This window comes from Actinoplanes sp. NPDC048796, from assembly GCF_040650035.1.
Taxonomy (GTDB): domain Bacteria; phylum Actinomycetota; class Actinomycetes; order Mycobacteriales; family Micromonosporaceae; genus Actinoplanes.
Window position 1 is genome coordinate 1 of sequence record NZ_JBEZGO010000002.1, and the last position, 56184, is coordinate 56184.

A 56184-nucleotide genomic window follows, 5' to 3' on the forward strand; every position below is an offset into this window, starting at 1 on the left:
TCCCACCGACTCTCCGCAAAGAGAAGCCGGCCGGGGTATTACTTAATTGGCACTGGCTTATCAAGCACCCTGTTGAGTTCTCAAAGAACAACCGCATCCGGCTAACCGCTCCGGAGCAACCGCTCAAACTTACCTGGTCGGCGTCGCGAGCGCAAGATCTAGATCTCGTTCGCACCGCCCAAGTTTTCCCCACGCTTCGAACCCCGCCGCTAAGCGGGTGACTCGTAAAGGTGGCCCACAGACCGGCCGACTCGATCGCTCAGCGATCTGTCCGCCCGGCTCCTGTCCGGCCCGGTAACTCTACCCGGTCGTTCTCATCGGCGCAAGTTGCCCTGTTCCGATCTCGCCCGGCCGCATCGTCCGGCTCATCACCGAAGTGCTGAGCCAGCTTACCGCGTACCCCCAGGTCCTTGGATTTGGCCCGTCGCTTTCGCTCCGTTCCGTCCCGGTTTCCCGTGGGCAGAGAGAAAGTTACGCGACCGGACGCCGCGCATGCAAATCGACCCCCGTACCCACTGCTCCGCCGAGACCGCCCAAAGGAGCCTCCGACCGTGAAAGAGTGGGCTCATGGGTGCTTCCGCGACGCTGGCAGCCGACGCTCTGACCGACATGATGCTCCCGTTCTGGCAGTTCGTGATCGGCACGCTTGTGCTGGTCACGGTCATCTTGTCCGTACGCAAGCTGGTTATGAGAGGCCCCTCGCGGATGGGCGGCGCCATGCTCATGGCCGGCGGGGCCGTAATCGGGCTGACAGTGTTCGGTTACTTAGTGCAGCTCCTGTGACCCCGGCAACATCAACTCAGAGCCGGCGGTTGGCCAGGCTCGGAAGCTCCTGCCGAATGCGCTCGAGCCGGTCCAGGTCGAGGTCGGCACTCACGACAGTCACCTCGTCGGGCGCCTGAACGACAACGGTCCCCCACGGGTCGACGATCATGCTCCGCCCGAAACACGTACGGCCCGGCTCGTGATCCCCGATCTGTCCCGCCGCCACCACGTAGCACTGGTTCTCGATCGCGCGAGCCCGCAGCAGAACCTCCCAGTGATCCCGTCCGGTGTGCGCCATGAACGCCGCCGGCACCACCAGGATCCGCGCCTCTCCCTCGACCGCGAGCCGCCGGTAGAGCTCGGGGAACCTCAGGTCGTAACAGATGGACAGGCCCGTCCGTACGCCGGCGATCTCCGCGACCACGGTCTCGTCCCCCGGCGCCACCGACCGGGACTCCTGATAGGAGACCCGTCCAGCGATCTCCACGTCGTACAGGTGAATCTTGCGATAGCGAGCCGCAAGCTCGCCCGAGGGCGAGAAGACCAGAGAGGTGTTGTACGTACGGCTCGCGTCCGGCCCGCTCTCATGGAACGACCCCGCGTGGACCCACATCCCCAGCTCCCGGGCCGCCCGAGCGAAGAAGGCGGCGAACTCGCCGTCGACGCCCTCGGGCTTGGGCGCGCCGTCCCCGAGGCCCAGGTAGTCCACGTACTCCGGCAGCACTGCCAGCTGAGCCCCACCCGCGGCCGCTCGTTCGAGCAGGTCCCGGGCCGTGGCCAGGTTCTTCTCCCGATCGTCCCGGGCATTCAGCTGACACACCGCAACGCGCATGACCTCAGCCTACGAGCGCCGGGAACCCACACCCAAGGCTTATTGGGTACGTGATGAGCACCGCGCCTCATCCGCGGTAAGCAGATCGTCCTCCTCGAAGCGTCCTACCAAGTGAAGGGGCAAGTCGGCTCAGGAAGGGGAGGTGCCATGACCGGTACGCCGGGCGCGGTCGAGAAGGCGCACGTAAAAGCGACGGTGAGCGGGGGCGAACCTGGTCCAGACACGACGTCCGAGGCCGCTGTCGTAACGGACGAGCATCGCGTGGGTGACCCGGCCGGGCTCGGCTCGCAGCACCAGACGGGCGCTGACGCCCGCGGTCGCCCGCACGGCCAGCACGATCGCCTCGGGGTCGCTGCGCCGGATCCGCCAGCCCAGCACCTGACCGGGCGCCTTCAGCGGGGCCAGGCCGACGCCGAGGAACCTCCAGGCGGCGAGCATCTTGGCCCGGTCTCCCCGGGACGCCCCTTCCAGGATCCGTCTGGCCCACGCCTCCGCGCTCAGGCTCTCCCCCGTCGGGAACCCGAACCCCTCCCGGTAGTCGACCGGCTCCAGGCCGGCCAGCACGACGGTCTCGGCGCTGACTTCCGCTTCGGTGACGGCTCCATCGTCCACGCGCGCTCCTCACACGATGCCGCTACCTTGGGCGGCGCATACCCGACCACAGCACGCACGTGCCCGATTCGACGGGCTGACGCAGCGCCGACCCGACGAGACCAGTCCGAAACAACACGACCAGACCAGAGCGAGCTGGACCGGCTGAGCCGAGCTGGACCGGCTGGCCGAGCTGAGTCGGGCTGGACCGAGCCAGGCCGAGCCGGGCCGGGGCCCGGAGGCGAAGGGATTTGGCCGGACGACCACGGGCGGGCCGAAACCGACCGGGGCCGAGTAGCGACGTCAGGGGCGAGCTGGAACCTCAGAGGGCGGGGGCTTTGGGTCAGGCCGAGGGCTGGGCCAGGCGCGCCTTCATGGACTCGGCCAGGGCCAGGGTGGCGGACAGGGGGCGGACCATGACGGTCAGCTCGGCTATCCGGCCGTCGGGGGTCTGGTGTATGAAGTCGCAGCCCTCGAGTTCGCGGTCGCCTATGCGGGCGCTGAAGACGAGGGCGTGGTCGAGGGCGCCGGGGGTGCTGATCTCGCGGGTGTAGCGGAAGTCTTCGAAGACCTGGACCACGGCGCGCAGGATCTCGGCGACAGCGGTGCGGCCCACGTAAGGCTTGTGAACCACGGGGCTGTGGAATACGACGTCGTCGTCCAGAAGGGCGATGGCGGCGGCGATGTCGCCCGATTCCACGGCGGCGCGGAAGGGATGGACTGCGGTCACGAGATGGCCCCTATACTCAACAAGTTGAATAGGTAGGCATGACGCTAGCCCGGCCACGGGAGGCTGTCCAGATGTCGTTGCGACATGCGGTGCTGGCGGCGCTGTCACGGGGCGAGGCGTCGGGTTACGAGCTGGCCAAGCGCTTCGATGTGGCGGTCGCGGACTTCTGGTCGGCCACACCCCAGCAGCTCTATCGCGACCTGGAGCGACTCGAGCGCGACGGGCTGGTGGAGGCGCGCGTGGTCGAGCAGAGCCGCCGCCCGACCAAGCGGGTCTTCACGCTGACCGAGGCCGGGCGCCGGGCCCTGCGGGAGTTCGTCCGGGAGCCGGCCCGGCCCGCTGCCATCCGCGATGAGTTCCTGGTCAAGTTGCGGGCGGCCGGCCCGGGCGACGCCGGCGCGCTCATCGTCGCCTCCGAAGCGCGCCTCGCGCAGTCGCGGCAGAAGCTCGCGCGCTACGAACGGCTGCTGGCCGAGAACGGCGACGAACCGGGGCCGTATCTGACGCTCATGGCCGGGATCATGTACGAGCAGCAGAACATCCGCTGGACCGAGCTGGTGCTGCAGCGGCTGCGCGACGAGGAAGGTGCGGCGTGACACGGCGGGTTGAGATTGAGCAAGCGGTTCCGGGGCTGCGGGAGTACGCGCGGGACGCCACCCGGCTACGGCCGGTGCCGGGTGAGCCGGGAGTGGCCGAGAGCTCGGTGGGTGGGCCTCTGCTGTGGCCGGGCGACGAGGCGTGGCCGCTGTGCACCGATGGCGACCACTACCTCGATCGGCTCCTGACGGTCGAGACGGTGTGGCGGCAGCGGCGGATCTACGCGGCGGCGGAGGCGCGGGCGGCGGCCACGGGGAAGCCGTACGAGGTGACCGACGCCGAGCGGGCCGAGCTGCCGGGAAACGACTACTCGGAACCGCATGCGGCGGCACGTCAGGCGATCGCGTTCGTGCCGGTGGCTCAGCTGTATCGGCGGGACGTGCCGGGGATCGACTGGCCGGCGGGTGCGGACCTTCTCCAGGTGTTGTGGTGTCCGCTCGATCACGAGTCGACGGGATACAACCCGCGCGTGGAGCTTCGGTGGCGGCGGGCCGCCGACGTCGGGGCGACGCTCGAGAGCGTGCCGCAGCCGGCGGTCGTCAACGAGGACTATCTGGTCACCCCCTGTGTGGTGCGGCCCGAGGTGGTCCGGGAGCACGAGTACGACGGGCTGCTGCCGGACAGGCTGCGGAAACAGGCCGAGCGGTGGGCTGCGCGGCGCGGGCTCGACTACGACGACGATCTGTCGGTGGCGCCCGGGTGGAAGGTCGGCGGGTACGCCAGCTGGGCACTGAGCGACTGGCACGCGGTGGACTGCGTGGCGTGCGGCAGCCCGATGAAGCTGTTGATCACCGCGGCGTCCAGCGAGGACGACGGCGCTCCCCGGACCCCCACGGACGTGGTCATCGGGCGGGGCTATTCGCTGTACGTCTTCGTGTGCCCCCAGGACGCCCGCCACCCGGTCGGCACAGCCATGCAGTGAGCCACCCCGCCCGCCGAGCCACAGCCAGAGCGATCACAAGGCGAACGGCTGGGGTGCTGAAGCACGGTCGGGGCCAGGCGCGGGGTGAGGCGACGGGCCCGCCCGGCGGGCGGGCGCGGAGGGCGAGTGGCTACGGCCCGGCCGCTGCGGGCGGTGGTGATTTCTTGCGGTTGGGGTGGTTGTGCGCCCGTACAGAAAAACCGCCGTCTCTCGTGAGGAGAGACGGCGGCATTCGGTGAATGTCAGGCCGACTTTTCCTCGCGCTCGCGGCGGCGACGGCCGACGAACTCGCGCGGGACGATCGTGGGGTTGACGTTCTCGAGGACCACCTCGCGGGTGATGACCACGCGGGCGGCGTCCGGGTTGCTCGGGACCTCGTACATCACGGAGAGCAGGACCTCTTCCATGATGGCGCGCAGGCCCCGGGCGCCGGTGCCGCGGAGCATGGCCTGGTCGGCGATGGCCTCGAGGGCGCCCTGGTCGAACTCCAGCTCGACGCCGTCGAGCTCGAACAGGCGCTGGTACTGCTTCACGTAGGCGTTGCGCGGCTCGGTCAGGATCTTGATGAGCGCCTCGCGGTCGAGGTTGCGCACCGTGGTGATGACCGGCAGACGGCCGATGAACTCGGGGATCAGGCCGAATTTCAGCATGTCCTCGGGCATGACCTTGCTGAAGATGTCGTCGGTCTTGCGCTCGGAGATCGAGCGCAGGTTGGCGCCGAAGCCGACGCCGCCGTGGCCGACGCGGGACTCGATGATGCGGTCCAGACCGGCGAAGGCGCCGCCCACGATGAACAGCACGTTCGTCGTGTCGATCTGGATGAACTCCTGGTGGGGGTGCTTGCGGCCACCCTGCGGCGGCACGTTGGCCACCGTACCCTCAAGGATCTTGAGGAGGGCCTGTTGGACGCCCTCACCGGAGACGTCGCGGGTGATCGACGGGTTCTCGCTCTTGCGGGCGATCTTGTCGACCTCGTCGATGTAGATGATGCCCTGCTCGGCGCGCTTCACGTCGTAGTCGGCGGCCTGGATGAGCTTGAGCAGGATGTTCTCGACATCCTCACCGACATAACCTGCTTCGGTCAGCGCCGTGGCGTCGGCGATCGCGAACGGGACGTTGAGCATCCGTGCGAGCGTCTGGGCCAGGTGCGTCTTGCCACAGCCGGTGGGGCCGATGAGCATGATGTTGGACTTGGCCACCTCGACGTCGCTGCCCCCGCCGGGGGCCCCGCTCGACTCGGCCTGAATCCGCTTGTAGTGGTTGTAGACGGCCACGGACAGGGCCTTCTTGGCCTGCTCCTGACCCACCACGTACTGGTCGAGGAACTGGCAGATCTCCATCGGCTTGGGAAGCTCTTCCCACTTCACCTCGCCGGTTTCGGCCAGCTCTTCCTCGATGATCTCGTTGCAGAGGTCGATGCACTCGTCGCAGATATAGACCCCGGGGCCCGCGATGAGCTTCTTGACCTGCTTCTGGCTCTTCCCACAGAAGGAGCACTTCAGTAGGTCGCCGCCGTCGCCGATCCGTGCCACCTACGTACTCCTTGTGCTCATCGGCCGACTGCTGCCGGCCCGGAACCGAGGTCGAATCGCCCCGTTGCCTTCTCATCGTCTGCCGAACCGCGTAACTGAGGCTGCATGCTCGACGTTACCCGCAAAGGGGCCGTTCTCCGACCCCCCAAAACGGGCGTGTCAGGGGTCGGCCAGTCTAACTCGGGCCGGCCGGCCCCTGACGATACGCTTCTCTCAGCTGCCGCTGCCGACGGCCTGGAGGGTCTTCTTGCGGCTGACCAGGACGGTGTCGACGATGCCGTACTCCTTGGCCTCGGCCGCCGTCATGATCTTGTCGCGGTCGACGTCCTTGCGGACCTGCTCCACCGTACGGCCGGTGTGGCGAGAGATCATCTCCTCCATCTGCGACCGCATGCGGAGGATCTCGCGAGCCTGGATCTCGATGTCCGAGCCCTGGCCGTAACCACCCTCGGTGGCCGGCTGGTGGATCAGCACCCGGGAGTGCGGCAGCGCGAGACGCTTGCCCGGGGTGCCACCGGCGAGCAGCACGGCCGCGGCGCTGGCGGCCTGGCCGAGGCAGACCGTCGAGATGTCCGGACGCACGTACTGCATGGTGTCGTAGATCGCCGTCATGGCGGTGAAGGAGCCACCGGGCGAGTTGATGTACATCGTGATGTCACGGTCCGGGTCGGAGCTCTCCAGCGTCAGCAGCTGGGCCATCACGTCGTTCGCCGACGCGTCGTCCACCTGCACGCCGAGGAAGATGATCCGGTCCTCGAACATCTTGTTGTACGGGTTCGTCTCCTTCATCATCCCGTTCGAAGAACGCTCGATGAAGGACGGCAGCACGTAGCGGTTGGTCACCGGCGCGAACCCGCGAGGCGTCGTCAGGTCAGTCATAGTTCCGCTCCTCAGTTCAGCGTTCCGGCGCCCTCGGGAACCTGAGTGGCCCCGGTGATCACCTGGTCGATGAAGCCGTAGTTCTTGGCCTCCTCCGCCGTGAACCAGCGGTCACGGTCGGAGTCGCGCTCGATCTGCTCCTGGGTCTGGCCCGTGTGGAAGGCGACCCGCTCCTGGAACATGCGCTTGGTGTAAAGCATCTGCTCGGCCTGAATGGCGATGTCGGCGGCCGTGCCGCCCATGCCGCCCGAGGGCTGGTGCATCATGATCCGCGCGTGCGGCAGCGAGTAACGCTTGCCGGGAGCGCCGGCGCAGAGCAGCAGCTGCCCCATCGACGCGGCCATGCCCATCGCGACGGTCGAGACGTCGTTGTCGATGAACTGCATCGTGTCGTAGATCGCCATACCCGAGTAGACCGAGCCACCGGGCGAGTTGATCCACAGGTTGATGTCGCGCTCGGGATCCTCTGCGGAAAGCAGCAGCAGCTGCGCGCAGATGCGGTTGGCCACCGAGTCGGTCACCTCGCTGCCGAGGAAGATGATGCGCTCACGCAGCAGGCGGTTGTAGACCGAGTCGTCGAGGTTGCCACTGATTGAGTCACCGCGCAGCAGGGGGCTCGCGGGGAGGTGAAGATCGGTCATGGCAGCCCTTCAACAGCTAGCCGGCAGGTTGTCCGTCGTACGCCCAACCTAACCGGTGGAATGGGCAACGGCTTCCCGCTCGGGCAGGTGTTCGCTGACAGCGCACGCGCCCGGGAAAAAGCAGAGAGCCGCCACCCCAGGGGTGGCGGCTCCCGCCGTACAAAATCAGTGGTTGTGGCCCTCGTGGCCGTGCTCCTCGTCCGAGGCGGCCCGCAGATCGTCGAGCGTGAGGACGTTGCCCTCGGCGTCCTTCATCTCGACCTGCTCCATCACCGAGGCCAGCGCCTTGCCGCGGCGCACGTCGCCGAACACGGCGGCCGCCGCGCCCGACTGGACCAGCTGGTCGTAGTACTGCTGCGGCTGCATCTGGGCGCGCTGCGCCCGGTGCACGATCTCGTGACCGAACTCGTCGTCGGAGACCTGCACGTCCTCCGCGTCGGCGATGGTGTCGAGCAGCAGCTGGATCCGGACGCCCTCCTGGGCCGCCTCGGTCAGCTCCTGGTCGATCTGCTCCTCGGTCTTGTCCTCGGAGGTGAGGTAGTCCTGCAGGGTCGCGCCGATCCGCTCCAGCTGGTCGGTCATCGCCTGCTTACGGCCCTCGACCTCGTCCTTGACGACACCCTCGGGAGCGGGGATCTCGGCCGCCTCGACGAGCTGCTTGAGCGCCTCGTCGCGAGCCGCGTAGATCTGCTCGACCTTCTTGACCTTGGTCAGCCGCTCACGCAGGTCGTTCTTCAGCTCGTCGAGCGTGTCGAACTCGCTCGCCAGCTGGGCGAACTCGTCGTCGATCTCGGGGAGCTGCTTGTCCTTGACGCTGCGAACGGTCACGGCCACCTGCGCGTCCCGGCCGGCGAAGTCGCCGCCCACGAGCTGAGTGGTGAACGTGGCGTCCTCACCGGCCGACATGCCCACGAGCACCTCGTCGAGACCCGGAAGCAGCTGCTTGCTGCCGACCTCGTGCGAGATGTTGGTGGCCGAGCCGCCCGGCACCTCCTCGCCGTCGACGGTGGCGTTCAGGTCGAGCTGCACGTAGTCGCCCTCGGCGGCCGGGCGCTCCACGGTCTTGAGGGTGGCGAAGCGCTCACGCAGGCCGTTGATCTGCTCGTCGATCTCGTTGTCGCCGATCTCGACGGCCGGGACCTCCACCTTGATGGTGGACAGATCCGGCACCGTGATCTCGGGCCGCACGTCCACCTCGGCGGTGAACTTCAGCGGCTCGTTGTCGGCGAACTCGGTGATCTCGACCTCGGGCCGGCCCAGGGTCTTGACGTCGTGCTCACGCACGGCGGCCAGGATCTGCTGCGGGATGGCTTCCTGAACCGCCTCGTTCAGGACCGCGCCACGCCCGACACGCTGGTCGATGACCGCTGCCGGGATCTTGCCGCGACGGAAGCCCGGCACCTGCACCTGCGCGCCGATCTCCCGGTACGCCTTCTGCAGGCTCGGCTTGAGCTCGTCGAACGGCACCTCGATAGCGAGCTTCACCCTCGTCGGGCTCAGAGTCTCGACGGTGCTCTTCACAGGCGTACTCCTTGTTGCTGCCGATAGTTGATGTCAGTCGGGGTGGCGGGATTTGAACCCACGGCCCCTCGCTCCCAAAGCGAGTGCGCTACCAAGCTGCGCCACACCCCGTGGCGTCGGCCAGTGTATGCGGTCCGCTTCCCCATGCGTGCGCTGGAGTCACCTCAGGCACCTATCCGGTTCGCAAAGCCCGGAGATGACCCAGTAAGCTATGCGAGCGGACCCCGTCCAGACGGGGACGTTGCGGGCGTAGCTCAATGGTAGAGCCTCAGTCTTCCAAACTGATTACGCGAGTTCGATTCTCGTCGCCCGCTCTCCTTTGGGACCCTCATGTCCGCGGAGTGCGCGGACGGTGGCGGATCGCCATACCTACCTGGGGGCCGAGCCCCCAGACCCCCACGGTGCGGACCGGTTGCGGGTGGTGCGTGGCTGAGGTTCGGGGCTGGTTGTACGTGGGTGGCGGTTCGCCCACCTCCTTTGGGATCCTCATGTCCGCGGAGTGTGCGGACGGTGGCGGATCGCCATGCCTGCCTGGGGGCCGAGCCCCTCGGACGCCCACGGGTGGACCGGTTGCGGGTGGTGCGTGGCTGAGGTTCGGGGCTGGTGGTACGTGGGTGGCGGTTCGCCCATCCTCCTTTGGGATCCTCATGTCCGCGGAGTGTGCGGACGGTGGCGGATCGCCATACCTGCCCGGGGGCCGAGCCCTCGGACGCCCACGGGTGGACCGGTTGCGGGTGGTGCGTGGCTGAGGGTCGGGGCTGGTTGTACGTGGGTGGCGGTTCGTCGGGAGCGGCGTCGTCTGCGGGCGATGCGTGGCGGCGGGGTGGGCGCCGCGGGTGAGGTTCGGGGCTTGGTTGGGCGGTGGGTGATCCTTGGGCTGCGGGGCCCCTACCAAAGTAGCTTTTGGGCGGTCGACTGGGCTCTCTACCGTGAAGTCATGGCTGGCCCTGAGTCCTCTGTGATGTGGATACGGCCGCCCCGGTGGCGGGTGGATCGGCGGTTCGTGCTGTGGCGGACGCTGCAGGCGCTGTTCTGGGGTGTCGGGGTTCTGGGGATTCTCGGCGCCGTCTTCTGGTGGGTCGAAGGGAGCCGGGGCTGGCTCGGGCCGGTGCTGGTGGGGCTCGCCGTGGTGTACGCGGTGAACGTGGCGGTCATGCCGGGGTGGCGTTATCGGGTGCATCGGTGGGAGACGACCGATGACGCGGTGTACGCGCTCGAGGGGTGGCTCACCAAGAAGTGGCAGATCGTGCCGCTGTCGCGGATACAGAGCATCGACACCGAGGCGGGGCCGCTGCAGCAGGTGCTCGGGATCGCGACGATCAAGGTGACCACGGCGTCGAGCGAAGGCAAGATCTCGATCGAGGGGCTTGACGTACGCGTGGCGCGGGAGACCGTGGAGCGGCTGCGTGAAGTCACGGCGGCCACGCCGGGGGACGCGACGTGAGCGGCGACGGGTGGCGGCGGCTCAGCGTTCGGGTCGTGTACATGGATCTGATCCGGGCGGCGATCTCGTGTGGGGTCGGCTATCTGGGGGCTGTCGCCTTCAACGACGGCGGGCCGGTGTGGGCGCTCGTCGCCGGGTCGGTGGCCGGCTTCCTCGGCGCGTTGTCCGACCTCGTGCGGTGGCTGACCACGCGCTACCGGGTCACCTCCACCGCAGTGGAGATGCGCAGCGGGTGGGCGGCCAAGCGGCACCGGACGGTGGCGCGGGATCGGATCCGTACCGTGGACAGCTCGGCCAAGCTCGTGCCCCGGCTGTTCCGGCTGCGGGTGGTGCACATCGGGTCGGGTGAGCAGGCGTCGTCGTTCACGCTGAACGCCCTGGACAGCGGGCACGCGGCCCGGCTGCGCCGCGAGTTGCTGCCGAGCGAGCCGGTGAGCGCGGAGGAACCCGCCGCCGGGAACGCGCTCGCGCGGCTGAGATGGCAGTGGGTGCCGCTCAACATGGTCTCCGCGTGGGGGCCGATCGTGGTGGCCGGTCCGCTCTTCGCCCTGTACTGGTTCCTGCGGCCGTTCGGCGTCGACCTGGTGAGCGTGGGGCGGGACGCGCTGGGCTGGGACTCGCGGAGCCTGACGGCGAATCTCCTCCTGTGCGCGGTCATCGTCTACCCGCTGGGGGTGGCCGCCTCGGCGGCCGCCTTCCTCGCCGAGAACTGGGGATTCGAGCTCGCCCGGGAGGGCGACGCCCTGGTGACTCGGCGGGGCCTGTTCACCACCCACACCCTGCAGCGCGACGACCGGCGGATGCGCGGGCTGGCCTTCAGGGAACCCCTCGCCTGGCGCTGGCTGCGCCTGACCGAGACCAGCGTCGTCACCACCGGGCTGCGGCAGACGGCCGACGCTCCGTCCGGCGCCCTGCTGCCCCGGCTGCGGATGGCCGAAGCCCGCGAGATCGCCGCCCAACTGCTGCCGGACGGGCGCCGGCCGCTGGAGGCCGAGCTGCTGCCGCACCCCCTGGGCGCACTGCGGAGGCGGCTCGGCTGGGCCGTCGGCGGACCCGTACTGGCCTCCATCGTCTTGCTGTTCTTCGAAGGCTGGTTCTGGCCGCTGGCCCTGCTGCCGATCACGCTGGCGCTTGCCGTGGTGGCCTATCGGTCGCTGGGACATGCCCTGGACGGGCCTTATCTGGTGGTACGGCGTGGGGCGCTCAGCCGGAACACGGTCGCCCTGCGGCGCGGCGCGGTGATCGGCTGGACGTTGCGGCAGTCGCTTCCGCAGCGCTGGGGCGGCCGGATGACCGTCGGCATCGCCACCGCGGCCGGCGAACGCCACTACGAGGCGCCGGACATGAGCGTGGAGCAGGCGCTGGCCTTCGTCAGTGGGGCCACGCCCGAGCTGGCGGCGCGGTTCATCGACCGCACAGAAGAGGGCGGGCGGGGCGCAGCGCCGGGCCGCCACCCAGCGCTGCGCGTCTGCACCCGTTCCGACGTGCGGGCGTCAACGTAACGGAATACTTCGACGCAGGTCTATGAAGAGAACATTAAGCCTTGACATGTGACCTATTGGTCTCATAACTTTGCGTCATGGCCGACGACGACCTGGTGTTCAAGGCACTGGCCGACCCGAGCCGGCGCTTCCTGCTCGACCTGCTCTTCGCGCGTGACGGCCGCACGCTCACCGAGCTCGAGTCCGAGCTGGCGATGACGCGCTTCGGGGTCGCCAAACACCTGAAAGTCCTGGAGGAGGCGGGTCTCGTCGTCACGCGCCGCTCGGGACGGGAGAAGCTGCACTTCCTCAATCCCGTACCGATCCGGCAGATCCACGACCGCTGGATCGACAAATTCACGGAGCGTCACGTCACCGCACTTCTCGATCTCAAGAACGCGCTGGAGGAAGAGTCATGACCACCGAGACCACCCAGGTGTACCGCGTCTGGATCAAGGCGAGCCCGGAGCGGATCTGGGCCGCCATCACCGATCCCGAGTGGACCTCGCGGTACGCCTACGCGGCGCCCGTGGACTACGAGCTCAAGCCCGGCGGCGCCTACCGGGCCCACGCCACCCAGGAGATGAAGGACTTCGGGAAGGCCAACGGCTTCGAGGTGCCCGACGTCATCGTGGACGGCGAGGTGATCGAGGCCGATCCGCCGCGCCGGCTCGTGCAGACCTGGCGCATGTTGATGGACCCGGGCACGGCGGCCGAGCCGTTCACCACGATCACGTACGAGATCGAGGAGGCCAAGATGCAGCCGGGCGTCCACAAGCTGACGCTCACCCACGAGGTCACCAACGCGCCGAGGACGGCCGCCATGGTCGCCGGCACCGAGGACGACGGCGCGGGCGGCGGCTGGGCGTGGATCCTCAGCGACCTCAAGACGCTGGTCGAGACCGGCTCCAGCCTCGCCGGACGATAGCCGGCAGGACGAAAGCCGGCAGGACGAAAGCCGGCAGGACGAAAGCCGGCAGGACGAAAGCCGGCAGGGCGAAAGCCGGCAGGGCGAAAGCTGGCGGGCGAAAGCTGGCAGATGGTGCACGATCCGGCCGGGCTCCGAAGCGCCACACGGGGCCCGGCCGGGGCTAACCTCCCGCAGTGACCCTTCTCTGGATCGCTCTCATCGTGATCGGCATCGTCATGATCGCCGCAGCCGTGTGGCCCAGTGTCCGCCCCGGCCGCGCTCGCGACCATGACCGGCACGACCGGACGTGACGGGCGGCTGGCAGACTCGTCGGCGTGACCGAGGGTGAGCTTCAGACGTACAGCCTCGTGGAGCTCGCCGTCGACCGGCTGCGCCGGGAGATCCTGAGCGGCCGGACCGATCCCGGCGAGCGCCTGGTCGAGGAGCAGCTGACCCGCCGGCTCGGCATCAGCCGGGCGCCGCTGCGCGAGGCCATGCGGTTGCTCGCGCAGCAAGGCCTGGTCGAGCACATCCCCCGCCGCGGGGCCCGGGTGGCCACGCTCTCCGACGACGACGTGCGCGAGCTCTACGAGGTGCGCGACGTGCTGGAGCGGCACGCCGTGGCCTCGATGCCGGCCGCGCCCGACCTGACCGCGCTGCGAGCCGCCCTCGGCGCCATGCGCGAGGCGACCGAGGCCGGCGACCGGCTGGAGCTGGCCAACGCCCACCGGCGTTTTCACACCGAGGTGGTCGCGCTGGGCGGCAACCGCCAGCTCGCCGACCTCTACAGCTCGGTTCTGGTCCGCATCCAGCTCTACATGGCGGTCAACATGCGCCGGGAGGCCGAGGCGGCTCGGGCCGCCGACGGCGTGCGGCGCCACGAACGCCTGTTCGCCGCCGTCGAGCGCGGCGACGCCGAGGGCATCGCCGCGGCCCTGAGCGATCATGGCGCGCGCACCTACCTGACGTAGCGAAATCGGCTCGTTACAAAGCTGGATCGGCACTGAAACGGAATTGTCGACAATCGACGATGTGGAGGCACATGCGAGCGTCGATGAATTCCTGTCCCACCGAAGATCACCGGGCGTCTGGATCAGCACCTTCAGCGCCGCCGAACTGCACGCACAGGCCGATCGGGTCGATCCGCGACAACCGCTGGCCGGGCTGACCTTCGCGGTCAAGGACAACATCGACGTGGCCGGGCTGCCGACCACCGCCGCCTGCCCCGAGTTCGCGTACGAGCCGGAACGCAGCGCGCCGGTCGTCCAGCGCCTGGTCGACGCCGGGGCGATCGTCGTCGGCAAGACCAACCTCGACCAGTTCGCGACCGGGCTGACCGGCTGCCGCTCCCCCTACGGCACCCCCGAAAGCGTCTTCGGCGGCGGGCTCATCGCGGGCGGGTCCAGCTCGGGCTCGGCCGTCGCGGTCGCGGACGGATCGGTCTCGTTCGCCCTCGGCACCGACACCGCGGGCTCGGGGCGCGTGCCGGCCGCGCTCAACGGGATCGTCGGCGTCAAACCCACCCGCGGCCTGCTCAGCACGCTCGGCGTCGTGCCGGCCTGCCGCTCACTGGACTGCGTGTCGGTCTTCGCCCCGGCGGTGGCGGCGGCCCGCCGCGTCTTCCGGGCCGCTCGGGGACGCGTACCCCGGGACCCCTGGGGTTCGGAGGGTGACCGGCCGCTGCTGGCGGAACCGAGGATCGGGATCGCCGACGGGCTGGATTTCTTCTCCGACGCCGGGCAGGAGAAAGCGTACGGGCGGATCGGCGGTGACGCCGTCGTGGACGTCGCGCCGCTGCTGGAGGCCGGTGACCTGCTCTATCGCGGTCCGTGGGTCGCCGAGCGGCTGGCCGACCTCGACGGTCACCTGGAGAAGATGCTGCCGGTCACGCGGCGGGTGCTGGAGGCCGGGTACGCCTTCACCGCCGCCGACGCCTTCCGGGCCCAGCACCGCCTGCGGGAGCTGAAGGCCGAGGCCGAGCGGATGTGGGAACGGATCGACGTGCTCGTGCTGCCGACGATCGGCACGACCTACACCCAGGCCGAGATCACCCAGGACCCGATCGGCCGCAACCTCGACCTCGGCCGGTACACGCAGTTCGCCAACCTGCTGGGCATGGCCGCGGTGACCGTGCCGAACGGCTTCACCGAGGACGGGCGGCCGGCGTCGCTCACCCTGTTCGGCCCGGCGTTCAGCGACGAGACGCTCCTGCTGGCAGCAAGCGGTCTCCCGAAGGATGACGTGATGACGCTGGCCGTCGCCGGGCTGCATCTCAGCGGCGAGCCGCGTAACGGCGAGTTGGTCGACCGCGGCGGGACGCTGCTCGGCGCCGCGCGCACCGCACCTTGCTACCGGCTCCACCACCTGCCGTCGGGAGCGCCCGGCCTGGTCCGCGTCGCCGAGGGCGGCGAGGCGATCGAGGTGGAGCTGTGGCAGCTGCCGGCGGCCACCGTCGGCAGCCTCCTGGCCGGCATCGCCGCGCCGCTGTCGCTGGGCCGGCTCGCGCTGGGCGACGGCACCGAGGTCACCGGGTTCCTGTGCGAGGCGTACGCGGCGCGGGGCGCACCGGACATCACCGCCAGCGGCGGCTGGCGGCATCACCGCTCGAGAGGACCGCACGCATGACGGCACTCATCGGACCTGTGAAAGCGAACCCCTACCTCTGGCCGTACGACGGGTCGGTCCCCGTCACGAGGACGGCCCTCGTCTGCGTCGACTGGCAGACCGACTTCTGCGGGCCGGGCGGCTACGTGGACGCGATGGGATATGACATCGGGCTCACCCGGGCCGGACTGCCGGCCACCGCACGGCTGCTGGCCCACGCCCGCGACCTGGGCATGCTCGTGATTCACACCCGCGAGGGGCACGACCCCGACCTGTCCGACCTGCCGGCCAACAAGCGCTGGCGGTCGGCGCAAATCGGGGCCGAGATCGGCGCGCTCGGCCCGTGCGGCCGGATTCTGATCAAGGGCGAGCCGGGGTGGGAGATCGTGCCCGAGGTGGCGCCGATCGCCGGTGAGGTGATCGTCGACAAGCCGGGCAAGGGCGCCTTCTACGCCACCAACCTCGACCTGGTGCTGCGCACCCACGGCATCACGCATCTGATCCTGACCGGGATCACCACGGACGTCTGCGTGCACACGACGATGCGCGAGGCGAACGACCGCGGTTACGAGTGCCTGATCCTCAGCGACTGCACCGGAGCGACCGACCCGTCCAACCACGCCGCCGCACTGCACATGGTCACCATGCAGGGCGGCGTCTTCGGCTGCGTCGCCACCGCGGACGACGTCATCGCCGCGACGGCCATCCAACCACCCCACCCGCCGCCCTTGAGCGGACTGAAGGCGGTCTGATCATGCCGAGCATCGAGGCCGAACCCGGCCCCTACACGTTTGACACGGACAGCGTCGCGCTGCTGGTCATCGACATGCAGCGGGACTTCCTGCTCCCGGGCGGATTCGGCGAGTCGCTCGGCAACGACGTGTCCCAGCTCAGCCGGACCATCAAGCCCCTCGCGGCGCTGCTGGCCGCGTGGCGCGCCGCGAGTCTTCCGGTCATCCACACCCGCGAGGGCCACTTGCCTGATCTGTCGGACTGTCCTCCGTCCAAGCTCGCCCGTGGGCAGATCGGTCAGCAGGGCGCCTTCGGCCGCATCCTCGTCCGCGGCGAGTACGGGCACGACATCGTCGACGAACTGGCCCCACTCGAGGACGAGATCGTCGTCGACAAGCCCGGCAAAGGCGCCTTCTACGGGACGAACCTGTCCGAGATTCTTGCCGATGTACGCCATCTGATCGTCACCGGAGTCACGACGGAGGTGTGCGTCCACACGACGGTCCGCGAAGCCAACGACCGCGGCTACGACTGCCTCGTCCTGGCCGACTGCGTCGGCTCCTACTTCCCCGAGTTCCAGCGCGCCGGCCTCGAGATGATCGCCGCTCAGGGCGGCATCTTCGGCTGGGTCGCGGAGTCACCGAGTGTCATCACCGCCCTGGAGGAGCAGAGATGAAGACGGCCTACTGGGTTCGCGGCGACACCAACGCCTTCTTCGGCTTCGGCGTCAACGTCCTGGTCAACGTGCTCACCCTCACCGGCCTCTGCATCGGCGTGATCGGGATGCCGGCCTCGGACGTCTTCGGCGTCATCCTGCCCGCGCTCGGCATCGCGCTGGTCGCCGGCAACGTCTACTACACCTACCTGGCCCGGCGGCTCGCCGCCAAAGAGAACCGCACGGACGTCACGGCGCTGCCGTACGGGCCGAGCGTGCCGCACATGTTCATCGTCATCTTCGTGATCATGCTGCCGATCTACCTGACCACGAAGGACCCGGTGGCGGCGTGGACGGCCGGCATCGCGTGGGCGTTCATCATCGGCGTGATCGTGCTGATCGGGGCGTTCGTCGGCCCGTACATCCGCAAGTACGCGCCCCGGGCGGCGCTGCTGGGCACCCTGGCCGGCATCTCGATCACCTTCATCTCGATGAACCCGGCCGGCACCATGTGGAACTACGCGTGGATCGCCCTGCCGGTGTTCGGCCTGCTGCTGATCGGCCTGCTCACCGACGTCAAGCTGCCCTACAACTTTCCGATCGGCCTGGCCGCCCTGCTCGTCGGCACCGCGATCGGCTGGATCGGCGGCGCCATGTCGGTGCCGGACGTGACCGCGGCGGCCAAGGACATCGCGTTCGCCTTCCCGCACCTCAAGGTCGGCCTGTTGCTCGACGGCCTGAAGGACATGGCGCCGCTGCTGGCCACCGCCATCCCGCTCGGCGTCTACAACTTCACCGAGGCGATGACCAACGTCGAGAGCGCCGCCACCGCCGGCGACCGGTACAACCTGCGCAGCGTGCTGCTGGCCGACGGGGCCGGCGCGGTGATCGGCTCCTGCCTCGGCTCGCCGTTCCCGCCCGCCGTCTACGTCGGGCACCCCGGCTGGAAGGCCGCCGGCGGCCGCACCGGATATTCGATGGCGACCGGGGTGGTGATCGCGCTGCTCTGCTTCTTCGGCCTCTTCGGGCTGCTCGGCGCGATCTTCCCGACCGCCGCGATCGTGCCGATCCTGCTCTACATCGGTCTGCTGATCGGCGCCCAGGCGTTCCAGGCGACCCCACGGGCCCACGCGGCGGCGGTGGTCGCGGCGCTCATCCCCAACATCGCGCAGTGGGCGACCGGGCAGATGGACAACGCCCTGGCCGCCGCCGGCACCACAGCGGCTCAGGTCGGCACGGACGCGCTGGCCGGGGCCGGCGTGGTCTACGACGGCCTGAAAACCCTCGGCGAGGGCGCGATCCTGGCCGGTCTCGTGCTCGGCGCCATCGTCGCCTTCATCATCGACAAGCGCTTCTGGCACGCGGCGATCTTCGCGGGCTCGGGCGCGGCGCTCAGCTTCGTCGGCCTCATCCACGCCCCGAAGGTGCAGTGGAACGCCGACGGGCAGGTCACGCTCGGCTACCTGTTCCTGGCCACCGTCTGCGTGATCTTCGCGCTGACCCGGCCGGCGCCCCGGGAACCGGAGCCGGAGGAGACCGTCGAGGTCGCGGAGGCACGCGCATGACGGTTGAGGCCGAGGTCGCCGAGCGGTTCGAGGCGTACGAACGGGCCCTGATCGCCAACGACGTCGAGGCGATGCTGGCCTTCTTCGCGCCGGACGCGGTCCGCTATGGCATCGCCGACCAGCAGGTCGGCCTGGACGAGCAGCGGCGGTGGCGCCGGGTCCAGCCGCCGCTGCCGCCCGGCCGCTATCTGAAGGACACCCTCGTCCAGGCCTTCGGCCCGGACGTCGCGGTGGTCAACACACTCTTCGGCTATCCGGGCCGCGACGTTCTGGGCCGCCAGTCCCAGACCTGGGTACGGACGGAACAGGGCTGGCGGATCGTGGCGGCGCACGTGTCGGAGCCGGCGTGACGGTGGATTACGCAGGGTTTCTCCGGGCATACCGTGCTCGTTCGCTCACGAGCCGAAGGAGAATGCGTTGGACCCGCGCAGCAAGTACCCCGGACCGGAGTACGACGGCGGCGACCTCGAGCCGCCCGGCCTGACCGGGCAGATGCCCCAGCGTCCCGATCACGGCGAGGAGAGCTACAAAGGCTCGGGCCGGCTGAGCGGCCGCAAGGCCGTCGTCACCGGCGGTGACTCCGGCATCGGCCGGGCGGTCGCCATCGCGTACGCCCGGGAAGGCGCCGACGTCCTCATCTCCTACCTGCCCGAGGAGGAGGAAGACGCCCGCGAGACCGCCCAGCTGATCGAGAAGGCCGGCCGTACGGCGGTGCTCGTGCCCGGCGACATCCGCGAGGAGTCGCAGTGCCAGGCCATCGTCGACCGCGCCGTGGCCGACCTCGGTGGCCTCGACATCCTGGTCAACAACGCGGCGTACCAGATGGCCCAGCCGGGCGGGATCACCGACATCACCGACGAGCAGTTCGACCGGGTGATGAAGACGAACCTGTACGCCCTGTTCTGGCTGTGCCGGGCGGCCGTGCCGCACATGCCGGCCGGCGCCACGATCATCAACACCGCGTCGATCCAGGCCTACCAGTCGTCCAGCCCGCTGCTCGACTACGCCACCACCAAGGGCGGGATCGTGGCCTTCACCAAGGCGCTGGCCGAGGACCTGGCCGCCAAGGGCATCCGGGTCAACGCGGTGGCGCCCGGCCCGATCTGGACGCCGCTGATCCCGGCCACGATGCCGGAGGAGAAGGTCAAGTCGTTCGGCGGCGACACTCCCCTGGGCCGCGCCGGTCAGCCGGCCGAACTCGCGGCCGCGTACGTCTATTTCGCGAGCCAGGAGTCCAGCTACACCACCGGCGAGGTGCTCGGCGTGACCGGCGGCAAGCCGGTCAGCTGAGGTGGTCGGTGACCCAGTGGTAGGCGGTCATGACCCACTGGGTCTGCTGGAGGAAGGTGACGCCGACACCGGCCAGGAACAGGGCGGTGACCAGGTGGGAGCCGCGTGAGGAGCGCCGGACACGGCCGAACTGGCGCTCCAGCACCAGGTGGCCGACGAGGCGGGCCAGGCAGAACAGGCCGGCCGCGACGGCCAGCGTGACCACGAAGACGATCACCGGGGTGCCGAAGTCGCCGTCGCCGGAGAGCGTCCAGACACCCCAGCAGACGAAGGCGAACAGCACGGCGGCGCTGGTCCACTCGCCGCCCTTGCGCATCTCGCTCCAGCGCCAGCTCAGCGCGGGCCGGTCCGGCGCCTCCAGGCCGGGCCAGCCCGGGTTGGTGTGCTCGGGCTGTGTGTACCGCGGCTGCGGGCTGACCTGCGCCCGGCCCCGGCTGAACGGCGACGCCGCCGCCTCCTCCGGCTTGGCGAAAGGCGCGGTCGGCGGCATCGGCCCGGAATGCGGCGAGGCCGGAGGGCCGGAATGCGGGGCCAGCGGGCCGGAATGCGGGGCCGGCAGGCCGGAATGTGGAATGGGCGGGGCCGGCGGACCCGAATGCGGCGCCGGTGGGCCGGCCACCGGTGTGGTGGGCGCGTCGGCCCACGGGTCCTGCGGCGGCATGTCGAGCGTCCGCTCAGACCACTGCGGTTGCTCAGGCATTCGCTTTCCCCTTCCGATCGGCGGGCCGGGCCGGCGAAATCGGCACCCCCGCCACTCCGAGAGTAGCGAGCCCGCAAATCATTCGCCTTGGTGGCCGCGGTCCGTTACACAAGTGCGCATGGACGATTCCGTACGCCTGCGCGCCGCCACCACCGCGGATCTCCCCGCGATCGCCGATCTGATGGGGCAGGTCTTCCACGAGCACGTCAGCGACGACTTCCGCGAGTGGGAGATGCGGATCACCGAGGCCGAGCGGTCGGTGGTGGCCGACGACGGCGGCCTGGTGGTGGGTCATGCCACCGCGCAGACCCGGGAACTGAGCGTGCCCGGGGCGGTGATCCCGGCCGCCCATGTCACCGGCGTCGGCGTCGCTCCCACCCATCGGCGGCGGGGCCTGCTCAGCGGCATGATGCGCCGCCAGCTCACCGAGATCGCCGAGGCCGGCCGCGAGCCCGTCGCGGTGCTGTGGGCGAGCGAGACGGCCATTTACCCCCGCTTCGGGTACGGGGCGGCCGCCGACCGTCTCCGTCTCGAGGTGGCCAGCCGCGAGGTTCGCATCACCGCCCCGGCCCACCCGGTGCGGCTGCGCATGGTCAAGCCGGGCGAGGCGCGGGCCGAGCTGGCCGCGCTGCACGACCGGCTCCGGTCCGAGCGCCCCGGCTGGTCGAGCCGAGCCGATCACTGGTGGCAGTACCTGCTGCGGGACGGCGACGCCCAGCGCGACGGCGGCACCGGCCGGTACGGCGTGATCGTCGACGGCGACGACGGCCCGGCCGGATACGCCCTGTGGCGGGTCAAGGAGGGCTGGACCAGCTACGGCCCCGACGGCACGGTACACATCGACGAGGTGGTGGCGGCCGACCCGGTCACCTACACCGAGCTGTGGCGCTTCCTGCTCACCATCGACCTGACCCGCAAGGCGACCTACAACTACGGCACCCTCGACGAGCCGCTGCAACACCTGGTCGACGAGCCGCGCCGGCTGGGCCGGCAGTACGCGGACGGCCTGTGGCTGCGCGTGGTCGACGTGCCGGCGGCGCTGGAGGCCCGGCGCTACCTCTTCCCGATCGACGTGGTCCTGGAGATCACCGACCCGGTCGTCGAGGCCAACAACGGCCGGTGGCGCCTGACCACAGACCGGGACAAGGCTTCCTGCGTACGCACTGACGACGCCCCCGACCTCAGCTGCACGATCACCGAGCTCGGCGCGGCCTACCTGGGCGGTACGTCACTGGCCGCGCTGGCCGCCGCGGGCCGCGTGAAGCAGCTGACGGCGAACTTCCCGTCGGCCGCGTTCGGATGGCACCGGCAGCCGGGCGCCCTCGAGGTGTTCTGAGTGCGGCAACCAGCGGTACCGTCGGCGTCATGGGTGAGCCCGAACGCCGACGTCGCCGCGTGCGTCCCCCGCACTCGTCCCCGCCCCCCACTGCGCCCGGGGCCGACGAGACCCCCGAGCCGGCCGGGCGCGGGTCGTCCCTGACCACCGAGCCCTCAGGCGCTGCCGCGGGGAACACCGAGCCGCCCGGGACGGCCGTTACCGCGCCGGTCGCCGACCCGGAACCCGAGCCGGCGGTCCCCACCGCGACGGCTCCAGGCTCGACAGCTCCGGGCTCGGCAACTCCAGGCTCGACAGCTCCGGGCTCGACAGCTCCGGGCTCGGCGACTCCGGGCTGGGCGGTCCGTGGCTCGGCCGCCACGCCGGGCTCGGTGACGGGCGATCCGGCGGTGGGCGAGGCGGGCGCCACGGAGCCGGTGCCGGCGCCGCCACGCGCGAAACCGGCCGACGGACGGCCGGCGCGGAACGGCTCGCCGGGCCGCCGCACGCTCGGCAACGGCCCCGGCGGCGACGACCGCGAGGTCGAACGGGGCCTGCGCGGCCTCGTCGGGTCGGGATCGTCGCAGGTCAGCGTGGGCGCCGCGCTCCGAGCAAGGGACGCCGCCCGCCCGACCGCCGAGCATCTGGCCGACGCCGACGCCAACCTCACGATCGTTCGAAGGAACTGGGTCCCACGCGAGGACCTGCCCCGCAACCGTTAGCCCGCGGAGCGAAGCGGAGCCCGCCAGCTCAGCTCTGCGGGATCTCCGGGAGTTCGCGGGTGCGCTCGTAGTCGGCCAGCTGGGCGATGCGGCGGGCGTGGCGGGGGTTGCCCGAGAACGGGGTGGCCAGGAAGGTGTCGACGAAGGCGGTGGCCTCGTCGAGGGTGTGTTCGCGGGCGCCGATGCTGATGACGTTGGCGTCGTTGTGCTGGCGGGCCAGCTGGGCGATCTCGGTGCGCCAGACCAGTGCGGCGCGGACGCCGGCGATCTTGTTGGCGGCGATCTGTTCGCCGTTGCCGGAGCCGCCGATGACGATGCCGAGCGAGCCCTCGTCGGCCACCACCTTGGCCCCGGTCTGCAGGCAGAACGCCGGGTAGTCGTCCTCCGGGTCGTAGACGTGCGGACCCACGTCCACGACGTCGTGGCCCTGCTTGATCAGGTGGTTGACGAGGTGCATCTTCAGCTCGTAGCCGGCGTGGTCGGAACCCAGGTAGACGCGCATGCTCTCACTCTCTCAGAACGATCAGAAGCACAAGGATGCTCGCAGAACAGAAGCGATCTGATCTGCCGCCACGCGTGCGTCGTCGATCACGGCGAGCTTGCGGGCGAAGCCGTGGTTCACGCCCATGTAGCGCGTGTGCACCACCGGGACGCCCGCGGCGAGCAGGGCGTCCGCGTAGTCGGCGCCCTCGTCGCGCAGCGCGTCGTACTCGGCCGTGATGATCAGCGTGGGCGGCATCCCGGCCAGGTCGGCCGCGAGCGGGGCCACGTCCGGGGTGAACCGCAGCCGGGGGTCGGGAACGTACGTCTCCCAGGCCAGCTTCATCGAGGCGCGGTCCAGCCCGTACGAGCCGACCTCGTCGTACGACTCCGACGCGGTCATCGGGTCGATCGCCGGGTAGATCAGGATCTGGTGGTCGAGCGGCGTGGCCTGGTCGCGCTGCCGCCGGGCGGCCACCGTGGCCAGCTGGCCGCCGGCGCTGTCGCCGCCGATGGCCAGCCGCGACGGGTCGACGCCGAGATCAGCCCCGGACTTGCGGACGAAGGCCAGCACCGTGTCGACGTCGTCCTGGGCGGCCGGGAAGACGTGCTCCGGGGCCAGCCGGTACTCCACCGACAGCACCGCGCAGCCCGAACGGTCGGCGATCCGGCGGCACAGCCGGTCGACGGTCTCGACGGTGCCGTAGCACCAGCCGCCGCCGTGCAGATAGACCAAGACCGGAGCGTCCGTACGGGTGGCGTAGAGCCGGCACGGCACGCCGTCCGCGTCCACGTCGACCACGACCGGCAGCGGCAGCTCGGGGCCGGTCTCCACCTCGATCGCGTCGATCATCGCCTGGCGGATGGCCCGCAGCTGCTCGTGAGGGTCGGCGGAGGAGAGGGCGGGCGGCCGGGAACGGAGTTCGGCCGCCGCCGTGACCTGGGGGTTCAGCATGATCAGTCGAGCTGGGCGAGAACCAGGCCGCCGCGGGCCTTCGGGGTGAACCAGGTGCTCTTGCGGGGCAGTTTCTGCCGCTCCAGGTTGACCGTCACGAAGTCGTCGACGGTGACCGGCGCGATCAGCACGGCCAGCTCGGAGCGGCCCGCGTCGACCTCGCCCCGCAGCCACTCGGCCGGGTAGTCGCCGCCGATGTACGACACGCGCTTGTCCCCGGCGTCGAGCCCGAGGACGTCGCGCAGCAGCACCCGCTCGACGAGCGCGTGGTCGAGGTTGTCGACCGGCGACAGGTTGGTGTTCACGGGAAGGCCCAGCGTGAAGGTGCGCCCCGCGGCGTACACCTCAATCGTGCCCTTGGAAGGCACCCGCGCGGGTCGCGGCACCTCGGTGACCGTCGCGCCGGCCGCGCGCAGCCGGGCCAGGACGTCGTCGAGCGGCACCGGCAGCTCGCTGACCAGGCGGTTGTAGGGCTGGATGGCGACCGAGGCGGGCGTGGTGACGACCGCGAGGAAGCGCGGGAAGCCGGCGGTCTGCGCGGCCAGGCTGCGATGGTTGCCGTCGGCCACCACCAGTTCACCGCCGCCGGCCAGTCCGGTCAGCTCGTCCTGCTGCGGGCCCGGGCCGACGACCCAGATCGCGTGGGTACGGCCGGTCTGGTCGATGTCGGTCGCGGCGGGCTCACCGGCCGTCTCGATCGCGGCGGCCAGGGCGGCGTGCAGCTCGTCGCCCTTGGTGGTCTGCAGCAGCAGCACCGGCGAGAGCAGCGTGCCCAGCGCCTCGGCCAGGGCCACCCGCTCGCGGACCTTCTCGATGAAGACTTCCTCGTTGCGGATCACCAGGCCGGGCTCGTCGGCGCGGGTGGAGATCTGGTCGGTGTCGACCATGGTCCAGAGCCCGTACGCCGGCGGCTCGCCCTCGCCGGTGATCCGGTAGAGCACGACGACCTGCTCGGCCGGCGCGTAGCTGCCGTCGGCGCGCTCCAGCGCGAGCCGGGCCACCGCGTCCGGCAGGGCGTCGGCGAAGGACTTGCCGAGCGAGTCGGGGGCGAGATGCGGCATCTCGACAGCGAGCGAACTATGCGGATTGTCGGCGATGATGGACGTGATTTCGGCGTCGTCGGCGAATTCGTCGTAGTTCTGGGCGCCGGTGCCACCGGTGGTGACCCACGCCTTGCTGATCGGGTGCGCGACCGTCATGTCTGCCAAGTTACCGGGCGGGCCGATGGTGCTTACCGACGGGCATGTTGGCTCGTGACCTGGCCTGCTGCCCCTTCCGCCAGTCGCCGACGGGCCGCGGCAGGGGCAGGGCCGAGACCGTGACCGGCGGCGCCACCAGGCCTGCCAGGTCGGGTGCGAGATTCGTCCAGTCCCCGCGCTGGACGGCGATGGTGGACAGCGCCACCGCTTCGGTGTCGGCCATGTGTGCTCTCCGTCGTGGATGAGGTGTATCTCACCCCATCCAACGACGCGTACGGAGGGCGGAAGCTGATCAGTCGAAAATCGGACCGATGTCCCGCGAGCGCTTCAGCTCGTAGAAGCCGGGGGTGCCGGCGACGAGCAGGACGCCGTCCCACAGCTTGCCGGCCGCCTCGCCCTTGGGGGCGGGGGTGACCACGGGGCCGAAGAAGGCCACCTTGTCGTCCCCGTTCGGGCCGGGGGCGTGGATGACAGGGGTGCCGACGTCGGTGCCGACCGGCTTCATGCCGGCGTCGTGGCTGCCGCGCAGGGCGTCGTCCCAGGCGTCGCTGGTGGCCGCGTCGGCCAGCGCGGTGTCGAGACCCACCTCGGCCAGCGCCTCGGTGTACAGCTTCTCGTCGAGCTCGTACTTCTTGAGATGGATCCGCGTGCCGAGGGCCGTGTAGAGGTCACGCAGCACCTGCGGGCCCGCGGCTTCCTCGGCCGCGATGCACACGCGTACGGGACCCCAGCCCTTGGCCATGAGTTCCTGATATTCCTCGGGCAGATCCCGGCCCTCGTTGAGCACGGACAGGCTCATCACGTTGAAGCGGACGTCGAGGGGACGGACCTTCTCCACCTCGAGCAGCCAACGGGAGGTCATCCATGCCCACGGGCAGATGGGGTCGAACCACATGTCGACCGTGGCGCGTTCAGTCATGCGTCGATACTCCTCCAAGCAACTATCTATTGCTCGACTGTCCTGTGCAGGACGCCGGGTGAGGTGTGCCACGCCTACCCGTCCGCATAGGCTGAGCGGGAAAGCTTGTGCGCTCAGAGGAGAGTGACTGTGGCCGGAGTTCGAAATTTGACCCAGGTGGAGGCCGCCGAGCGGGCCCGCCTGCTCGAGGTCACCGGGTACGACATCACGTTGGACCTCACCGACGGCCACGGCAATCCCGGCGACGGCACCTTCCGCTCCACCACGGTTGTGACGTTCACCTGCCGGGAGCCGGGGGCCGAGACCTTCATCGAGGCCGCGGCGGCCTCGATCCGGTCGGCGACCCTGAACGGGCAGCCGCTCGACCTCGCCGGGTTCTCGGCCGAGAAGGGCCTGACCCTGACCGGCCTGGCCGCCGAGAACGAGTTGGTGGTCGACGCCGACTTCGCCTACTCGGAGAGCGGCCAGGGGCTGCAGCGCAGCCTCGACCCGGTGGACAAAGAGATCTATCTGTACAGCCAGTTCGAGACGGCCGACGCCCAGCGGGTGTACGCCGCCTTCGACCAGCCCGACCTCAAGAGCGTCTACACGTGGCACGCCACGGTGCCGGCGCACTGGAAAGTCGTCTCGAACAGCCCGATCGAGCGCGAGGAGAAGGCCGGTCCGGGCGCCAAGACCGTGCACTTCGAGACCTCGGCCCGGATGAGCACGTACATCACCGCGCTCTGCGCCGGCCCGTACCACGAGGTCCGCGACGAGCACGACGGCATCTCGCTGGGTGTCTTCTGCCGCGCCTCGATGGCGCGGTACATGGACGCCGACAACCTGTTCGAGGTCACCAAGCAGGGCTTCGACTTCTTCCACGAGCAGTTCGGCGTGCGCTACCCGCTGCCCAAGTACGACCAGCTGTGGGTGCCCGACTTCAACGCCGGCGCGATGGAGAACTTCGGCTGCGTGACGCACGCCGAGGCGCACTACATCTTCCGCTCGCAGGTCACCGACTTCGAGTACGAGCAGCGGGCCAACACGATCCTGCACGAGCTCGCGCACATGTGGTTCGGCGACCTCGTGACCATGCGCTGGTGGAACGACCTGTGGCTCAACGAGTCGTTCGCCGAGTGGGCCAGCCACTGGTGCAACACCCGGGCCACCCGCTTCACCGACGCCTGGACGACGTTCCTGTCGGTGCGCAAGAGCTGGGGCTACCGCCAGGACCAGCTCTCCTCGACCCACCCGGTCTACACCGAGATGCCCGACCTCGAGGCCGTCGAGGTCAACTTCGACGGGATCACGTACGCCAAGGGCGCCAGCGTGATCAAGCAGCTCGTGGCGTACGTCGGCCTCGAGCCCTTCCTGAGCGGCCTGCGCGCCTACTTCGGCAAGCACGCGTGGAACAACGCCACCTTCGACGACCTGCTCACCGAGCTCGAGGCCGCCTCCGGCCGCGAGCTGCGCAAGTTCGCCGCCCAGTGGCTCGAGACGTCGCAGGTCAACACGCTGCGCCCGCTCGTCGAGATCGGCGCCGACGGCACGTACTCCAGCGTCGTGGTCCAGCAGGAGGCCCCGGCCGACTACCCGACGCTGCGCACCCACCGCATCGGCGTCGGCCTCTACGACCTCGAGGGCGACCGGCTGGTCCGGCGCGACCGCCTCGAGATCGACGTGACCGGCGAGCGCACCGAGATCCCGGCCCTGGCCGGGGTCAAGGCGGCCGACGTCCTGCTGCTCAACGACGACGACCTGACGTACGCGAAGCTGCGGCTCGACGAGCGCTCGATGGCGACGGTGGTCCGCCACATCGCCGGCCTCGACTCGTCGCTGGCCCGGGCGCTGTGCTGGAACGCGGCCTGGGACATGCTGCGCGACGCCGAGCTGGCGGCCCGCGACTACGTGACGCTGGTCTGCTCGGGCCTGCCCGCCGAGACCGACATCAACCTGTCGACGTACACGTTCCGCCAGGCCTCGACCGCCATCGCCCAGTACGCCGACCCGGCGTGGCAGGCGACCGGCTACGCCCAGCTCGCCGAGCTGGCCCGCACCCAGCTGGCCGCCGCCGAGCCCGGCAGCGGGTGGCAGCTCACCTGGGCCCGGGCCTTCATCGGGGCCGCCCGCACCGAGGACGAGCGGGCCGTGCTGCGCGGCTGGCTCTCCGGCGAGAGCGTGCCCGAGGGCCTGGTCGTCGACACCGAGCTGCGCTGGTCGCTGCTGCAGGCGCTGGTGTCGCTGGGCGCCGCGACCGAGCAGGAGATCGAGAACGAGCTCGCCACCGACCGGACGGCCAGCGGCGAGCGCGAGGCCGCGGTGGCCCACGCCCTGATCCCCACGGCCGAGAACAAGGCCCGGGTGTGGACGAAGCTGACCGGCGAGGGCGGCGTGCCGAACTGGCTCAACCGTTCGCTGCTGACCGGTTTCCAGAGCACCAAGCAGGTCGAGCTGACCGCCCCGTACGCGACGAAGTTCTTCGACGTGGTGGGCGACGTCTGGGCCCGCTCGGACAGTGAGCCGGCTCAGGAGTTCGCGATGCTGGGCTACCCGGTGTACCAGATCAGCGACGAGACGGTCGCGCTGACCGACGCGTGGCTGGCCCGCGACGGTCAGCCGGCGTCCCTGCGCCGCCTGGTCGCCGAGGGCCGCGACGGCGTCCTGCGGGCCCTGAAGGCCCGCGCGAAGGATGTCGACTCTGCCTGAGGGCCTCGCTCCGCTCGGCGGGGATTGTGCCCCGAGAGGTCGGGCACAATCCGGCTAGATCCAGGCCGCGGGGGCGATCCGCATCGGATAGGGGGCGTCGAGCTTGACCGGCTCGGCGCCCTCGACGCTGTGCACCGCCTGGTAGCGGTCGTCGGTCAACGCGTACGTGTGAAGCAAGGGTGTCGCCCGGCCCGGCTCGACCCGCCAGAAGCTCGGGATGCCGGCCTCGGCGTAGAGCGCGGGCTTGAGGAGCCGGTCGAAGCGCCGGGTGGCCGGCGACTCGATCTCGACCACCAGGGCCACGTCGGCCGGGTCGCACCAGACCGAACCGGACGAGCGCGGGCGCAGCACCAGAACGTCCGGAATCAGGTTGCTGTCACCCATCTGGACGCCGACCCGGTCGCAGACCCACCAGCCGGGCGGCGCCGACGAGCGCAGCGAGGTGACGACGCCGCGGACGGTCGCCTCATGCGACTCGGACGGCGGCGGCGACGCGTGCAGGCTGCCGTCGACGATCTCGTAACGGTGGCCGTCCTGCGGGAACAGGTGGAGGTCGGGCTCGGTCCACTCGGCCTCGGGGGCGCTCCAGCGCGCGAGGGTGTACGAAGCCGGGCTCATCAGTCCCACACCGGACCACCTCCATCACCGTGGGCTACAAGCCTAGCGACACAGCGTTGTTACCGCCCGGTTTCGGGCACGAAAAAGCCCCCGGCGGACCGGGGGCTTTTATCGCGGTATGTGTCAGCGGCGTCCGGCGTGCGACGCCAGCTGATCAAGACCGGCCATCACGCCGCCGGCCAGGTCGCCGCCGGCGAAAGCGGCCGACATCGACAGCCCGGCCAGCTTCGCGTCCCGGTCGGAGATCCGCTTGCGGGCCTCGGAGCCGGTCACGATCTCCAGCTTGCGCTGGTTGGGCGAAACCGCCAGCAGGACCGCGTTGGCCGCGTCCTTGACCTGCGCGGCCAGCTTCTCCGCGAACTCGCGGGTCGGCGTCTCGAACTCGCCGATGTAGACGCTGAACGTCAGGCCGGTGGACTCGTCGGCCACCCGCAGCGCCTCGTCGAGACGCAGCAGCTGCCGGGTGGTGAACGGGCCGTCCTCCACCTCGTTGCCGGAGGACGCGTGGACCAGCGTGTCGCCGCCCGGCTCGTCCAGGGCGGTCAGCGCCTGGCCCTTCCGCGGCTGCTTGCCAAGGTCACCAGCTGTCACTTGCGCCTCCTGTTGAACCGGGCTTGACCGGAGCCCCGGAGCTGTCCTCCAGGACCGAGCCGCCGGTCAGAGCCGGCTGAGCGTGGCCATGGCCGGACGGGCCCACGAGCTTCTCCGGCCTGGCGAGGAACCAGATCGGCTGAAAGTCGTACGGCCGGCCGGGCCGGTAGCGGTGTGTGCGCTTCGTGCGGTCGGCGCCGGCCATGACGAGCGCGGCGATCAGCCCGATGATCACCGCCGGAATGACCACGAAGACCAGAACGGTGCTTGAAATCGACAACGTCAACGCCCCCAGGGGCCTGAATTCCTTCAAACTGATCCGAACAACTGTCACGGTAGCGGAGCGCAGGTCATGCCGCCGCGTCGGGTCTATAACCCGCGCACTCACGCGATGGGGATCTCGGCGTATTGGGGCCGGAGATGCGAAAATCACCCACACGCGCCGTTCGTAGCAACGCGTCCTCGGACGGCAGGAAGGGGAATCGATGCGCATTTCCGTCCCCGCCGCCCTGGCGGCGCTCCTTCTGGGCCTGTTCGTCCCGATCGCGGTGATGGACGCCGCGCCGGCGCGTGCCGCCGCCATCTTCCTGGAGGTCAACCCCAGCACGGTGCCGGCCGGTGACGATCTGGCGCTGCGCGCCTCGTGTGACGACAATCTCAAGGCGGCCACTGTCACGTCCGGGCTGTTCGGAACGGTCACGGTGGCGCCGCAATACGGCTTTCTGACGGCGACCGTACGGGTACCGTCCGGCACCCGGCCCGGCGACTACCGCGCCGAGCTCCGCTGCCCGGACGGGCACACGACGATCGCCACGGTGCACGTGGTGGCCAAGGTCGAACCGGCCCGCGGCCCGGCCACGGGCGGCGGCGGCACGGCACCGGGCCGCAACGCGCCGGCGCTGATCGGCGGCGGCCTCGCGGTCATCGTCGCGGGCCTCGTCCTCGGCGTGGTCGCCCTGCGCCGCCGGCGGCTCAGCTGAGGGCCGGGCGATGACCGGCCAGCCCCCGCCGCGCCAGTCGTCCGGCCAGCCCCCGCCGCGCCAGTCGTCCGGCCAGCCCCCGCCGCGCCCGTCGTCGGCTCGGTCCGCTCCACCCCAGAACCCCCGGCCGGGCGCCGCGGGCCGATCGCGCCAGGACGCGGCTGGGCAGGGCCGGTGGGATGCCGCTGGGCAGGCTCGGGACGCGGCTGGGCAGGGTCGGCGGGAGGGGGCCGGGCAGGGTCGGCGGGAGGGGGCCGGGCGGGCTCGGTGGGAGCCCGTGACCGGGCCGCGGATGCCGGAGTCGGTGCTGCGGAAGAAGCCGGCGCAGATCGCCGCGCCGCCGCCGGGGACCATCACCGGGCCGCTGCCCGCGCCGAGGCCGCTGCCGGGGCGGCATCCCTTTCGTCAGCCGTCCCCGCGGCCGCTGCCGACATCGCCGCCCCGGCCGGCCCGGGGCCGTAAGCCGTGGCCGATCGGCATGATCGCGCTCGCCCTGCTCTTCCTCGGCCTGTTCGCGGTCGCGATGGGGCTGGGCGCGGCGACCAACCTCGACCTGGGCCGGCTATTCGCGGGCGAGCAGAGGAACGAGCCGCCGCCGCGTTCGTTCCCGGTCCTCGACCCGAGCCGGCCGCTGCGGCTGACCATCCCGGCGATCAACGTGAAGGCGCCGATCCTCGAGGTGGGCCGCGCCGACGACGGCACGGTGGACGTGCCGCCGCTGGAGCGGCACAACGAGGCCGGCTGGTTCGACGGCGGCCCCACACCGGGGCAGTTCGGGCCGTCGCTGATCGTGGGTCACGCGGACACGCGTACGGGACCCTCGGTCTTCCACGCCCTGCCCAAGCTGAAGCCCGGCCAGCGCATCGAGGTGCAGCGGGCCGACCGTTCCGTAGCGGTCTTCGAGGTCAACTCCGTCGAACAGTTCGACAAGGGCAAACTGCCGGTCCAGCGCGTCTACGGCGACTACAGCCGCCCTTCCCTGCGCCTGCTCACCTGCGGCGGCCGCTGGCTGGGCGGCAGCACCGGCTACCAGGACAACATCGTCGTCTTCGCCTCACTCGTAGACACCAAACACTCGTAGCCACCCCACACCCGCGATTTGCCCGTCGAGGAGATGACGTGCGGTTTTGCGGCGCCGTGGGGTTTGGCGTCGCAAAACCGTGCGTCATCTCCTCGGCCCCCAGGGGCAAATCGCCCGCGCAGCGAAGCGGAGCCAGCAGCTCAGCCCGTCGAGGAGATGACGTGCGGTTTTGCGGCGCCGTGGGGTTTGGCGTCGCAAAACCGTGCGTCATCTCCTCGGCCCCCAGGGGCAGATCGCCCGCGGAGCGAAGCGGAGCCAGCCAGCAGAGACAATTAAGCCGCCTCGGCTTCTAGAGCCGGGGCGGCAGGGAGGTCGAGCCAGTCGGCCCAACGGGGATCTGGCGTGCGGTGTCCGAGGACCCGCCACGCCACCCCGCGTGGTGCGGCTGGTATCTGGTGGAGCCTCCAGCCGAGCTCGGCGGGGGTCTTGTCGCCCTTGCTGTGGTTGCACTTGGCGCAGGCGGCCACCACGTTCTCCCAGGCGTGCAGGCCCCCGCGGCTGCGGGGGAACACGTGGTCGATCGTTTCGGCCGAGCCTCGGCAGTAGGCGCAGCGGCCGCCGTCCCGGGCGAAGATCGCACGGCGGGAGAGGCCGACATGGGTGCGGTACGGGACCTTCACGTACCGGGTGAGGCGCACTACCGAGGGGACCGGAAGGTTGGTGTGCACGCTGTGCAGGATGCCGTCGCCGTCGGAGACGCACTCTGCCTTGGCGGTCAGGACGAGGATGGTCGCTCGACGCACCGATACGACGCACAGCGGCTCGTAGGTGGCGTTCAGAACCAACGCGGATGAGCCCACTATGGGTCGTATGTCAGGCATCAAGATTCACCCTTCGGGTAAAGGTGTTACTGGCACTCCTGCGTGAGTAGTCGAGACCTCGTGCGCCAATAGTCCCTGATGGATGGCCAAATTGCGAGCGAAATCCGTGGCCGGAGGGTAAACGTCTGAGGTCAGCGGGCTGTGCGGTGCCTGAGAACCGGGTCGTCGGCTCCCGGTACGGTTGTGCCCCGTGTTACTTCTCGCCCCTTCCCCCTCACCGTCGCCCGACGTCTACACGACGATCAACGTCGAAGAGGTCTGTAAAACCGACGCGCTCTGCAGCCGGGTCCTGGAGTGGACCGGCAATCAGTGGCTGGCCAGCAGTAGTTACGTGATCATCGTGAAGCCGCTGCGGATCATCGGGATCATCCTGATCGCGTTGCTGATCCGCTGGCTGCTGCACCGGGCCATCGACCGCCTGACGCACACGACGACCCGGGCCTCGATGCCGGCGCTGCTCAAGCCGCTGAAGGAGAGGGCGGCCCAGACCGCCGAGGAGGGGCAGTACATACCGGAGCGCCGCCGGCAACGGGCCGAGGCGATCGGCTCGGTGCTGCGCAGCTTCGTCAGCGCGGTGGTCTTCACCATGGCCGCCCTGCTCGTGCTGGGCGAGTTCGGCTTCAACCTGGCACCCCTGCTGGCCAGCGCCGGCATCGTCGGCGTGGCGCTCGGTTTCGGTGCGCAGAGTCTGGTCAAGGATCTGATCGCCGGTCTTTTCATGCTTCTGGAGGACCAGTACGGCGTGGGCGACACGGTCGACCTGGGTGAGGCCACCGGCGTGGTCGAGACGGTCGGCCTGCGCATCACCACGGTCCGCGACGCGCGCGGGGTGCTCTGGTACATCCGCAACGGCGAGATCGTCCGGGTCGGCAACAAGAGCCAGGGCTGGGCCATGGTGGTCATCGACATCCCGATCGGCTTCGTCAACTCCGAGCAGGCGATCGCGGTGCTCAAGGAGGCCGCGCAGCGGGTGGCCGACGCGCCCGAGCATCAGACCGAGTTTCTGGAGCCGCCGGACGTCGTCGGTGTCGAGCAGTTGACCGTCGACGGCGCGGTCATCCGCACGATCGCCAAGACGACCTCGGACGGTCAGGTGGCCGTCCAGCGTGATCTCCGTCAGGCGCTGACCGAGTCGCTGGAGACGAGCGGGATGTCCGAGCGCATCGCCGCTTCTCGATTGCTGCCGCGCAGCGCGGTGCCGCCGGCGTACCTCGGCAATTCCGACGCCGGCCACCAGCCGGGTGGAGCTACCTGAGCTGCGATTAGGGCGTACGGGGGATGCCCGGACTCGACCGAATGGCCGATATTCCGCCCGTACGCCCTAGCATCGACTCGGACGATCGGGCAGAATCCGGCTTGAGCATCTGCACATGCGGCATCACGTTCCCCGCGGGCCCGACCCCCTCGCGCGGGGGCGCCCGGCGGTCGCCGCGACCCGGTGACAGTCGAGATCGAGAGAGGACCTGGTGTCCGAGGCGGTGACAGAGAGCGATAGGAAGGTCACCTTCCGCGACCTGTTCGGCGTGCGTGAATACCGTGCGCTCTACCTCTCGTTGATCGTCAACTGGGTCGGCGACTACCTGGCCCGCGCCGCCATCACCGTCCTTGTCTACGAGGAGAGCAAGTCCGTCCTCATGTCGGCGGCGGCGTTCGCGGTCAGCTTCCTGCCCTGGGTCGTCGGCGGGCCGCTGCTGGCCACACTGGCCGAGCGGTACCCGTACCGCCGGGTCCTGATCATCGCCGACCTGTTCCGCATGGTCGTCATCGCGCTGCTGCTCATCCCCGGCGTACCCATCCCCGTCATGCTTCTGCTGGTCTTCCTGGCCAGCCTCGGCACGCCACCGACCCAGGCCGCCCGCTCGGCCCTGCAACCCCTGGTCGTCGGGCGCGACAAGCTGCCCATCGCGGTCGCCACCAACGCCACGACCGTGCAGGCGGCCCAGGTGTTCGGATACATGGCCGGCGCCGCGCTGGCCACGGCGATCAACCCGCAGGTGGCCCTGGCCATCGACGTCGTCACCTTCGCGCTGTCGGCCGCCCTGATCACCTGGGGCGTGCGGCCCCGGCCGGCCGCGTGGGACAAATCCGACCGCCGTCACCTGCTCCGCGAGTCGGGTGAGGGCTTCCAGCTGGTCTTCGGCACGGCGACGCTGCGCTCGATCGCGATCATGGTCTTCGTTCTGACGATGTTCGCCGTGGTGCCCGAGGGCCTGGCCGCCGCGTGGGCCGCCGAGGCCGACCCGGACTCGGCCACCCGCGGCCTCGACCAGGGCCTGATCATGGCGGCCGGCCCGATCGGCTTCGTCGTCGGCGGCCTGCTGATCAGCCGGCTCGCCGGCAACGACCTGCGCGACCGGCTGGTACGGCCGCTGGCCGTGCTCTCCGCGCTCGTGCTCGTGCCGTCCCTGGCCGGCCCGCCGGCTCCGATGGTGGCCGTGCTGGTGGCGCTCTCCGGGATGGCCCAGGGCGGTGTGACCCCCACACTGAACGCCCGATTCGTGCTCATCCTGCCGCACGGGTACCGCGCCCGGGCGTACGGCGTGATGCAGACCGGCATGCAGCTCAGCCAGTTCGCCGCCGTCATGGTCACGGGCCTGCTGGCCGACCACTTCTGGCTGCCGATGGTGGTCGGCCTGTGGAGCGTCGGCGGCACGGTGGCGATGGGCGTACTGGCCGCGAGCTGGCCCAGCCGGGAGACGTTCGCGGCGGCCACCCAGCAGGCGTCGCCCGAGCACGAGCATCACGGCCGTCACAGGGCCGTGGCCTGACCGCCGCGGCGGGCGGCTGGCAGGATGGAACGGTGACCGACCCCGCCAACTTCTTCGAAGCCGTCGGTGGCGAGCCCACGTTCCGGCGTCTGGTCGACCGGTTCTACGAGGGCGTCGCCGACGATCCCCTGCTGCGCCCGATGTACCCGGAAGAGGACCTGGGCCCGGCCGCCGACCGGCTGACCCTGTTCCTCATGCAGTACTGGGGCGGCCCCAACACGTACTCGGCCTCCCGCGGCCATCCCCGCCTGCGCATGCGCCACGCGCCCTTCGTGGTCGACTTCGCGGCCCGCGACGCCTGGCTCAAACACATGCGCGACGCGGTCGACAGCCTGGAACTCCCGAAGCCCCTACATGACCAGCTTTGGGACTATTTGGAGCGAGCAGCCCATTTCATGGTTAATGCTTGAGCTGCTGGCTCCGCTTCGCTCCGCGGGCGATCGTGTCCGTTATGACTCCATAGTCGTTGAGCGGTAGGTAAATACGCTGCTCAACTGACCTGGAGCCTTTCGCATGCGTCGCCGCTTGCTTGCCGCCGCCACCATCGCCGCCGCCGCTGTGGCGTGCGCGCATCCCGCCGCGGCCGACCTTGCCCAGCCCACCATCGTGTCCCCGAATCCGGTGGACTTCACCCCGCACGTCCTCGACGGCACGGTCTGGTCGATGACCATCGTCGGCGACACGGTGGTGGTCGGCGGCGCCTTCACCAAGGTCACCGACAGCACCCGCCGGACCACCTTCGCCCGCAAGAACATCTTCGCGTTCGGGCTCAACGACGGCGCCGTCCGCGGCTTCGCGCCGCAGGTCGACGGCGCGGTCTACGCCCTGACGGCCGGCGAGGACGGCACGGTGTACGCCGGCGGCGCCTTCAAGACCGTCAACGGGACGGCCCAGCGCGGCCTCACCCGCCTCACCATGGGCGGGCAGCGGGTCAGCGCGTTCAACGCCAAAATCAACTGGGGCGACATCCGGTCGCTGAACGCGCGAGGTTCCCGGTTGTACGCGGCGGGCACGTTCTCCGCGATCAACGGCGTCAACCGGGCCGGGCTGGCCCGCCTCAGCGCCGCCACCGGCGCCGTGGACAGCGGATTCGACGCCAAGCTGACGGCGCCGGGGCTGAGCCGCACCCGGGTCGAGCACTTCGACATCTCGCCCGACGGGCGGAAGCTGGTGGCGGTGGGTGCGCTGCTGAGGGCCAGCGGGTACGACCGTACGCAGATCGCGATGTTCGATGTGTCGGGGCCGTCGGCGCAGCTGACGAGCTGGTACACGGACGCGTACAAGCCGCAGTGCATGAAGGGCTTCGACACGTACCTGCGGCAGGTGAAGTTCTCGCCGGACGGGTCCTACTTCGTGGTGGCGGCAACAGGGCGGGCCAGCTCGCCGGATCGGCTGTGCGACTCGGCGGCCCGGTTCGAGGTGGCGGGCTCGGGGCGGCACAACCCCACGTGGGTGCAGCGGACCGGCGGGGATTCGCTGTACGCGGTCGCGGTGACCGGATCCGCGGTCTACCTGGGCGGGCACCAGCGGTACTTCGACAACCCGTACGGCTCGGACGCCAAGGGCCCTGGCCCGGGCGCGGTCTCCCGGCCGGGCATCGGTGCGGTCAGCCCGGCGACGGGGCGGTCGCTCACCTGGAACCCGACGCGGTCGCGGGGGGTTGGGGTTCGGGTCTTCGTGGTGCACTCGCGAGGGCTGCTCGTGGGGTCTGACACGGATCAGCTGGGGCGGGAGTACCACGGGCGGGTGGGGATGTTCCCGCTTGGCTGAGCTGGGTGCATGCGGCTGCTGAGCTGGCTGGCTTCGCTTCGCTCAGCGGGCGATTTGCCCCTGGGAGGTTGATGGAGAGGTGTGCGGTTTACCAACGCCGCAAAGAGCGACGGCGTCGGTAAACCGCACACCTCTCCATCAACGGGGCAAATCGCGGGCCGCTCACAAGGGTGGCAGCGCCATGGAGTCTTGACCGGCTTGGGTGGGGCTCGGGCTGGGGCCTCTTGTTGGAGGGGCAGCGCCGGAGAGCTAGAGCAGGGCGCCCTCGTCGTGTAGCCAGTCCACGAAGCTGGTGGCTACGGCGGCGCCGCAGTCCAGGAGCTCTACCAGGAGGGCGTCGTGGGTGCCGGCGGCCAGGGGGACCTGGAGTTCGGCGTAGATGGGGAGCTGGGCTCGTTCGGTGGGGTCGCCCACGTAGGCCTTGCAGAAGCGGCGGGTGTGGTTCCACTCGTTCACCACTCGGTAGGCGCGGTCGGCCCAGTCCGGGGGGACCGTCGAGTGGGGGCGGGCGCGCATGACGAGGATTTCGTCGTCGGGGCCCTCCAGGGTGAACAGCACCGCGTGCCGTTCCCACATGGCCAGCAGACTGCCGCCGCCGTCGGCCAGGAAGCGGATGTCGAGCAGGTCGAGCGCCTTGCCGATGCGGGCCAGCGTCACCGGCGCGACCGTTTCGGGTTCCTCGGAGCCGGCCGTCTCGACCGGGACCGGAAGCCGGCCGGGCTCTCGTTGGGCCGGTACGCCGACCCGTACGGCACTGCGAACCGCCGAATTGTCGTCGGCCTCCGCCGGGTTACCCGCGGCCGAGCCCGGACGCCATGACCACCACGGCATCTTTGTGCACCTCACTCCCCAGCAGACCCACCGCCGGACGTAGCGAGTGGATCCGAGGGCCGACGGTACCCGTAGGTTTCGCGGAGGTCATCCCCCCAACCGGAGGGCGCAACCGGTCGTCCGATACGGCATCACCCTTTCGGGTGATCGACTATAGGCATAACGGTCAATTTCTGAACGGCCTGTAGCCACGCCACTCCATATGGTGCAGAAAGTCCCACCCAGCGTCCGGACACCCGTACGCGCGTCGACGGGCCCTCAGTGTCTCCCGGGCCGAGGAAACCCATCCGGGAGATCGCCTGAACGAGTCGCTGGGACACCTCGACCGGGCGGCCGCCGGGCGGCGTCACGACGAGGGCGACGTGGTCGAGAAGGGCGTCCCGGACCGCGCGCTGGCCGACCGAGCGTCCGCTGAGACCGGTCGCCGTCACCTCGCGCAGCGTTCCGGCGGCCGCGGCGGCCAGGCGGCTCAGCTCGGCCCCGGAGACCGACTCGACGGTCTCGCCGCCGGGCGTGGGCAGCGGCCAGCGCCACTGGGCGTCGCGCAGCGGCGGCAGCTCGTCTCCCCCGCGGGCCAGCACGTCCAGCAGCTCACGGGCGGCCACAGTGGCGTCCCGCGGACCGTCGCCGGCCACCTCGCGGGTCACCAGCACGTCCCAGGGAAGCCGGGCCCACAGCGCCACCCGGCCGCCGGAGGTCTTCAGGCGTACGGGGGCGCCGGGGTCGAGCCGGACCAGACGGGCGAGGAAGGCGCCCGCGTCGGGGACACCGACCAGGCCGTGCGAGCTCATGACGCGACGTACGGTCGCAGGAAGTCTTTCTCGGCCTGGCTCAAGCGCCGGGGGTGGCCCTCGGCCAGGTGGTACGGCACGCAGACCGACTTGGCCCGGCTGGCCAGCACGTCGCCGTCGAACAGCTCGTACGCGACGGTGAACGCCGCGGCGCGCACCTCGGAGATCCACATCTCGATGCGCACGGGATCGCCGTAGTCGACGGGACGCAGGTAGTCGACCTCGTGGCGGGCGATGACGATGCCCTCCTCGAACGACCCCAGGCCGTGCTTGCGCGCGCCGACGAAGAACATGGCGACGCGCGCCTCCTCGTACAGGGTGAGGAAGCGCGCGTTGTTCACGTGCCCGTACGCGTCCATGTCGGACCAGCGCACGGGCACGTCGTACGTAAATCGCTCAGTCACGAGTGAGCTTGCGGTACGTGACGCGGTGCGGGCGGGCGGCGTCGGCGCCGAGGCGGTCGATCTTGTTCTTCTCGTACGCCTCGAAGTTGCCCTCGAACCAGAACCACTTGTCGGGGTCCTCGTCGGTGCCCTCCCACGCGAGCATGTGGGTGGCGACCCGGTCGAGGAACATCCGGTCGTGGGAGATGACCACGGCGCAGCCGGGGAACTCGAGCAGCGCGTTCTCCAGGCTGGACAGCGTCTCGACGTCGAGGTCGTTGGTCGGCTCGTCGAGCAGGATCACGTTGCCGCCGATCTTCAGCGTCAGCGCCAGGTTGAGGCGGTTGCGCTCACCACCGGAGAGCACCTTGACCGGCTTCTGCTGGTCGGGGCCCTTGAAGCCGAACGCCGCCACGTACGCCCGGGACGGCATCTCGACCTTGCCGACCATCAGGTGGTCGAGACCGTCGGAGACGACCTCCCACACTGTCTCGTCGCCGCCCAGCCCCTCGCGGTTCTGGTCCACGTACGACAGCTTCACCGTCTCGCCGATGCGGACGCTGCCCTCGTCCGGCTTCTCCAGCCCGACGATGGTCTTGAACAGCGTGGTCTTGCCGACGCCGTTCGGGCCGATGATGCCGACGATGCCGTTGCGCGGCAGCGAGAACGACAGGTGGTCGATCAGCGTACGGCCGTCGAAGCCCTTGACCAGGTCCTTGGACTCGATGACCGTGCTGCCCAGGCGCGGGCCCGGCGGGATCTGGATCTCCTCGAAGTCCAGCTTGCGGGTCTTCTCCGCCTCGCTGGCCATCTCGTCGTACCGGTCGAGACGGGCCTTGCTCTTGGTCTGGCGGGCCTTGGCGTTCGAGCGGACCCACTCGAGCTCCTCGGTGAGGCGCCGCTTGAGCTTCGCGTCCTTGCGGCCCTCGACCGCGAGACGCTGGGCCTTCTTGTCGAGGTACGTCGAGTAGTTGCCCTCGTACGGGTACGTGCGGCCGCGGTCGAGCTCGAGGATCCAGTTGGCCACGTTGTCGAGGAAGTACCGGTCGTGGGTGATGGCGATGACCGTGCCGGCGTACTTCGCGAGGTGCTGCTCCAGCCAGCTCACGCTCTCGGCGTCGAGGTGGTTGGTGGGCTCGTCGAGCAGCAGCAGGTCGGGCGCCTCGAGCAGCAGCTTGCAGAGCGCCACGCGGCGGCGCTCACCACCCGAGAGCTGGGTGACGTCGGCGTCCGGCGGCGGGCAGCGCAGCGCGTCCATGGCCAGCTCGAGCTGGGAGTCGAGGTCCCAGGCGTTGACGTTGTCGAGCTGCTCCTGGAGCTTGCCCATCTCCTCCATCAGCTCGTCGGTGTAGTCGGTCGCCATCTCTTCGGCGATCTTGTTGAACCGGTCGAGCTTGGCCTTGGTCTCGGCGACGGCCTCCTCGATGTTGCCGAGGACGGTCTTGGAGTCGTTGAGCGGCGGCTCCTGCGCGAGCATGCCGACGGTGTAGCCGGGCATCAGCCGGGCCTCGCCGTTGCTCAGCGTCTCGATGCCCGCCATGACCTTGAGCAGCGTGGACTTACCGGCGCCGTTCGGGCCGACCACACCGATCTTGGCGCCGGGCAGGAAGTTCAGCGTCACGTTGTCGAGCACGACCTTGTCGCCGTGCGCCTTGCGCGCCTTTTCCAGGACGTAGATGAACTGGGCCACGGTGCGCCCTACCTCCGTGATCGTTGAGTTGCGCCACATGACTGCGCGCAGAATGCCGGGGCAATCTTTCCAGGTCGCCCGCCGACTCCCTAACTCAACCCCGCCCAGGCGTCAAGGATTCCCCCCGTCACTCGAAATCGACGACGTCGTCGACCTGGGTCTTGCGGTTGTCGGTGAAGTCGATCTTGAGCTGTTTGCGGGAGATGAAGAACTGGGTGCCGTCGCTGGCCGCGGTCGCCTCGTACGCCGCCTCACCGGTCTGGACGGTGTCGGTCAGGAGCAGGCCGTTGACGCCCTGCACGAGCTCCTTCTTCTCGCCGCCGGTCTTGCTCTGGTAGAACAGCCGGCCGGCCGGGTCCTGGCAGATCCAGATGACGGTGCCGCGGTCGGTCACGTACCGGTGGAGGCGGCGCAGCTCGTCCGAGAAGCCCAGGCTGCGCGCCTTGGCCAGGGTCTCCGACGGGCACAGGTCCTCGGGCGCGACGGCCGGCGCCGCCGGGGACACGCTCTCCTGGGGCTGCTGGTTCTGCTGTTGCTGCTGCTCACGCTCGTGAGCCTCGTCCCGGCGCTGCTTCTCGCCGAGCACGAATCCGGTGGTCATTCCGATGATCGTGAGGAAAACGGTGGCAATGACCACAGGGAAGAAGATCGGCCGCCGTGGCGGGGAAAGATCATCCGGAGGTGTCACGGGCCCAGAATGACACCCCGCCGCCAACAGGGCCACGGCGGCCATTGAAGACTGGGCACGCCCCGTGCTGCTACGCACAGTAGGCTCACAGGGGGAACAGAAACGACCCGGAGGTGCACTCAGCGTGGCCGAACGAAGTTCCTTCGTCGTAGTCGCCAACCGTCTGCCCGTCGATGAAGTCACCACCCCGGACGGGGAGCGCCAGTGGCGCACGAGTCCGGGCGGCCTGGTCACCGCGCTCCATCCGGTGCTGACCGAGCATGGGGGCACGTGGATCGGGTGGGCCGGTGGCACCGGCGAGGCGCCCGAGCCCTTCGAACTGGAGGGCATCCACATCCACCCGGTGCCGTTGAGCGCGGACGAGCTGGAGCGCTACTACGAGGGCCAGTCCAACGCGACCATCTGGCCTCTCTACCACGACGCCGTCGAGACCCCGGTCTACAAGCGGCGCTGGCGCGAGACCTACCGCCTGGTCAACCAGCGCTTCGCGCAGGCCGCGGCCGAGGTGGCCGACGACGGCGCGACCGTCTGGGTGCAGGACTATCAGCTCCAGCTGGTGCCGGCCATGCTGCGGGAGCTGCGCCCCGACCTCAAGATCGGGTTCTTCCTGCACATCCCGTTCCCGCCGATCGAGCTGTTCATGCAGATGCCGTTCCGGGCCGAGGTGCTGCGCGGCCTGCTCGGCGCCGACCTGGTCGGCTTCCAGCAGCGGCTCGCGGCGCAGAACTTCGTACGGCTGGCCCGGCACCTTCTGGGTCTGCGCTACGAGGGCCAGTCGATCCAGGTGGACGGCCGCAAGGTCAAGGCGGGCGCCTTCCCGATCAGCATCGACACCCGCGAGATGGAGCGGATGGCCGCCGACCCCAAGGTCCAGGCCCGCGCCAAGGAGATCCGGGCCGAGCTCGGCGACCCCAAGACGATCATCCTGGGCGTCGACCGGCTCGACTACACCAAGGGCATCGAGCTGCGCCTCAAGGCGTTCCGCGAGCTGCTGGCCGACGGCAAGCTCAAGGTCGGTGACGCGGTGATGGTGCAGGTGGCGACCCCGAGCCGGGAGCGCGTCGAGCACTACCAGACGCTGCGGGTCAAGGTCGAGCGCGAGGTCGGCCGGATCAACGGCGAGTTCGGCAAGGTCGGCGTGCCGGCCGTGCACTACCTGCATCAGTCGTACAGCAAGCAGGAACTGGCCGCGATGTACGTGGCGGCCGACGTCATGATGGTGACCCCGCTCCGCGACGGCATGAACCTGGTCGCCAAGGAGTACGTGGCGTGCCGGGCCGACACCGGCGGGGCGCTGGTGCTCAGCGAGTTCGCCGGCGCGGCGACCGAGATGCGCCAGGCCTTCCTGTGCAACCCGCACGACCCCGACGGCGTCAAGGACGCGCTGCTGCGGGCCGTCGCGGCCGAGCCGGCCGAGCTGAAGCGGCGCATGCGGGTGATGCAGCGTCACCTGCGTACGCACGATGTGGCGCAGTGGGCCCGGACCTTCCTCGACGCTCTGTCCGAGGCGGCCGGAGGCCGCGAGATCACCGATCAGTCGACGTAAAGACAGAAGGGGTGACCGGCCGGGTCCTGGAAGACCCGGACGGTCTCCTGCGGCTGGAAGTCGGCGAGCGTGGCACCCGCCTGGGTGGCGTGCGCGCACGCCGCTTCCAGATCGTCGACCTTGATGTCGAGGTGGGCGCTCATCTGCGGATCGCCCGGACCGGCCGGCCACACCGGCCGTACGTACTGCTTCTCGGTCTGGAACGAGAGCCCGGCGCCGCCTCCCGGCGCGCCCAGGATCACCCAGTCCGTCTCCTCGGTGGTGATGCTCCAGCCCAGCAGGCGGTGATAGAAGTCCGCCAGCTCTTTGGCGTCCGGAGCGTCCAGAACCGTGCTCGTCAACGTCATCCGCGGCCGTCCGTCCATAGCCACGGTCCTACCCGGTGGGTAGCGGTTCTATACCCCTACGTGAACGACGTCCCCGATGACCACGATGGCGGGCGGGTGGATGCCGGCGCCGGCCGCGTCGGCCGCGATCGAGCCGAGCGTGCCGCGCAGCGAACGCTGGTGAGCCGTCGAGCCCTCCTGCACCACGGCGGCCGGCGTCTCGGCCGAGCGGCCCTCGGCGATCAGGCGCGCCGCGATCCTGGGCAGGTTCTTGAGGCCCATGAGTACGACGATGGTGCCCCGCATCCGGGCCAGCGCCGGCCAGTCGACGAGTGAGGCGTCGCTGTCGGGCGCGACGTGCCCGGAGACCACTGTGAACTCGTGGGCCACGCCCCGGTGGGTGACCGGGATGCCGGCCAGCGCGGGAGCGGCGATCGAGCTGGTCACGCCGGGGACGACGAGCACCGGCACGCCGGCCTGGGCGCAGGCGATGGCCTCCTCGCCGCCACGGCCGAAGACGAACGGGTCGCCGCCCTTGAGCCGCACCACGAACTTGCCCTCGAGCGCCCGCTCGACCAGGATCCGGTTGATCTCCTCCTGGGCCTTCTGCGGCCCGTACGGGATCTTGGCGGCGTCGACGAACTCGACCTCCGGCCGCAGGTCACCCAGCAGCATGCCGGGCACCAGCCGGTCGGCCACCACCACGTCGGCCGCGGCCAGCAGCCGGCGGCCCTTCACGGTGATCAGCTCGGGGTCGCCGGGGCCGGCGCCGACCAGCGCCACGCCCTTGTACTCCTCCGTCGCGGCCGGCGCGCTCTCGAGGGCGTTCGCCACCAGGTCCCGTACGGCCATCGCGCGCCGCCGGTCACCGCCGTCGGTGACCGCGACGGTGACCTGGCCCTGGCGGGTGACCGCGGGCGTCCAGGCGGTCGCGGCCTCCCGGTCGTCGGCGCGGACGCAGAAGATCCGGTGCTCCTCGGCGGCCGCGCTGACCTGCTCGGCCGCCGCCGGATCGTCGATCGCGACGTGCACGAGCCAGGCGCCCTCGACGTCGCCCGGCTCGAAGCGCCGGGCCGTCCAGGTGACCCGGCCGGCGTCGACGAGGCCGTGCAGCGCCGGGCTCAGGTCGGGCGAGACGATCTCGACCCGGGCACCGGCCGCGATCAGGGCGGGGACCCGGCGGGTGGCGACGGCGCCACCGCCGACCATCAGCACCCGGCGGCCGGTGAGCTTGAGACCGAGGGGGTAGACGCTCATTTCTCGGACACTCCCGCGGAGTCGAACGTGGCGACCTCGTGCAGCACCCGGACGGCGGCTTCGACGACCGGCAGCGCGAGCACGGCGCCGCTGCCCTCGCCCAGGCGCATACCGAGGTCGAGCAGCGGCTCCAGGCCCAGGTGGGCCAGGGCGACGGTGGCGCCGGGCTCGGCCGAGCGGTGCCCGGCGACCATGGCGGCGACCGCGTCGGGGGCGAGGGCGGCCGCGGCCAGCGCGGCCGAGGCGGCGATGACCCCGTCGATGATCACCGGGACGCGGCGGGCGGCGGCGCCGAGGATGAACCCGGTGAGCGCGGCGTGCTCGAGACCGCCGACAGCGGCCAGCACGCCCAGCGGATCGCTCTTGTCGGGCCGGTGCAGCGCGAGAGCCCGGGTCACGACCTCGACCTTGTGGTCGAGGGTGGCGTCGTCGATGCCGGTGCCGCGTCCGGTCACCTCGGCCGGGGCGAGGCCGGTGAAGACGGCGGTCAGAGCCGCCGCCGGTGTCGTGTTGGCGATGCCCATGTCGCCGGTGAGCAGGCATTTCGCGCCGTTGTCGACCAGCGCGGCGGCGACGCCGAGGCCGACCTCGACCGCGGCCCGGGCCTCGTCGCGGGTCAGCGCGGGCTCGACGGTCATGTCCCGGGTGCCGCGGCGCACGTTGGCGTCGAGCAGGGTGGCGCCGCCGTGCAGCGGAATGGCCACGCCGACGTCGACCACCATGACGTCCGCGCCGGCCTGGCGGGCGAAGGCGTTGACGACCGCGCCGCCGGCCACGAAGTTGGCCACCATCTGGGCGGTGACCTCCTGCGGCCAGGGGCTGACGCCCTGGGCGTGCACGCCGTGGTCGCCGGCGAAGACCGCGACAGTGGCCGGGGTGGGCATCGGCGGCGGGTTGACCCCGGCCAGCCCGGCCAGCCGAACGGAGAGCTCCTCGAGGGCGCCCAGCGAGCCGGCCGGCTTGGTCAGCCGGGCCTGGTGCTCGCGGGCGGCGGCCATCGCCGGCTCGTCGGCGGGACGGACGGCGGCGAGGGTGTCCTCCAGCGATGCGGTCACGCTTGCTCCTCGATCACGGCGGTCAGGGTCTCGACGAAGGCGTCGGTGGTGGCAGTGTCGCGTACCGCCAACCGCAACCAGTCGGCGCCCAGGCCGGGGAAAGTGTCGCCCCGGCGCACGGCATAGCCGCGTTCCCGCAGCTCCAGCCTGATTTTGTCGGCTCCCTGGATGCGTACGCTAACGAAGGCACTGGCCGGGGCCCCAGCGACCGTGACCTTCGGCACTTCGCCCAGCCTCTTCGTGAGATGAGCTCGGTCGTCCGCGAGGCGGCGGGCGATCTCCCGCTCAGCCGCGACCGCGGTGGGTGACGCGCAGGCCAGAGCGGCGGCCAGGGCGGGCGTCGACACGGCCCAGAGCGGCTGGGCGGCGGCGAGCCGCTTCAGCAGATCGGCCGGGCCGAGCAGGTAGCCGATCCGCAGCCCGGCCAGGCCCCACGTCTTGGTCAGGCTGCGCAGCACGACCAGGCCGGGCAGATCGCGCCGGGACGCGAGCGACTCCGGCTCCCCCGCGACGCCCGCGCGGAACGTGGTGTCGGCGAAGGCCTCGTCGACCACCAGCACCCGGCCCGGGCGGGCCAGCGCGGCGATCTCCTCGGCCGGGTGCAGCACCGAGGTCGGGTTGGTGGGGTTGCCGACGAAGACGAGGTCGGCGTCGTCGGGCACGTCGGCGTTTTGCAGCCGGAAACCGTCTTCCTCGCGCAGCAGCACCCGGTCGACCACGTGGCCGGCGTTGAGCAGCGCGGCCTCCGGCTCGGTGAACTGGGGGTGGACCACGACCGGGTGATTCGCGCCGCGCAGCGCCTGGGCCAGCAGGACGAAGCCCTGGGCGGCGCCGGCGGTCAGCAGGACCTCGCCGGGCTCACGACCATGCCGGGCGGCCACGGCCGCGGTGGCCTTCTCCGCTTGGGGGTACGCCTTCAGGTCGCTCAGCGAGCTCATCAGCGGCTGCGCGAGCCACGGCGGCATCGGCTCGTGCCGGACGTTGACCGCCAGGTCGATCAGACCCGGGGCAACCTCCGTGTCGCCGTGGTGGCCTAGGTCGAGGGACATGGGATCAGAATGCCCGACCGTGATACGCACGTTACTTCGGCTGTTCCGTGAGCAAATAAGAGGTTTTGTCATACCTTCAAGGGGTGGCAGCCGGAAAAGTCGCTCCCCTCGTCCGTGCCGGCCTGATCGCGGGACTCGTGGTCGCCGGCCTCGCCTACCCACTGGCCGCCCTCGCCGGACTCGGCGTCAAGGCGGGCACCGAAGCCCTCGACGGCCTCCCCGAAAAACTCATCGAGGTGCCCAGCGCGCAGACGACCTACGTCTACGCCAACGACGGCAAGACGCTGCTCACCACGTTCTACGAGGAACACCGCAAGCCGGTGAAGATCGCTGACATGTCGCCGTACATCACCCAGGCGATCGTGGCGTCCGAGGACACCCGCTTCTACGAGCACAACGGCGTCGACGCCAAAGGCGTGGCCCGTGCCTTCGTGGCCAACCAGAAAGCCGGCGGCGTCTCCCAGGGTGCGTCGACCCTGACCATGCAGTACGTCCGCATGGCGCTCAGGGACGGCGCGCAGACCCCCAAGGAGGCGCTCGAGGCCACCGAGCAGACCACCTCCCGCAAACTGCGCGAGATGCGGCTCGCCATCGAACTGGAGAAACGGCTCACCAAGCCGGAAATCCTCGAGCGCTACCTCAACTCGGCGTACTACGGCCACCGGGCGTACGGCGTCTTCGCCGCCTCCCAGGTCTTCTTCTCGAAGTCGCCGAAGGATCTGACCCTCACGGAAGCCGCCCTGCTGGCCGGGCTGGTCAAGGCGCCGTCGGCCTACGACCCGGCCACCCAGGACCGGCAGGCCGCCACCGACCGGCGCAACTACGTGATCGACCAGATGCTCAAGATGCGGACCATCACGGCCGCTCAGGCGGCCGACGCGAAACGGGCCAAGATCACGCTGAAGCTGTCGTCGCCGCCGAACGACTGCATCTCGATCGCCGACCCGCACAACGACTGGGGCTTCTTCTGCGACTACTTCAAGTCGTGGTGGAAGGAACAGCCGGCCTTCGGCCGCAGCGTCGCCGACCGCGAGGAGAATCTGCGGCGCGGCGGCTACCGGGTGATCACCTCCATCGACCCCAAGATCCAGTTGTACGCGATGGAGCACGTCCTCGACAAGGAGAAACGTCGCAGCCGCATCGCCCACGGCCAGGTGATCATCGAACCGGGCACCGGCCGGGTGGTCAGCATGGCGGTGAACCGGCGGTACTCCCTCGACCAGTCCGGCAACGAGAAACACAGCCGGTACCGCCACCTGAAAGGCAACTTCCCGAACACGGTGAACCCGCTGCTCGGCGGCGGCTCCATGGCCGGCTACCAGGCCGGCTCGACGTTCAAAATCTTCACGATGCTGGCGGCCCTCGACGAGGGCATGCCGCTGTCGACGTCGTTCTACAGCCCGCAGAGGTTCTACTCGAAATACATCACGGCGCCCGGACCGGCGACATGCGGCGTGCACTGGTGCCCGAAGAACTCGACGTCGTCGATGACCGGCGACCAGACGATGTGGAGCGGCTTCGGCAAGTCGGTGAACACGTACTTCGTGCAGCTCGAACAGAAGGTGGGCGCGGAGAAGGCGGTGAAGATGGCCGAACGGCTCGGCCTGCGCTGGCGTACGGACGTGGACCGGCGGCTGGCGTCACCGGAGCACGCCTCGGGGTGGGGGGCGTTCACGCTGGGGGTGAGCGACGCGACGCCGATCGAGATGGCGAACGTGTTCGCGACCCTGGCCGCCGAAGGCAACTACTGCGAGCCGCTGCCGGTGAAGTCGATCCTCGACCGCACCGGCAAGCCGGCCACCTACCAGGGCAAGGAGATCGCGGCGCCGCGCTGCCACCGGGCGGTCTCGGTCGACGTGGCCCGGGCGGCGACAGACGCGGCCCGCTGCGTGACCGGATACGGGGCGGCGCGGGGAAGCTGCGGCGGGTGGGGCACGTCGGAGATGGTGTACGGGGTCCTGAAGCGGCCGGTGGCGGGGAAGAGCGGAACAACGGACAGCAACAAGACGGCATGGTTCTGCGGGTTCACGCCGCAGTTGGCGGCGGCGGCCTTCGTGGCGGACCCGGACAACCCGGAGAGGAACGTGGGGACAAGCCGGGCGACGGTGTCGAAGTACACCGTGGCGGAGACGTTGAAGGACGCCCTGAAGGGCCAGCCTAAGGCGAAGTTCACGCCGCCTTCGGATGCGATCACTTCCAAGGAGAAGCGCGACCGCAACTCGGACGGCGGCCGTGATTCCGACCGCGACCGTGACCGTGACTCTGACCGCGACCGCGACTCCGACTCCGATCGTGATCGCGACTCGTCGGACCACGACGGCCGTGTGTCGGACGCCGGCAACGACTCCGGGCGCCGAAACTCGGGCCAGTCGGAGCGCGACCGCCGACGGCACGCCGACGACTCCGGCCGCCGTGACTCCGACCGTCGGGACTCCGACCGGGGCGACACCGACCGGGGCGACACCGACCGCGAGAACCGAGACCGGGACCGGGACGCGGGCCGCCGGCCGGACACCGGGCGCGGCAACTCGGACGACGACTCCGGGCGCCGAAACCCGGGCGACGAGGACAACAACCGCGATTAGCCCTCAGGCGGTCCCGACTCACCCCACCGCAGGATCCCGCCCTCCCAGGGGGCGGCCCCCGATAGGCATTATCCCGGAAAAGCGCGAGATCAGCCGGAGGCGCCGGGCTACTTGTGGACAGCCGGCGCACTGTGGAAACAGCACGGCACGACTGAGCAGCATGGTACGACTGGGCGGCATGGCACGGCCGCTGGCGCAATTGGGCCGCGCGACCGCTAGCGCAGCGGAGCCGCTCCAGCCGCGACGCCGCGCGAGCCCCTGGGGCGGCCGGCACGGCGGATCAGCCGGGGCGGGGCGGCCGGAGCCACGAGCCAGCTGGCGCGGCCGCTGGCACAGCGAAGGAGCCCGACTCGCGAGGCTGCTCGGGTCGGTGGGGCGACTGGCGTGAAGGAACGGCTGGCGGCTGGCGTGGTGGGTAGCTGCCGCGGTGGACGGCGGCGTGGTGGGTAGCTGCCGCGGTGGACGGCGGCGTGGTGGGTAGCTGCCGCGGTGGGCGGTGGCTTGAAGGGCGCTTGATCGGCCGAAGACAGCCGGCGGTCTGGGGGGGGTTGGCGTCCGCCGGCTGTGGGTGTCAGGCGGCTGGGGCGGCGGGGCGGCGGCGTGGGGCGCGCCACCTGGCGTCGCGGCCGGAGAGGGCCAGGAGCTGGTCCAGCAAGGTGGCCTCGTCGTCGGGGATGGGGACCACCGGGCCGAAGAGGCCGGGGGTGCCCTCGGGTGGGTATTGCGAGTTGAACTCGATGAGGATTTCGAGGGTTCGTGGGTCGGCGGCGTATTCCTGGCCTGTGGAACGGGCCAGGTCCCAGCCGTGGACGATCAGTTCGGTCATGGCGACGTGGCCCAGGGCGGCCGCGGGCATGGTGACGCCGCCGGCGGCTGACGTGCCTGTCCAGGCGTTCTGTTCTTTCCAGGCGGTGGCCAGATCTTCCAGGAGGACGGGGAGGCGGCTGCGCCAATGGCGGGACAGATGTTGCGCCGAAGGCTCGGGGGGCGGCTCGGAGGTGCCGGGGGCGTCGGCGCGTTTGCGGGCGGTCTGGGTGAAGGCGAAGGACAAGCCCATCAGGTGGTCGAGAAGAGCGGCGACGCTCCAGTCGGGACACGGAGTGGGGACCAGCAGCTCGTGATTGTCGATGCCCAGCAGAAGCGCTCGCAGCACCCGAACCGGCGGGTCGAAGTCCAGCGGCACACGATCGGCCACGGCAGTCCTCCTTCGGGTCGTCCTCGTTACGTTCACGTTACGACCGGGGTGCGACAGTTTCGTGCCTTGCGGAGGGCGTTTTCGCGGTGGTCCGTGCTTTCGGCCTGATCTATGTGGAACGCGCGCGTTTCGGCGGCCGAACTCGCGGCGTTCGGCTGTTGCGCGGCGTCATCCGGATGACCCGAATCAGGTGGGGCGCCCGTACGGGGCTCCGGCTCGCTCAGGAGATGGTGATGTCCACCGTGTCGTTCAGATTGGACGATGACACGGCCGGCGGCTGCTGCGGGATCGGCGGCTGTTGATCAACGGTCGGCCCGGGCGGGCCGGGAAGGTGAGCCGTCTGCTGACCGGGGGAACCCAGGTGTTCGGGACGGCCCGGGTGCGAGATCGGCGGACCTGACTGTACGGGCGTACGAGCCGCCTGCGGCGCCGGTGAACCGGGCTGCTGGAACGGGCCGGGCTCGTGCTGGACCGGCGGCTGCTCGGCCGGCGGTGACTGCGGATGACCGGCCGGCGGCTGGAACGAGATCGGGTGAGCCTGAACCGGCGACGGCTGCGTCGACGCCGGCTGCGGGATGGACGGCACCTGCGGCTGGACCGAGAAGGACTGGGTCGGCAGGGATTCGACCGAGATCGGCTCCGCCGGCAAGGGCTCGACCGGTGACGCCGGCACATGGGGCTGCGGCTGAACAGGCTGAGACTGAATTGGTTGGCGCTGCTGGGCCTGCGCGTGAGGCTGGGCCGGGGCGTGAGGTTGGGGCTGAGGCGGCATCGGCGGGCGGGACGGCGGGCCCATCGGGGCCGGGCCGGCGAGGGCGGCCGACACGATGCGCTTGGCGATCTCGGGGGCGGCGGCCCAGTGCAGGCCGAGCTGGGACGCGTGCACCTGGCGCCAGACGAAGCCCTCGGGGTTGCCGCCCGACCAGGTCCAGGCCGGGACCGTGCCGGCGCGCGGGGTGACGATCGCGCGGTGCTGCTTGTAGCCGGTGATGCGGGCGCCGGCGGGGGCCAGCGACGACGTGGTCGGCGCCGTGGCCTCGCGGTATCCGGCGATGGTCTGGTCGGCGGTGGTGGCCGACGCGTCGAAGACGCCGCACATCGGGCGGCCGTCGAACTCGCGGCCGAGCCACGGCAGGGCCACGCCCTCGGCGACGACCGGCCAGCCGTCGCGGGCGAACTGGGCGACCGCGGTGCAGAGCCTGCGGTTGGCCGACAGCTCCTCGGCGTACCCCTCGGGAAGGCCGGCGCCGACGATCAGAGCGCGCGTCCCGGCCGGCAGCGACTCGTCGCGCAGAGGGTCGACCACGGCCACGTCCGCGCCCGCGGCCGTCAGGAGCTCGGCTGTCTCGACGTACGTGAAAGGAGCACCCGGACCACCCGCAAGCGCGACCACCGGTCGCTGGTCGAAGACCTCGCCGCCGACGACGTCGGCGGGCGTCCAGATGGGCCCGGGCAGGGCCGGCGCCGAGGACGCGAGGGCCATCAGCCGGTCGAGGTCGAGCGCTCCGGCGACGGCCTCGCCGAGACGGCGGACGGCACGGCTCGCCTCGACCGTACGGTGGGCGACCGGCACCGGGCCGTGCGCGCGGGCCGGAAGCACGTTCGGCAGGTCGCCGCGGCGCAGCGCGCCCAGCACCGGCATGCCGATGTCGTCCAGGGCGGTACGCAGCATCTGCTCGTGGCGCGGCGACGCGACCCGGTTGAGGATCACCCCGCCCAGGTGGACCATCTCGTCGAACATCCGGAAGCCGTGCACGAGCGCGGCCAGCGAGTGCCCCATCGCGGCGACGTCGACGACCAGCACGACCGGGGCGTGCAGGGCGGCCGCGACCGCGGCGGTGCCGTCGATCTCGGGCTGGCCGGTGAGCGAGTCGAACAGGCCCATCGCCCCCTCGATCACCGAGAGTTGCGCGCTGCCGGCACCGTGCAGGAACAGTGGGGCGATGCGCTGGGCGCCGACCAGCCGCGGGTCGAGGTTGCGGCCGGGCCGGCCGGCCGCGAGTCCGAGGTACGCGGCGTCGGTGTGATCCGGGCCGACCTTGAACCCGGCCGCCGGGATGCCACGCGCCGCGGTCGCCGCGAGCAGGCCGACCGCGATCGCGGTCTTGCCGTGCCCGGACGCGGGCGCGCTCACGACCAGACGGGGCTGGGCGCTCATCTATGACTCTCCCGAACGGAATATCGCCTGTTGTCGACTACCGAAGTGGGACAGTACCTGGCCCCAGCAGGTGTCAACCTGTCGACGGGTAGCCTCGGGACGTGTACCGCTTCCTGCTGAGGCCGCGCTGGCTGGCCGCCGCCGCGTTCGCTCTGGCTGCCGCGTCGGTCATGGTGATGCTCGGCAACTGGCAGCTGCGACGGTACGAGGAACGCAGCGCGATCAACGACCGCATCGACGCCGCCGATTCCGTGCAGGCCGTGCCGATGACCTCCGTACTGGCGAAACCGGCCACCGCGGGCTCCTCGGGTCACGCCCCCGGCAAGGACCTGGCCTGGACAAAGGTCACCGTGACCGGCCGTTATGACCCACAACACGAGATCCAGGCGCGGGGCCGTACGGTCGACGGTGACGTCGGCTACGAAATCGTCACGCCGCTGGTCCTGGACGACGGTACGGCCGTCCTGGTCGACCGCGGCTGGATCCCGGCTCCGGCCGGCGGGGCGCTGGCGGCACCCTCGGTCCCGGCCGCGCCGACCGGCACGGTGACCGTCGTGGGCCAGCTCCACCTGTCGGAAAGTCGACCGGCGCCGATCGAGCGGCGCAACGGCCGGCTGGACACCCGCCGGATCACGGTGCCCAAGCTCGCACCCGAAATGCCCTATCCCGTGTACGGGGCGTACGTGCTGCTCACCGAGCAGACGCCGGCGAACGACGCCGCGTTCACCCGCATCCCGATCGATCACGAGGACGCGTGGCAGAACGGCGGGTACGCGGTCCAGTGGTGGCTGTTCGCCGTGATGGCCCTGTTCGCGTACGGCTACTACGCCCGCAAGGAAGCCCGCGGCGAGTCGAAGCCCCGCTCCCCCGGCGCCGCCCGCGAGCCGGCCCCCGCCTCAGCCGGCGCCGCCGCCTCCGACCGCCCCCAGGCCCGCTCCGGCGACCGCGTCGAAGATCACGACCGCCGCCGAACCGCCTCCGGCGACCGCGTCGACGACTACGACCGCCGCCAAGCCGCCTCCGGCGACCGGGTGGAGGAGTACGACCGCCGCCAAGCCGCCTCCGGGGACCGCGTCGAGGAGTACGACCGTAGGAAGGCGGCCGCGCTGGCCGCGACCGGGGACCGCGTCGAGGAAGCCGACCGCGAGCGAGCCGCCGTGGAGGACGGCGACCGTTAGCGCCGCGCCGCCTCGGGCGCTACCCGCGGCCGCTCTTACGGCGTCGGATGGCCTCCGATGGCGCGGACCGTGTCGATGGTGTCGGCCTCCGAAGCCGGTTTGTCGTCGCGGTAGCGCAGGACCCGGGCGAAACGCAGCGCCACGCCGCCCGGGTAGCGCGGCGACGTCTGCACGCCGTCGAAGGCGATCTCGACCACCTGCACCGGCCGCACCCGGACGACCCAGCCGTTGTCGTCGATTTTCAATTCCTGGAAGCGCTCGGTCTGCCAGCGCAGCAGCTCGTCGGTGAGCCCCTTGAACGTCTTGCCGAGCATGACGAATTCGCCCGTACGCGGATCGAGCGCACCCAGATGCAGGTTGGAGAGCCACCCTCGGCGCCGCCCGTGTCCCCACTCGACCGCGAGAACCACCAGGTCGAGCGTGTGCCGCGGTTTGACCTTGACCCAGGCGTTGCCGCGGCGCCCCACGTCGTACGGGGCCTCCGTCGCCTTGATGACCACGCCCTCCTGCCCGGCCGCGATCGCCGCCGCGAAGGCGGCCGCCGCCTGCTCCTCGCTCTCGGCCGTAGTCCGTCCCACGATCAGCTCGTCGGGCAGGGCGTCGGCCAGCGCCGCCCACCGCACCCGCCCCGGCTCGTCGAGAAGATCCGTCCCATCGAGATGCAGCAGATCGAAGAAGTACGGCGTCAGCGCGATCGGCGCCGCCGCAGAGGCCGCCCGCGAGGAGCCCCGGCCGGAACCCGCCCGCGAGGAGGCCGTGGAAGCCGCCGAGGAAGACGCGGAAGCCGCCGAGGAGGCCGCGGAAGCCGCCGAGGAGGACGCGGAAGCCGCCGAGGAGGCCGCTGGTGTGGCGTCGGGCGGGGACGACGCTCGGCGGGTGGAGGCGCGGGCGCCGCGGGTGGCGGCTCGGCTTGAGGTTTCCTGGAAGGGGCGGGGGCGGCCGGTCTCGTCGAGGGCCATGGCCTCGCCGTCGAGGACGGCCTCGCGGAAGGGGAGTTTGCGGACGGTGTCGACCACCTCGGGCATGCGGGCGGTGATGTCGTCGAGGCTTCGGGTGAAGACTGCTACGTCGTCGCCGGAGCGGTGGACCTGGATGCGGATGCCGTCAAGTTTCACGTCGACGGTGGCCGGTGTGCCGGTGGCCAGCAGGGCGGCGCCGACGTCGGGGGCGGCCTGGGCCAGCATCGGGGTCAGCGGGGTGCCGACCCTCAGGTGGATCTCGGCCAGGGCGGGCGCGCCGCCGGTCAGCGCGGCCACCGCCACCTGCTTGAGGTCGCCGGAGAGAAGCAGCGCCCGGCGGACCGCGGTGAGCGGGGCCTCGGACGCCTTGGCGATCGCGTCGGCGAGCAGACCGGCCTGGGCGCCCTGGCGCAGCTCGCCGCCGAAAAGGCCGACCAGCAGTCGCTGCTCGTCGGCGGTGGCGGCGGCGAAGAGGGCGCCCAGCAGTTCGCGCCGCCGGGCCTGAGAGCCGGCGCCGGCGACCACCGAGATCTCGACGATCGCGGCGTCGACGCCGCCGACGGTGAGGCTCGGCTCGGCCGCGGGCGGCGGCTGGTCGCGCAGGCTCGCATAACCCACGCCGGTCTGCCGCTGCCGCAGCTCACCGGCGAGGAAGGCGGACCCGGCCGCGATCTCGTCGGTGTCGAGCCGCCGCAGCGCGTCGGCCAGGAGCTCAATCTTGGCCTTGCGCCCGGAAGTCGCCGCGACGGCCGCCGAGGTCGCCGCCAGGTCGAGGAATCGCACCCCCACATCCTGGCAGCAACCCCTGACATTTTCGGCCCGGAGCGGGCAGCGGCAGGAGGCGGAAGCGCGCAGATGTGGAGGTCAGCCGACCGACGGCACGGCCGCGGCGCAGGGCAAGAACCGGGAAGAGCGGAAGTCCGGCCGAGGCGGCGAAGGGGAAGAACCGGAAAGAGCGGAGGTCGAGCCCGGGCGACCAGCGCGGTGCGGCGGCGAAAGGCAAGGGCGGAAAGCGGAAAGCGGCGAGGTCAGGCCCAGACGACGGCGCGGGGCCGCGGCGAAAGACAAGGCGTAAAGGCCAAGACCAGGCGGTGAGTGGCGGCGGAGCCGTGGGTGGTGGGCGGCGGCGGGCGTGGGCGGCGGCGGGCGTGGGCGGTGGCGGTGGAAGTCAGGCGGCGCGAGGCTCGGAGATGCG

55 protein-coding genes, 2 tRNA genes and 1 pseudogene (1 of these 58 only partly in view) are annotated in these 56184 nt (G+C 70.6%); 27 read left to right on the forward strand and 31 right to left on the reverse strand.

Translation table 11 applies throughout. The features are described 5' to 3' along the window. Positions 1-567 precede the first annotated feature (567 nt). Positions 568-783 carry a hypothetical protein gene (locus tag AB0C26_RS08310; protein WP_360243690.1) on the forward strand — a complete coding sequence of 72 codons (216 nt, stop codon included), beginning with the start codon at positions 568-570 and terminating at the stop codon, positions 781-783. A gap of 16 nt (positions 784-799) precedes the next feature. Here the strand turns inward: AB0C26_RS08310 and AB0C26_RS08315 are convergent, their stop codons facing one another. The 3 genes from AB0C26_RS08315 to AB0C26_RS08325 all read right to left on the reverse strand — a co-directional run bounded on the left by AB0C26_RS08315 (position 800) and on the right by AB0C26_RS08325 (position 2918). Beyond that, complete coding sequence (locus AB0C26_RS08315) at positions 800-1597, reverse strand: carbon-nitrogen hydrolase family protein (RefSeq protein WP_360243693.1); 798 nt, start codon at positions 1595-1597, stop codon at positions 800-802. Between the two features lie 129 nt (positions 1598-1726). Then, positions 1727-2209, reverse strand: a complete 483-nt coding sequence (locus AB0C26_RS08320) for a hypothetical protein (protein WP_360243696.1) — start codon at positions 2207-2209, stop codon at positions 1727-1729. Between the two features lie 322 nt (positions 2210-2531). After that, positions 2532-2918: a nuclear transport factor 2 family protein gene (locus AB0C26_RS08325; protein WP_360243699.1), complete on the reverse strand. Its 387-nt coding sequence runs from the start codon at positions 2916-2918 to the stop codon at positions 2532-2534. Between the two features lie 71 nt (positions 2919-2989). On the opposite strand from AB0C26_RS08325, the gene AB0C26_RS08330 reads away from it, so the two are divergent. Both AB0C26_RS08330 and AB0C26_RS08335 read left to right on the forward strand, forming a co-directional pair. Continuing rightward, positions 2990-3514 carry a PadR family transcriptional regulator gene (locus AB0C26_RS08330; RefSeq protein ID WP_360243702.1) on the forward strand — a complete coding sequence of 175 codons (525 nt, stop codon included), beginning with the start codon at positions 2990-2992 and terminating at the stop codon, positions 3512-3514. Further along, a complete protein-coding gene (locus AB0C26_RS08335) occupies positions 3511-4437 on the forward strand; it encodes a hypothetical protein (protein WP_360243705.1) in 927 nt (308 codons plus the stop codon). The genes AB0C26_RS08330 and AB0C26_RS08335 overlap by 4 nt, the downstream gene beginning before the upstream one ends. Before the next feature lie 242 nt (positions 4438-4679). On the opposite strand, the gene clpX is transcribed toward AB0C26_RS08335, so the two are convergent. The 5 genes from clpX to AB0C26_RS08360 all read right to left on the reverse strand — a co-directional run bounded on the left by clpX (position 4680) and on the right by AB0C26_RS08360 (position 9121). Next, positions 4680-5969, reverse strand: coding sequence for an ATP-dependent Clp protease ATP-binding subunit ClpX (clpX, locus tag AB0C26_RS08340; protein ID WP_360243708.1), 1290 nt, complete (start codon positions 5967-5969; stop codon positions 4680-4682). Between the two features lie 213 nt (positions 5970-6182). Continuing rightward, positions 6183-6848 (reverse strand): ATP-dependent Clp protease proteolytic subunit, encoded by a 666-nt coding sequence (locus AB0C26_RS08345; RefSeq protein ID WP_360243711.1) that lies wholly within the window; start codon positions 6846-6848, stop codon positions 6183-6185. 11 nt (positions 6849-6859) lie between these two features. Then, on the reverse strand, positions 6860-7489 hold the full coding sequence (locus tag AB0C26_RS08350) for an ATP-dependent Clp protease proteolytic subunit (RefSeq protein ID WP_360243714.1): 630 nt from the start codon (positions 7487-7489) through the stop codon (positions 6860-6862). Positions 7490-7654: 165 nt separating this feature from the next. Continuing rightward, complete coding sequence (tig, locus tag AB0C26_RS08355; protein ID WP_360243717.1) at positions 7655-9010, reverse strand: trigger factor; 1356 nt, start codon at positions 9008-9010, stop codon at positions 7655-7657. Positions 9011-9047: 37 nt separating this feature from the next. Then, positions 9048-9121: transfer RNA gene (locus AB0C26_RS08360), tRNA-Pro, on the reverse strand. 132 nt (positions 9122-9253) lie between these two features. Between AB0C26_RS08360 and AB0C26_RS08365 the strand changes: the two genes are divergently transcribed. From AB0C26_RS08365 to AB0C26_RS08420, 12 genes are all read left to right on the forward strand, one after another. Beyond that, a tRNA-Gly gene (locus AB0C26_RS08365) sits at positions 9254-9324 on the forward strand. A 623-nt stretch (positions 9325-9947) separates the two neighbouring features. Next, positions 9948-10454, forward strand: a complete 507-nt coding sequence (locus AB0C26_RS08370; protein WP_360243720.1) for a PH domain-containing protein — start codon at positions 9948-9950, stop codon at positions 10452-10454. Further along, positions 10451-11956: a PH domain-containing protein gene (locus AB0C26_RS08375; protein WP_360243723.1), complete on the forward strand. Its 1506-nt coding sequence runs from the start codon at positions 10451-10453 to the stop codon at positions 11954-11956. The genes AB0C26_RS08370 and AB0C26_RS08375 overlap by 4 nt, the downstream gene beginning before the upstream one ends. Before the next feature lie 77 nt (positions 11957-12033). Beyond that, positions 12034-12354 carry a metalloregulator ArsR/SmtB family transcription factor gene (locus AB0C26_RS08380; protein ID WP_360243726.1) on the forward strand — a complete coding sequence of 107 codons (321 nt, stop codon included), beginning with the start codon at positions 12034-12036 and terminating at the stop codon, positions 12352-12354. Further along, entirely contained in the window at positions 12351-12863 is a 513-nt protein-coding gene (locus tag AB0C26_RS08385; protein WP_360243729.1) for an SRPBCC domain-containing protein, read from the forward strand. The genes AB0C26_RS08380 and AB0C26_RS08385 overlap by 4 nt, the downstream gene beginning before the upstream one ends. A gap of 317 nt (positions 12864-13180) precedes the next feature. Beyond that, the gene (locus AB0C26_RS08390; protein WP_360243732.1) at positions 13181-13816 is read left to right on the forward strand and encodes a GntR family transcriptional regulator; all 636 of its coding nucleotides are present in this window, start codon (positions 13181-13183) and stop codon (positions 13814-13816) included. Positions 13817-13877: 61 nt separating this feature from the next. Then, positions 13878-15470, forward strand: a complete 1593-nt coding sequence (locus AB0C26_RS08395) for an allophanate hydrolase (RefSeq protein ID WP_360243735.1) — start codon at positions 13878-13880, stop codon at positions 15468-15470. Next, positions 15467-16201 (forward strand): isochorismatase family cysteine hydrolase, encoded by a 735-nt coding sequence (locus tag AB0C26_RS08400; protein ID WP_360243738.1) that lies wholly within the window; start codon positions 15467-15469, stop codon positions 16199-16201. The genes AB0C26_RS08395 and AB0C26_RS08400 overlap by 4 nt, the downstream gene beginning before the upstream one ends. A 2-nt stretch (positions 16202-16203) precedes the next feature. Then, a complete protein-coding gene (locus AB0C26_RS08405) occupies positions 16204-16857 on the forward strand; it encodes a cysteine hydrolase (RefSeq protein ID WP_360243741.1) in 654 nt (217 codons plus the stop codon). Continuing rightward, positions 16854-18401, forward strand: coding sequence for a regulator (locus tag AB0C26_RS08410; RefSeq protein ID WP_360243744.1), 1548 nt, complete (start codon positions 16854-16856; stop codon positions 18399-18401). Before AB0C26_RS08405 ends, AB0C26_RS08410 begins: the two co-directional genes overlap by 4 nt. Next, entirely contained in the window at positions 18398-18751 is a 354-nt protein-coding gene (locus AB0C26_RS08415; protein ID WP_360243747.1) for an AtzH-like domain-containing protein, read from the forward strand. Before AB0C26_RS08410 ends, AB0C26_RS08415 begins: the two co-directional genes overlap by 4 nt. Positions 18752-18818: 67 nt before the next feature. Further along, entirely contained in the window at positions 18819-19691 is an 873-nt protein-coding gene (locus AB0C26_RS08420) for an SDR family oxidoreductase (RefSeq protein ID WP_360243750.1), read from the forward strand. Here AB0C26_RS08420 and AB0C26_RS08425 read toward each other — a convergent pair. Beyond that, positions 19684-20391 carry a DNA-directed RNA polymerase II gene (locus AB0C26_RS08425; protein ID WP_360243753.1) on the reverse strand — a complete coding sequence of 236 codons (708 nt, stop codon included), beginning with the start codon at positions 20389-20391 and terminating at the stop codon, positions 19684-19686. The two genes, AB0C26_RS08420 and AB0C26_RS08425, sit on opposite strands and share 8 nt — an antisense overlap. 118 nt (positions 20392-20509) lie before the next feature. On the opposite strand from AB0C26_RS08425, the gene AB0C26_RS08430 reads away from it, so the two are divergent. After that, a complete protein-coding gene (locus AB0C26_RS08430) occupies positions 20510-21727 on the forward strand; it encodes a GNAT family N-acetyltransferase (protein ID WP_360243756.1) in 1218 nt (405 codons plus the stop codon). Between the two features lie 371 nt (positions 21728-22098). Continuing rightward, the gene (locus AB0C26_RS08435) at positions 22099-22428 is read left to right on the forward strand and encodes a hypothetical protein (protein ID WP_360243759.1); all 330 of its coding nucleotides are present in this window, start codon (positions 22099-22101) and stop codon (positions 22426-22428) included. Between the two features lie 28 nt (positions 22429-22456). On the opposite strand, the gene AB0C26_RS08440 is transcribed toward AB0C26_RS08435, so the two are convergent. The 5 genes from AB0C26_RS08440 to AB0C26_RS08460 form a co-directional block, all read right to left on the reverse strand. Beyond that, on the reverse strand, positions 22457-22930 hold the full coding sequence (locus AB0C26_RS08440; protein ID WP_360243762.1) for a ribose-5-phosphate isomerase: 474 nt from the start codon (positions 22928-22930) through the stop codon (positions 22457-22459). A 21-nt stretch (positions 22931-22951) separates the two neighbouring features. Next, positions 22952-23863 (reverse strand): alpha/beta hydrolase, encoded by a 912-nt coding sequence (locus tag AB0C26_RS08445; RefSeq protein ID WP_360243765.1) that lies wholly within the window; start codon positions 23861-23863, stop codon positions 22952-22954. Between the two features lie 2 nt (positions 23864-23865). Further along, complete coding sequence (locus tag AB0C26_RS08450) at positions 23866-25062, reverse strand: DUF1015 family protein (protein ID WP_360243768.1); 1197 nt, start codon at positions 25060-25062, stop codon at positions 23866-23868. Between the two features lie 10 nt (positions 25063-25072). Beyond that, a complete protein-coding gene (locus tag AB0C26_RS08455) occupies positions 25073-25285 on the reverse strand; it encodes a hypothetical protein (protein WP_360243771.1) in 213 nt (70 codons plus the stop codon). A gap of 69 nt (positions 25286-25354) precedes the next feature. Next, the gene (locus tag AB0C26_RS08460) at positions 25355-25981 is read right to left on the reverse strand and encodes a disulfide bond formation protein DsbA (RefSeq protein ID WP_360243774.1); all 627 of its coding nucleotides are present in this window, start codon (positions 25979-25981) and stop codon (positions 25355-25357) included. A gap of 129 nt (positions 25982-26110) precedes the next feature. Here AB0C26_RS08460 and pepN point away from each other — a divergent pair, with 129 nt between their 5' ends. After that, positions 26111-28669 (forward strand): aminopeptidase N, encoded by a 2559-nt coding sequence (gene pepN, locus AB0C26_RS08465; RefSeq protein WP_360243777.1) that lies wholly within the window; start codon positions 26111-26113, stop codon positions 28667-28669. Between the two features lie 54 nt (positions 28670-28723). Here pepN and AB0C26_RS08470 read toward each other — a convergent pair whose 3' ends face one another. The 3 genes from AB0C26_RS08470 to AB0C26_RS08480 form a co-directional block, all read right to left on the reverse strand. Beyond that, positions 28724-29287, reverse strand: coding sequence for a Uma2 family endonuclease (locus AB0C26_RS08470; protein WP_360243780.1), 564 nt, complete (start codon positions 29285-29287; stop codon positions 28724-28726). Positions 29288-29410: 123 nt separating this feature from the next. After that, entirely contained in the window at positions 29411-29800 is a 390-nt protein-coding gene (locus AB0C26_RS08475; protein ID WP_360246486.1) for a DUF5130 family protein, read from the reverse strand. Positions 29801-29864: 64 nt separating this feature from the next. Next, positions 29865-30266 (reverse strand): hypothetical protein, encoded by a 402-nt coding sequence (locus tag AB0C26_RS08480; RefSeq protein ID WP_360243783.1) that lies wholly within the window; start codon positions 30264-30266, stop codon positions 29865-29867. Positions 30267-30363: 97 nt separating this feature from the next. Here AB0C26_RS08480 and AB0C26_RS08485 point away from each other — a divergent pair, with 97 nt between their 5' ends. Further along, complete coding sequence (locus AB0C26_RS08485) at positions 30364-30858, forward strand: hypothetical protein (protein WP_360243786.1); 495 nt, start codon at positions 30364-30366, stop codon at positions 30856-30858. A gap of 277 nt (positions 30859-31135) precedes the next feature. After that, positions 31136-31939, forward strand: coding sequence for a class F sortase (locus AB0C26_RS08490; RefSeq protein WP_360243789.1), 804 nt, complete (start codon positions 31136-31138; stop codon positions 31937-31939). A gap of 272 nt (positions 31940-32211) precedes the next feature. Here AB0C26_RS08490 and AB0C26_RS08495 read toward each other — a convergent pair whose 3' ends face one another. Further along, a complete protein-coding gene (locus AB0C26_RS08495) occupies positions 32212-32760 on the reverse strand; it encodes an HNH endonuclease (RefSeq protein WP_097319820.1) in 549 nt (182 codons plus the stop codon). Positions 32761-33049: 289 nt separating this feature from the next. Between AB0C26_RS08495 and AB0C26_RS08500 the strand changes: the two genes are divergently transcribed. The 4 genes from AB0C26_RS08500 (at position 33050) to AB0C26_RS08515 (ending at position 37298) form a co-directional block, all read left to right on the forward strand. Further along, entirely contained in the window at positions 33050-34015 is a 966-nt protein-coding gene (locus AB0C26_RS08500; protein WP_360246488.1) for a mechanosensitive ion channel family protein, read from the forward strand. A 223-nt stretch (positions 34016-34238) separates the two neighbouring features. Then, entirely contained in the window at positions 34239-35528 is a 1290-nt protein-coding gene (locus AB0C26_RS08505; RefSeq protein WP_360243793.1) for an MFS transporter, read from the forward strand. A 32-nt stretch (positions 35529-35560) separates the two neighbouring features. Continuing rightward, positions 35561-35938 (forward strand): globin, encoded by a 378-nt coding sequence (locus tag AB0C26_RS08510; protein ID WP_360243796.1) that lies wholly within the window; start codon positions 35561-35563, stop codon positions 35936-35938. A 103-nt stretch (positions 35939-36041) separates the two neighbouring features. After that, on the forward strand, positions 36042-37298 hold the full coding sequence (locus AB0C26_RS08515; RefSeq protein ID WP_360243799.1) for a delta-60 repeat domain-containing protein: 1257 nt from the start codon (positions 36042-36044) through the stop codon (positions 37296-37298). A 249-nt stretch (positions 37299-37547) separates the two neighbouring features. Here AB0C26_RS08515 and AB0C26_RS08520 read toward each other — a convergent pair whose 3' ends face one another. The 5 genes from AB0C26_RS08520 to AB0C26_RS08540 form a co-directional block, all read right to left on the reverse strand. After that, complete coding sequence (locus AB0C26_RS08520) at positions 37548-38129, reverse strand: YbjN domain-containing protein (protein WP_360243802.1); 582 nt, start codon at positions 38127-38129, stop codon at positions 37548-37550. A 131-nt stretch (positions 38130-38260) separates the two neighbouring features. Next, the gene (locus tag AB0C26_RS08525; RefSeq protein ID WP_360243805.1) at positions 38261-38920 is read right to left on the reverse strand and encodes a hypothetical protein; all 660 of its coding nucleotides are present in this window, start codon (positions 38918-38920) and stop codon (positions 38261-38263) included. Continuing rightward, on the reverse strand, positions 38917-39324 hold the full coding sequence (locus tag AB0C26_RS08530; RefSeq protein WP_360243808.1) for a thioesterase family protein: 408 nt from the start codon (positions 39322-39324) through the stop codon (positions 38917-38919). Before AB0C26_RS08530 ends, AB0C26_RS08525 begins: the two co-directional genes overlap by 4 nt. Next, positions 39317-40993 (reverse strand): energy-dependent translational throttle protein EttA, encoded by a 1677-nt coding sequence (ettA, locus tag AB0C26_RS08535; RefSeq protein ID WP_360243811.1) that lies wholly within the window; start codon positions 40991-40993, stop codon positions 39317-39319. Before ettA ends, AB0C26_RS08530 begins: the two co-directional genes overlap by 8 nt. A 127-nt stretch (positions 40994-41120) precedes the next feature. Beyond that, a complete protein-coding gene (locus AB0C26_RS08540) occupies positions 41121-41594 on the reverse strand; it encodes a hypothetical protein (protein ID WP_360243814.1) in 474 nt (157 codons plus the stop codon). Positions 41595-41805: 211 nt separating this feature from the next. On the opposite strand from AB0C26_RS08540, the gene AB0C26_RS08545 reads away from it, so the two are divergent. Continuing rightward, the gene (locus AB0C26_RS08545; RefSeq protein ID WP_360243817.1) at positions 41806-43227 is read left to right on the forward strand and encodes a trehalose-6-phosphate synthase; all 1422 of its coding nucleotides are present in this window, start codon (positions 41806-41808) and stop codon (positions 43225-43227) included. Here the strand turns inward: AB0C26_RS08545 and AB0C26_RS08550 are convergent. Genes AB0C26_RS08550 through cobC form a run of 4 tightly spaced genes read right to left on the reverse strand, consistent with a single transcriptional unit; the run spans position 43215 to position 46914 of the window. Beyond that, the gene (locus AB0C26_RS08550) at positions 43215-43574 is read right to left on the reverse strand and encodes a VOC family protein (RefSeq protein WP_360243820.1); all 360 of its coding nucleotides are present in this window, start codon (positions 43572-43574) and stop codon (positions 43215-43217) included. The genes AB0C26_RS08545 and AB0C26_RS08550 overlap by 13 nt on opposite strands. A 48-nt stretch (positions 43575-43622) precedes the next feature. Continuing rightward, on the reverse strand, positions 43623-44810 hold the full coding sequence (gene cobA, locus AB0C26_RS08555) for a uroporphyrinogen-III C-methyltransferase (RefSeq protein WP_360243823.1): 1188 nt from the start codon (positions 44808-44810) through the stop codon (positions 43623-43625). Further along, complete coding sequence (gene cobT, locus AB0C26_RS08560) at positions 44807-45865, reverse strand: nicotinate-nucleotide--dimethylbenzimidazole phosphoribosyltransferase (protein WP_360243826.1); 1059 nt, start codon at positions 45863-45865, stop codon at positions 44807-44809. Before cobT ends, cobA begins: the two co-directional genes overlap by 4 nt. Next, positions 45862-46914 (reverse strand): Rv2231c family pyridoxal phosphate-dependent protein CobC, encoded by a 1053-nt coding sequence (cobC, locus tag AB0C26_RS08565; protein WP_360243829.1) that lies wholly within the window; start codon positions 46912-46914, stop codon positions 45862-45864. Before cobC ends, cobT begins: the two co-directional genes overlap by 4 nt. 65 nt (positions 46915-46979) lie before the next feature. On the opposite strand from cobC, the pseudogene AB0C26_RS08570 reads away from it, so the two are divergent. Then, positions 46980-49106, forward strand: a pseudogene (locus AB0C26_RS08570) (transglycosylase domain-containing protein); the annotation flags it as partial. Positions 49107-50070: 964 nt separating this feature from the next. Here the strand turns inward: AB0C26_RS08570 and AB0C26_RS08575 are convergent. Further along, positions 50071-50694 carry a TIGR03086 family metal-binding protein gene (locus AB0C26_RS08575; protein ID WP_360243832.1) on the reverse strand — a complete coding sequence of 208 codons (624 nt, stop codon included), beginning with the start codon at positions 50692-50694 and terminating at the stop codon, positions 50071-50073. A 220-nt stretch (positions 50695-50914) separates the two neighbouring features. Beyond that, positions 50915-52852 carry a cobyrinate a,c-diamide synthase gene (locus AB0C26_RS08580; RefSeq protein ID WP_360243835.1) on the reverse strand — a complete coding sequence of 646 codons (1938 nt, stop codon included), beginning with the start codon at positions 52850-52852 and terminating at the stop codon, positions 50915-50917. A 101-nt stretch (positions 52853-52953) separates the two neighbouring features. On the opposite strand from AB0C26_RS08580, the gene AB0C26_RS08585 reads away from it, so the two are divergent. Continuing rightward, the gene (locus tag AB0C26_RS08585) at positions 52954-54030 is read left to right on the forward strand and encodes an SURF1 family cytochrome oxidase biogenesis protein (RefSeq protein ID WP_360243838.1); all 1077 of its coding nucleotides are present in this window, start codon (positions 52954-52956) and stop codon (positions 54028-54030) included. A gap of 35 nt (positions 54031-54065) precedes the next feature. On the opposite strand, the gene AB0C26_RS08590 is transcribed toward AB0C26_RS08585, so the two are convergent. Beyond that, on the reverse strand, positions 54066-55772 hold the full coding sequence (locus AB0C26_RS08590) for an ATP-dependent DNA ligase (RefSeq protein WP_360243841.1): 1707 nt from the start codon (positions 55770-55772) through the stop codon (positions 54066-54068). A gap of 385 nt (positions 55773-56157) precedes the next feature. Beyond that, a protein-coding gene (locus AB0C26_RS08595) for a hypothetical protein (protein WP_360246558.1) crosses the window boundary here: on the reverse strand, positions 56158-56184 show its end. It continues 279 nt past the right edge of the window; only the last 27 of its 306 coding nucleotides appear in the window; its start codon lies off the right edge, out of view; its stop codon occupies positions 56158-56160.

Coding starts and splice junctions, on each gene's coding strand:
- AB0C26_RS08415 (WP_360243747.1), top strand. CDS start 18,398: ATGACGGTTGAGGCCGAGGTCGCCGAGCGGTTCGAGGCGTACGAACGG.
- AB0C26_RS08385 (WP_360243729.1), top strand. CDS start 12,351: ATGACCACCGAGACCACCCAGGTGTACCGCGTCTGGATCAAGGCGAGC.
- AB0C26_RS08550 (WP_360243820.1), bottom strand. CDS start 43,574: ATGACGTTGACGAGCACGGTTCTGGACGCTCCGGACGCCAAAGAGCTG.
- AB0C26_RS08525 (WP_360243805.1), bottom strand. CDS start 38,920: ATGAGCTCGCACGGCCTGGTCGGTGTCCCCGACGCGGGCGCCTTCCTC.
- AB0C26_RS08580 (WP_360243835.1), bottom strand. CDS start 52,852: ATGAGCGCCCAGCCCCGTCTGGTCGTGAGCGCGCCCGCGTCCGGGCAC.
- AB0C26_RS08345 (WP_360243711.1), bottom strand. CDS start 6,848: ATGACTGACCTGACGACGCCTCGCGGGTTCGCGCCGGTGACCAACCGC.
- AB0C26_RS08440 (WP_360243762.1), bottom strand. CDS start 22,930: ATGCGCGTCTACCTGGGTTCCGACCACGCCGGCTACGAGCTGAAGATG.
- AB0C26_RS08370 (WP_360243720.1), top strand. CDS start 9,948: ATGGCTGGCCCTGAGTCCTCTGTGATGTGGATACGGCCGCCCCGGTGG.
- AB0C26_RS08400 (WP_360243738.1), top strand. CDS start 15,467: ATGACGGCACTCATCGGACCTGTGAAAGCGAACCCCTACCTCTGGCCG.
- AB0C26_RS08455 (WP_360243771.1), bottom strand. CDS start 25,285: ATGGCCGACACCGAAGCGGTGGCGCTGTCCACCATCGCCGTCCAGCGC.
- cobC (WP_360243829.1), bottom strand. CDS start 46,914: ATGTCCCTCGACCTAGGCCACCACGGCGACACGGAGGTTGCCCCGGGT.
- AB0C26_RS08470 (WP_360243780.1), bottom strand. CDS start 29,287: ATGAGCCCGGCTTCGTACACCCTCGCGCGCTGGAGCGCCCCCGAGGCC.
- AB0C26_RS08410 (WP_360243744.1), top strand. CDS start 16,854: ATGAAGACGGCCTACTGGGTTCGCGGCGACACCAACGCCTTCTTCGGC.
- AB0C26_RS08330 (WP_360243702.1), top strand. CDS start 2,990: ATGTCGTTGCGACATGCGGTGCTGGCGGCGCTGTCACGGGGCGAGGCG.
- AB0C26_RS08485 (WP_360243786.1), top strand. CDS start 30,364: ATGCGCATTTCCGTCCCCGCCGCCCTGGCGGCGCTCCTTCTGGGCCTG.
- AB0C26_RS08495 (WP_097319820.1), bottom strand. CDS start 32,760: ATGCCTGACATACGACCCATAGTGGGCTCATCCGCGTTGGTTCTGAAC.
- cobA (WP_360243823.1), bottom strand. CDS start 44,810: ATGAGCGTCTACCCCCTCGGTCTCAAGCTCACCGGCCGCCGGGTGCTG.
- AB0C26_RS08430 (WP_360243756.1), top strand. CDS start 20,510: ATGGACGATTCCGTACGCCTGCGCGCCGCCACCACCGCGGATCTCCCC.
- AB0C26_RS08540 (WP_360243814.1), bottom strand. CDS start 41,594: ATGACCACCGGATTCGTGCTCGGCGAGAAGCAGCGCCGGGACGAGGCT.
- AB0C26_RS08380 (WP_360243726.1), top strand. CDS start 12,034: ATGGCCGACGACGACCTGGTGTTCAAGGCACTGGCCGACCCGAGCCGG.
- AB0C26_RS08425 (WP_360243753.1), bottom strand. CDS start 20,391: ATGCCTGAGCAACCGCAGTGGTCTGAGCGGACGCTCGACATGCCGCCG.
- AB0C26_RS08445 (WP_360243765.1), bottom strand. CDS start 23,863: ATGCTGAACCCCCAGGTCACGGCGGCGGCCGAACTCCGTTCCCGGCCG.
- AB0C26_RS08450 (WP_360243768.1), bottom strand. CDS start 25,062: ATGACGGTCGCGCACCCGATCAGCAAGGCGTGGGTCACCACCGGTGGC.
- AB0C26_RS08310 (WP_360243690.1), top strand. CDS start 568: ATGGGTGCTTCCGCGACGCTGGCAGCCGACGCTCTGACCGACATGATG.
- AB0C26_RS08460 (WP_360243774.1), bottom strand. CDS start 25,981: ATGACTGAACGCGCCACGGTCGACATGTGGTTCGACCCCATCTGCCCG.
- AB0C26_RS08405 (WP_360243741.1), top strand. CDS start 16,204: ATGCCGAGCATCGAGGCCGAACCCGGCCCCTACACGTTTGACACGGAC.
- AB0C26_RS08520 (WP_360243802.1), bottom strand. CDS start 38,129: ATGCCGTGGTGGTCATGGCGTCCGGGCTCGGCCGCGGGTAACCCGGCG.
- AB0C26_RS08515 (WP_360243799.1), top strand. CDS start 36,042: ATGCGTCGCCGCTTGCTTGCCGCCGCCACCATCGCCGCCGCCGCTGTG.
- AB0C26_RS08315 (WP_360243693.1), bottom strand. CDS start 1,597: ATGCGCGTTGCGGTGTGTCAGCTGAATGCCCGGGACGATCGGGAGAAG.
- AB0C26_RS08350 (WP_360243714.1), bottom strand. CDS start 7,489: ATGACCGATCTTCACCTCCCCGCGAGCCCCCTGCTGCGCGGTGACTCA.